General features: G+C 68.4%; 52 protein-coding genes and 3 pseudogenes (2 of these 55 running past the window's edge). 26 read left to right on the plus strand and 29 right to left on the minus strand.

Features of this window, described 5'->3' with window-relative positions; genetic code table 11:
* The 3 genes from gnd to B9D87_RS05805 all read right to left on the minus strand — a co-directional run.
* Positions 1–764 carry the 5' portion of an NADP-dependent phosphogluconate dehydrogenase gene (gnd, locus tag B9D87_RS05795; protein WP_007771354.1) on the minus strand. It extends 694 nt beyond the left edge of the window, so only the first 764 of its 1458 coding nucleotides appear in the window; the start codon lies at positions 762–764; its stop codon lies beyond the left edge, outside the window.
* Positions 765–864: 100 nt separating this feature from the next.
* Complete coding sequence (locus B9D87_RS05800) at positions 865–1815, minus strand: M56 family metallopeptidase (RefSeq protein ID WP_007771352.1); 951 nt, start codon at positions 1813–1815, stop codon at positions 865–867.
* Between the two features lie 14 nt (positions 1816–1829).
* Positions 1830–2249 carry a BlaI/MecI/CopY family transcriptional regulator gene (locus tag B9D87_RS05805; protein WP_007771350.1) on the minus strand — a complete coding sequence of 140 codons (420 nt, stop codon included), beginning with the start codon at positions 2247–2249 and terminating at the stop codon, positions 1830–1832.
* Positions 2250–2565: 316 nt separating this feature from the next.
* Here B9D87_RS05805 and B9D87_RS05815 point away from each other — a divergent pair, with 316 nt between their 5' ends.
* Positions 2566–2994: a PaaI family thioesterase gene (locus tag B9D87_RS05815; RefSeq protein ID WP_007771348.1), complete on the plus strand. Its 429-nt coding sequence runs from the start codon at positions 2566–2568 to the stop codon at positions 2992–2994.
* A 68-nt stretch (positions 2995–3062) separates the two neighbouring features.
* Here the strand turns inward: B9D87_RS05815 and B9D87_RS05820 are convergent, their stop codons facing one another.
* The 3 genes from B9D87_RS05820 to B9D87_RS05830 form a co-directional block, all read right to left on the minus strand.
* A complete protein-coding gene (locus B9D87_RS05820; protein WP_007771347.1) occupies positions 3063–4448 on the minus strand; it encodes an NAD(P)/FAD-dependent oxidoreductase in 1386 nt (461 codons plus the stop codon).
* A 187-nt stretch (positions 4449–4635) separates the two neighbouring features.
* Positions 4636–5553 (minus strand): LLM class F420-dependent oxidoreductase, encoded by a 918-nt coding sequence (locus tag B9D87_RS05825; RefSeq protein WP_007771346.1) that lies wholly within the window; start codon positions 5551–5553, stop codon positions 4636–4638.
* 52 nt (positions 5554–5605) lie between these two features.
* Positions 5606–6283 (minus strand): SDR family oxidoreductase, encoded by a 678-nt coding sequence (locus B9D87_RS05830; protein WP_007771345.1) that lies wholly within the window; start codon positions 6281–6283, stop codon positions 5606–5608.
* Positions 6284–6477: 194 nt separating this feature from the next.
* Here B9D87_RS05830 and modA point away from each other — a divergent pair, with 194 nt between their 5' ends.
* The 6 genes and pseudogenes from modA (at position 6478) to B9D87_RS05860 (ending at position 11863) form a co-directional block, all read left to right on the plus strand.
* Positions 6478–7257: a molybdate ABC transporter substrate-binding protein gene (gene modA, locus B9D87_RS05835; RefSeq protein ID WP_007771344.1), complete on the plus strand. Its 780-nt coding sequence runs from the start codon at positions 6478–6480 to the stop codon at positions 7255–7257.
* Between the two features lie 7 nt (positions 7258–7264).
* Positions 7265–8058: pseudogene (locus B9D87_RS05840) on the plus strand (ABC transporter permease).
* On the plus strand, positions 8055–9158 hold the full coding sequence (locus tag B9D87_RS05845) for a sulfate/molybdate ABC transporter ATP-binding protein (protein ID WP_007771342.1): 1104 nt from the start codon (positions 8055–8057) through the stop codon (positions 9156–9158). The pseudogene B9D87_RS05840 and the gene B9D87_RS05845 overlap by 4 nt, the downstream one beginning before the upstream one ends.
* Before the next feature lie 123 nt (positions 9159–9281).
* Positions 9282–10336, plus strand: a pseudogene (locus B9D87_RS05850) (alanine and proline-rich secreted protein Apa).
* Positions 10337–10482: 146 nt separating this feature from the next.
* The gene (locus tag B9D87_RS05855) at positions 10483–10788 is read left to right on the plus strand and encodes a GlsB/YeaQ/YmgE family stress response membrane protein (protein WP_007771340.1); all 306 of its coding nucleotides are present in this window, start codon (positions 10483–10485) and stop codon (positions 10786–10788) included.
* Between the two features lie 46 nt (positions 10789–10834).
* On the plus strand, positions 10835–11863 hold the full coding sequence (locus B9D87_RS05860; protein WP_040629870.1) for a zinc-binding alcohol dehydrogenase family protein: 1029 nt from the start codon (positions 10835–10837) through the stop codon (positions 11861–11863).
* 7 nt (positions 11864–11870) lie between these two features.
* On the opposite strand, the gene B9D87_RS05865 is transcribed toward B9D87_RS05860, so the two are convergent.
* The 5 genes from B9D87_RS05865 to B9D87_RS05885 form a co-directional block, all read right to left on the minus strand.
* On the minus strand, positions 11871–12632 hold the full coding sequence (locus tag B9D87_RS05865; protein WP_007771338.1) for a CPBP family intramembrane glutamic endopeptidase: 762 nt from the start codon (positions 12630–12632) through the stop codon (positions 11871–11873).
* A gap of 87 nt (positions 12633–12719) precedes the next feature.
* Positions 12720–15125, minus strand: coding sequence for a phosphoketolase family protein (locus tag B9D87_RS05870; protein ID WP_007771337.1), 2406 nt, complete (start codon positions 15123–15125; stop codon positions 12720–12722).
* Between the two features lie 42 nt (positions 15126–15167).
* Positions 15168–16016 carry an SDR family oxidoreductase gene (locus B9D87_RS05875; protein WP_007771336.1) on the minus strand — a complete coding sequence of 283 codons (849 nt, stop codon included), beginning with the start codon at positions 16014–16016 and terminating at the stop codon, positions 15168–15170.
* Positions 16017–16115: 99 nt separating this feature from the next.
* Positions 16116–17462, minus strand: coding sequence for an alkaline phosphatase family protein (locus tag B9D87_RS05880; protein ID WP_254425555.1), 1347 nt, complete (start codon positions 17460–17462; stop codon positions 16116–16118).
* 462 nt (positions 17463–17924) lie between these two features.
* A complete protein-coding gene (locus B9D87_RS05885) occupies positions 17925–18842 on the minus strand; it encodes an undecaprenyl-diphosphate phosphatase (RefSeq protein ID WP_007771334.1) in 918 nt (305 codons plus the stop codon).
* A gap of 200 nt (positions 18843–19042) precedes the next feature.
* Here B9D87_RS05885 and B9D87_RS05890 point away from each other — a divergent pair, with 200 nt between their 5' ends.
* The 3 genes from B9D87_RS05890 to B9D87_RS05900 all read left to right on the plus strand — a co-directional run bounded on the left by B9D87_RS05890 (position 19043) and on the right by B9D87_RS05900 (position 25195).
* Entirely contained in the window at positions 19043–21451 is a 2409-nt protein-coding gene (locus B9D87_RS05890; RefSeq protein WP_007771333.1) for a CaiB/BaiF CoA-transferase family protein, read from the plus strand.
* A 19-nt stretch (positions 21452–21470) separates the two neighbouring features.
* Positions 21471–22955, plus strand: coding sequence for an acetyl-CoA acetyltransferase (locus tag B9D87_RS05895; protein ID WP_007771332.1), 1485 nt, complete (start codon positions 21471–21473; stop codon positions 22953–22955).
* Between the two features lie 113 nt (positions 22956–23068).
* Positions 23069–25195: an NAD-dependent epimerase/dehydratase family protein gene (locus tag B9D87_RS05900; RefSeq protein WP_007771331.1), complete on the plus strand. Its 2127-nt coding sequence runs from the start codon at positions 23069–23071 to the stop codon at positions 25193–25195.
* Here the strand turns inward: B9D87_RS05900 and B9D87_RS05905 are convergent.
* Positions 25192–25620 carry a hypothetical protein gene (locus tag B9D87_RS05905; RefSeq protein ID WP_007771330.1) on the minus strand — a complete coding sequence of 143 codons (429 nt, stop codon included), beginning with the start codon at positions 25618–25620 and terminating at the stop codon, positions 25192–25194. The two genes, B9D87_RS05900 and B9D87_RS05905, sit on opposite strands and share 4 nt — an antisense overlap.
* 100 nt (positions 25621–25720) lie before the next feature.
* Positions 25721–26776, minus strand: a complete 1056-nt coding sequence (locus B9D87_RS05910) for a hypothetical protein (RefSeq protein WP_007771329.1) — start codon at positions 26774–26776, stop codon at positions 25721–25723.
* Positions 26777–27042: 266 nt separating this feature from the next.
* On the opposite strand from B9D87_RS05910, the gene B9D87_RS05920 reads away from it, so the two are divergent.
* The 3 genes from B9D87_RS05920 (at position 27043) to B9D87_RS26470 (ending at position 31524) form a co-directional block, all read left to right on the plus strand.
* A complete protein-coding gene (locus B9D87_RS05920; protein ID WP_007771328.1) occupies positions 27043–29661 on the plus strand; it encodes an ATP-binding protein in 2619 nt (872 codons plus the stop codon).
* Between the two features lie 840 nt (positions 29662–30501).
* Positions 30502–30918, plus strand: coding sequence for a hypothetical protein (locus B9D87_RS26830; protein ID WP_080598540.1), 417 nt, complete (start codon positions 30502–30504; stop codon positions 30916–30918).
* Between the two features lie 282 nt (positions 30919–31200).
* The gene (locus tag B9D87_RS26470) at positions 31201–31524 is read left to right on the plus strand and encodes a hypothetical protein (RefSeq protein ID WP_044485613.1); all 324 of its coding nucleotides are present in this window, start codon (positions 31201–31203) and stop codon (positions 31522–31524) included.
* A gap of 2 nt (positions 31525–31526) precedes the next feature.
* Here the strand turns inward: B9D87_RS26470 and B9D87_RS05935 are convergent, their stop codons facing one another.
* From B9D87_RS05935 to B9D87_RS05975, 9 genes and pseudogenes are all read right to left on the minus strand, one after another.
* Positions 31527–32759 (minus strand): NAD(P)/FAD-dependent oxidoreductase, encoded by a 1233-nt coding sequence (locus B9D87_RS05935; protein WP_007771326.1) that lies wholly within the window; start codon positions 32757–32759, stop codon positions 31527–31529.
* A 47-nt stretch (positions 32760–32806) separates the two neighbouring features.
* Positions 32807–33532 (minus strand): DUF72 domain-containing protein, encoded by a 726-nt coding sequence (locus B9D87_RS05940; protein ID WP_007771324.1) that lies wholly within the window; start codon positions 33530–33532, stop codon positions 32807–32809.
* A 7-nt stretch (positions 33533–33539) separates the two neighbouring features.
* The gene (locus tag B9D87_RS05945; protein WP_007771323.1) at positions 33540–34166 is read right to left on the minus strand and encodes a hypothetical protein; all 627 of its coding nucleotides are present in this window, start codon (positions 34164–34166) and stop codon (positions 33540–33542) included.
* Positions 34167–34209: 43 nt separating this feature from the next.
* On the minus strand, positions 34210–34542 hold the full coding sequence (locus tag B9D87_RS05950; protein ID WP_007771321.1) for a TfoX/Sxy family protein: 333 nt from the start codon (positions 34540–34542) through the stop codon (positions 34210–34212).
* A gap of 40 nt (positions 34543–34582) precedes the next feature.
* Entirely contained in the window at positions 34583–34972 is a 390-nt protein-coding gene (locus B9D87_RS05955) for a nitroreductase family deazaflavin-dependent oxidoreductase (protein ID WP_007771319.1), read from the minus strand.
* A 66-nt stretch (positions 34973–35038) separates the two neighbouring features.
* On the minus strand, positions 35039–35389 hold the full coding sequence (locus B9D87_RS05960) for a hypothetical protein (protein ID WP_040629864.1): 351 nt from the start codon (positions 35387–35389) through the stop codon (positions 35039–35041).
* A gap of 224 nt (positions 35390–35613) precedes the next feature.
* Positions 35614–37934 (minus strand): annotated as a pseudogene (gene lon / locus B9D87_RS05965) (endopeptidase La).
* A 285-nt stretch (positions 37935–38219) separates the two neighbouring features.
* A complete protein-coding gene (locus tag B9D87_RS05970) occupies positions 38220–38954 on the minus strand; it encodes an alpha/beta fold hydrolase (protein ID WP_085382796.1) in 735 nt (244 codons plus the stop codon).
* Between the two features lie 114 nt (positions 38955–39068).
* The gene (locus B9D87_RS05975; RefSeq protein ID WP_007771311.1) at positions 39069–40307 is read right to left on the minus strand and encodes an alpha-hydroxy acid oxidase; all 1239 of its coding nucleotides are present in this window, start codon (positions 40305–40307) and stop codon (positions 39069–39071) included.
* Positions 40308–40325: 18 nt separating this feature from the next.
* Between B9D87_RS05975 and B9D87_RS05980 the strand changes: the two genes are divergently transcribed.
* Positions 40326–40763 carry a DUF1810 domain-containing protein gene (locus tag B9D87_RS05980; RefSeq protein ID WP_007771309.1) on the plus strand — a complete coding sequence of 146 codons (438 nt, stop codon included), beginning with the start codon at positions 40326–40328 and terminating at the stop codon, positions 40761–40763.
* Here the strand turns inward: B9D87_RS05980 and B9D87_RS05985 are convergent.
* The 3 genes from B9D87_RS05985 to B9D87_RS05995 are packed head-to-tail and all read right to left on the minus strand — an operon-like array spanning position 40749 to position 43250.
* Positions 40749–42077, minus strand: coding sequence for an alpha-amylase family protein (locus B9D87_RS05985; RefSeq protein WP_040629859.1), 1329 nt, complete (start codon positions 42075–42077; stop codon positions 40749–40751). The genes B9D87_RS05980 and B9D87_RS05985 overlap by 15 nt on opposite strands.
* A 10-nt stretch (positions 42078–42087) precedes the next feature.
* Entirely contained in the window at positions 42088–42624 is a 537-nt protein-coding gene (locus tag B9D87_RS05990; RefSeq protein WP_007771306.1) for an alkyl hydroperoxide reductase, read from the minus strand.
* Positions 42625–42662: 38 nt separating this feature from the next.
* Positions 42663–43250 (minus strand): peroxiredoxin, encoded by a 588-nt coding sequence (locus B9D87_RS05995; RefSeq protein WP_007771305.1) that lies wholly within the window; start codon positions 43248–43250, stop codon positions 42663–42665.
* Between the two features lie 101 nt (positions 43251–43351).
* Between B9D87_RS05995 and B9D87_RS06000 the strand changes: the two genes are divergently transcribed.
* From B9D87_RS06000 to B9D87_RS06015, 4 genes are read left to right on the plus strand one after another with little or no spacing between them, the layout of a single operon-like run.
* Positions 43352–44287: a hydrogen peroxide-inducible genes activator gene (locus B9D87_RS06000; RefSeq protein ID WP_007771304.1), complete on the plus strand. Its 936-nt coding sequence runs from the start codon at positions 43352–43354 to the stop codon at positions 44285–44287.
* 26 nt (positions 44288–44313) lie between these two features.
* Entirely contained in the window at positions 44314–45015 is a 702-nt protein-coding gene (locus tag B9D87_RS06005; protein WP_007771303.1) for an EthD domain-containing protein, read from the plus strand.
* A gap of 9 nt (positions 45016–45024) precedes the next feature.
* Positions 45025–45468 carry a TIGR03618 family F420-dependent PPOX class oxidoreductase gene (locus B9D87_RS06010; RefSeq protein WP_007771302.1) on the plus strand — a complete coding sequence of 148 codons (444 nt, stop codon included), beginning with the start codon at positions 45025–45027 and terminating at the stop codon, positions 45466–45468.
* Between the two features lie 18 nt (positions 45469–45486).
* Positions 45487–46236 carry an enoyl-CoA hydratase/isomerase family protein gene (locus tag B9D87_RS06015; RefSeq protein WP_007771301.1) on the plus strand — a complete coding sequence of 250 codons (750 nt, stop codon included), beginning with the start codon at positions 45487–45489 and terminating at the stop codon, positions 46234–46236.
* On the opposite strand, the gene B9D87_RS06020 is transcribed toward B9D87_RS06015, so the two are convergent.
* Positions 46233–46418 carry a (2Fe-2S)-binding protein gene (locus B9D87_RS06020; protein WP_007771300.1) on the minus strand — a complete coding sequence of 62 codons (186 nt, stop codon included), beginning with the start codon at positions 46416–46418 and terminating at the stop codon, positions 46233–46235. The genes B9D87_RS06015 and B9D87_RS06020 overlap by 4 nt on opposite strands.
* Before the next feature lie 303 nt (positions 46419–46721).
* Here B9D87_RS06020 and bfr point away from each other — a divergent pair, with 303 nt between their 5' ends.
* The 8 genes from bfr to B9D87_RS06060 all read left to right on the plus strand — a co-directional run bounded on the left by bfr (position 46722) and on the right by B9D87_RS06060 (position 54743).
* Entirely contained in the window at positions 46722–47201 is a 480-nt protein-coding gene (gene bfr / locus B9D87_RS06025) for a bacterioferritin (RefSeq protein WP_007771299.1), read from the plus strand.
* Positions 47202–47287: 86 nt separating this feature from the next.
* Complete coding sequence (locus B9D87_RS06030; RefSeq protein ID WP_007771297.1) at positions 47288–49360, plus strand: MDR family MFS transporter; 2073 nt, start codon at positions 47288–47290, stop codon at positions 49358–49360.
* Positions 49361–49425: 65 nt separating this feature from the next.
* Complete coding sequence (locus B9D87_RS06035) at positions 49426–49920, plus strand: carboxymuconolactone decarboxylase family protein (RefSeq protein ID WP_007771295.1); 495 nt, start codon at positions 49426–49428, stop codon at positions 49918–49920.
* A gap of 106 nt (positions 49921–50026) precedes the next feature.
* Complete coding sequence (locus tag B9D87_RS06040) at positions 50027–50908, plus strand: TIGR03854 family LLM class F420-dependent oxidoreductase (protein ID WP_007771292.1); 882 nt, start codon at positions 50027–50029, stop codon at positions 50906–50908.
* Positions 50909–50965: 57 nt separating this feature from the next.
* Entirely contained in the window at positions 50966–52318 is a 1353-nt protein-coding gene (locus B9D87_RS06045; RefSeq protein ID WP_007771291.1) for a type I glutamate--ammonia ligase, read from the plus strand.
* 13 nt (positions 52319–52331) lie between these two features.
* Complete coding sequence (locus B9D87_RS06050) at positions 52332–53444, plus strand: amidohydrolase family protein (protein ID WP_040629858.1); 1113 nt, start codon at positions 52332–52334, stop codon at positions 53442–53444.
* 31 nt (positions 53445–53475) lie between these two features.
* Positions 53476–54309 (plus strand): lysophospholipid acyltransferase family protein, encoded by an 834-nt coding sequence (locus tag B9D87_RS06055; RefSeq protein WP_007771277.1) that lies wholly within the window; start codon positions 53476–53478, stop codon positions 54307–54309.
* A complete protein-coding gene (locus B9D87_RS06060; protein ID WP_007771276.1) occupies positions 54309–54743 on the plus strand; it encodes an SRPBCC family protein in 435 nt (144 codons plus the stop codon). Before B9D87_RS06055 ends, B9D87_RS06060 begins: the two co-directional genes overlap by 1 nt.
* Positions 54744–54758: 15 nt before the next feature.
* Here B9D87_RS06060 and B9D87_RS06065 read toward each other — a convergent pair whose 3' ends face one another.
* From B9D87_RS06065 to B9D87_RS06075, 3 genes are all read right to left on the minus strand, one after another.
* A complete protein-coding gene (locus B9D87_RS06065) occupies positions 54759–55202 on the minus strand; it encodes a nuclear transport factor 2 family protein (RefSeq protein ID WP_007771275.1) in 444 nt (147 codons plus the stop codon).
* Between the two features lie 100 nt (positions 55203–55302).
* Entirely contained in the window at positions 55303–56277 is a 975-nt protein-coding gene (locus tag B9D87_RS06070; RefSeq protein WP_040629854.1) for an IS481 family transposase, read from the minus strand.
* A 102-nt stretch (positions 56278–56379) separates the two neighbouring features.
* Positions 56380–57047, minus strand: partial view of a cytochrome P450 gene (locus B9D87_RS06075; RefSeq protein WP_007771273.1) — the 3' portion only. Its footprint extends 655 nt past the window's final position; 668 of the gene's 1323 nt are visible here — the last part of the coding sequence; its start codon lies beyond the right edge, outside the window; it ends in the stop codon at positions 56380–56382.

Raw genomic sequence — 57047 nt, forward strand, 5'->3', positions numbered from 1 at the left:
TTGCCCGTCTTGGCATCGGTCTGGCGCAGTACCTGGGCGGTGATCTCGATCAGGAAGCTGTCCAGGTCGCCCTTGTTCCATTCGGCGAACACGTCGGCGATCTCGGGAGCGGTCTTGCCCAGGCCGTCGCGCAGCAACTGGTAGGCCTCACCGATCAGCTGCATGTCGGAGTACTCGATGCCGTTGTGCACCATCTTGACGAAGTGGCCGGCGCCGTCGGGGCCGATGTGGGTGCAGCACGGCACGCCGTCGACGTGCGCGGAGATCTCCTCGAGCAGCGGGCCCAGCGACTTGTACGATTCGGCCGGGCCGCCCGGCATGATCGACGGCCCGTTGAGCGCGCCCTCCTCGCCGCCGGAGATGCCGGCGCCGACAAAGTGCAGGCCGCGCTCGCGGATGGCCTTCTCGCGGCGGATGGTGTCGGTGTAGAGCGCGTTGCCGCCGTCGATGATGATGTCGCCTTCTTCCATCGCGTCGGCGAGTTCGTTGATGACGGCGTCGGTCGCCTCGCCGGCCTTGACCATGATCAGCACCCGGCGCGGCTTCTCCAGCGCGTCCAGGAATTCCGCGATGCTCTCCGAACGCACGAACTTGCCCTCGTCGCCGTGCTCTTTGAGGAGCGCATCGGTTTTGGCGATCGAGCGGTTGTGCAGCGCCACGGTGTAGCCGTGCCGGGCGAAGTTGCGGGCGATGTTGGAACCCATCACGGCCAGGCCCGTGACGCCGATCTGCGCGGTGCCGGTCTTCGCTTCCGACGAACTCATGTTTTCGCCTCTCAATTTGGAGAACTTGTCCGAAAAGCTTTCGGTGACACTGTGGCACAGCGAACAGTCGAGCGCCCGGGGTGATCGGCTCTCGGCCGCGTCAGAGGTTGAACAGGCGTTCCAGCTCGGTGAGCCATGGGACGGCGAGCGCGACGGTGGGCACCACGAATACCGCGGCCGCGGCCAGGTATGCGGCCGCCGACAGCAGCGGGCTGTTGCCGCGGCCGCCCAGCCGCCGCACCCGCAGCACCGTGCTGGGGCCGCTGGCCGCGAGCGCGCCCGACGGGGCTCGGCCCGATGCGCACGCGACCAACGCCCGGGCCAGGGGAGCGCGCCCCGCCGCGCGGACCGCCGCGTCGTCGGCGAGCAACTCGACCAGAAGCTGGACCGCCCCGAGCGCGTTGGCGCTGCGGACCAGCCGCGGGAAGGCGGCGTGCACCGCGGTGAAGGCCTCCAGCACCAGGTCGTGCCGCGCCCGCAGGTGGGCGCGCTCGTGAGTCAGAATCGCCTCGACCTCGGCGTCGGCGAGCGTGGTCAGCGTTCCCTCGCTGACCACCACCCGGCTGCGCACGCCGGGCAGGCAGTAGGCGAGCGGCTGCGGCACGTCCAGCACGCGCAGGTCGCGGGTTCGGGCGCAGGGCTGCGACAGCGCCGCGCCGTGGCCGACTCCGACCAGGTCGACCACCATGCGGTGATGGGCCCGCCGTTTGCGGTTGGCGATGGCCACCCGGACCACCGCGACCATCAACCGGACGCCGACCAGCACGGTCAGGGCGAAGACGCTGATGTAGAGCGTCCACAGCGGCCAGCCCAGGCGGTCGGCGGCGCCGACGATGCTGGTGGTGGGCCGCCCGTCGCGGCCGGGCATCAGCAACCGGGTGGCGATCGCGATGCCGGCGCTGAACGCCGACAGCACCGCGGCCAGCGCGACGGCCTGCCAGAGCACCATGGCGGCCCGGGGAGCGCGCAGCGGCCACCGCGCGCGTGCCACCATCGCCGGCACCGGGCCGGTCAGTAGCACCGCGAGAATGGTGAAAGCCAGCGCGGACACACAGTAAGTGTCCCTCAGCCCTCCGGGGCAGCGCCAGCAGATGGTGAGTTATTGCGTTGATTGGCTTCCAGTTCGGCGAGTGCGCGCCGCAGCGCCTCCGCCTCGTCGGCGCCGACGCGTTCCACGAAGTGCACCAGCGCCGCCTGGCGGCCGCCGGAATCCTCGGCCTGGGCCAGGGCGTCCACCATGAGTCCGGCCACCAGCTCGTCGCGGCCGTGTACCGGCGCGTACCGGTGCGCCCGGTCGTCGCGGATCTGGGAGACCAGGTTCTTCTTGGCCAGCCGTTGCAGCACCGTCATGATCGTGGTGTAGGCCAGGTCACGCTGCGCCGACAACGCCTCATGGACCTGGCGAACGGTCTGAGGCTCGGGCGTGGACCACAGATGGTCCATGACGGCCCGTTCCAGGTCCCCCAGCCGTGTCAGTTTGGCCATAGTTCGTTCATCTCCTGAGCGTCGAATCAAGCGTACTCCGGCTTACTACCGACGGTCGTACGGAAGCCTGACAAATCACTGTGCCGGCCGCCGCGCGCCCCCGCCGCGAACACAAAGAACGATACCCCTTGCAAAGTTAGGGCAGCCTTGCCTATGCTGATCGGGTCGAGCGAAACGACCGTGTGAGTGTCCTGAGGGCTGCAGCGACCCCCGGTCTACTCGATCGGCGAGCCCCGCGCCTGTAAGGCGCGGGGCTCGCCGCTTTCCGGGGCGCAATCCGCCGCGAGCGGTGCGCCGGGAGCCATGGTGTAGACACATGGACGTGCCAGAGCCGCAGAAAACGATCCTCCCGCCGGACTTCGCCGCGCCCTTCGACCGCGAGATCGGGCTGCAATTCACCGAACTCAGCCCGGACGGCGCCCGCGCCCAGCTCGAGGTCACGCCCAAGCTGCTGCAGCCGATGGGTTTGGTTCACGGCGGCGTTTACTGCTCGATGATCGAGAGCATGGCCAGCGTGGCCGCCTACACCTGGCTGGCGACCCGCGGCGGCGGAAACGTGGTGGGCGTCAACAACAACACCGACTTCTTGCGCTCGATCGGATCGGGCATGGTGTACGGCAGGGTCGAACCGATCCACCGCGGCCGCAGTCAGCAATTGTGGTTGGTCACCATCACCGACGGCGACGACCGGGTGGTCGCGCGCGGTCAGGTGCGGTTGCAGAATCTCGAGATTCGTGAGGGCTGATCCGCCCCTCCCGGCCCGCGATGAGATGCGTTGTCCGGCAAGCCCATTGGGGATGCGCCGGTAATCGGCTAGCTGGCCCGCCTGGCGGCCGGCCGCTTGGCCTCCGCCGCGACCACCGCTAACTGTTCGAGTCGGGTCCGCGCGAACGCCTGCTGCTCGGTGATGGTCAGCTGGCCGCGGCGGGTGCTCAGGAACGTCACCGTCCAGGACAGCAGCGTGCTGATCTTGGTCTTGAACCCGACCAGGTAGACCAGGTGCAGCACCAGCCAGGCGAACCAGGCGAACAGCCCGCTGAACTCCACCGGGCCGATCTTGGCCACCGCGGAGAACCGGGACACCGTCGCCATGGAGCCCTTGTCGAAGTACTGGAACGGCTCGCGGTCGGCCGGGTTCGCGCCGCCGAGTTCGGCCTTGATGGTGCTCGCGACGTACTTGGCGCCCTGAATCGCGCCCTGCGCCACGCCCGGCACGCCCTCGACGGCGGCCAGGTCGCCGATGACGAACACGTTCGGGTGGCCGGGGACCGACAGGTCGGGCAGCACCTTGACGCGGCCCGCCCGGTCCAATTCGACCGAGGACTGGTCGGCGAGGTCGCGGCCCAGCGGGCTGGCGGACACGCCGGCGGACCACACCTTGCAGGCCGATTCGATGCGCCGGACGGTGCCGTCGGAATCCTTCACGGTGATGCCGTTGCGGTCGACGTCGGTGACCATCGCACCCAGCTGGATCTCCACGCCCATCTTCTCCAGCCGGGCCGCCGCACGCTGACCGAGCTTCTCGCCGAACGGCGGCAGCACGGCGGGGGCGGCGTCGAGCAGGATCACCCGCGCCTTCGTCGAGTCGATGTGACGGAAGGAGCCCTTGAGCGTGTAGGTGGCCAATTCCGCTATCTGCCCGGCCATTTCGACGCCGGTGGGGCCGGCCCCGATCACCGTGAACGTCAGCAGCTTGGCCCGCCGTTCCGGATCGCGAGACCGCTCGGCCTGTTCGAACGCGCTGAGGATGCGCCCTCGCACCTCGAGGGCGTCGTCGATCGACTTCATCCCGGGCGCGAACTCGGCGAAATGGTCGTTGCCGAAATACGACTGGCCCGCGCCGGCGGCGATGATCAGGCTGTCGTAAGGGGTGTCGTAGGTGTGCCCGAGCAAGTCGGACACCACGAACTTGCCCTCCAAATCGATGTGCGTGACGTCGCCGAGCAGCACCTGGACGTTGCGCTGCCTGCGCAGCACGACGCGGGTCGGCGGTGCGATATCGCCTTCGGACACAATGCCCGTCGCCACTTGGTACAGCAGCGGCTGGAAGAGGTGGTGCGTGGTCCGGGCGATCAGTTTGATGTCGACGTTGGCGTGCTTGAGTTTCTTCGCGGCGTTCAGTCCACCGAACCCGGAGCCGATGATGACGACCTGGTGACGGCGCTCCGGTCCAGCTGTGGTACCTGGCTGGGGGCTCATGTTTCCGCTGCTCCTGACGGGGGGCTTCTGGACGCGCGACTGCAGTTAGCCACCACGCTAGTCAGGCGAATACCCGCAAACCTAGCTGGCAACATGTGTAATCAAACACATCGCCAGTATCACTGCTGGTCGTCGTACGTGATACTTGTCATGTCCGAGCGACCGGTCCGCCGAAGCGGCGAAATGCCTACAGCCCCACGAGCGGACGCAGCGCCGCGCCGGCCGCCTCGACGACGCCGGGCGTGTAGAACGGCAGGTTGATGATCACGCCGTCGATGCCGGCGTCGATCACCTTGGTCTTGATCTGATCGGCGACCGAATCCGGGGTGCCGACCACCATGCGCTCGGTCATCTCGGCCGGAATCTGGTCGAGGCTCGCGTTGTCGTCGATCAGCACCGTGGTCAGCGTGCTGGTTTCCAGGGTGGCGGGGTCGCGGCCCACCTCCTCGCAGGCCCGACGAACCGCGTCCAGCTTGCGCGGCAGCTCGTCGAAACCCGCGATCACGTTGAGGTGGTCGAAATGCCGTGCGGCGAGCGGGATCGTCTTCTTCTCGCCGCTGCCGCCGATCATCAGCGGAATGTGTTCCCGGAAGCGGGGATTGGCGAACGCCTCGCTGGTTTGGTACCACTTGCCCGAGACGGTGGCCCGCTCGCCCTTGATCATCGGCAGGATGATCTGCAGGGCCTCGTCGAGCCGGTTGAACCTGTCGGTGAAGGTGCCGAACTCGAAGCCCAGCTGTTCGTGCTCGAGCTCGAACCATCCGGTGCCGATCCCCAGGATCGCCCGCCCCTGGCTCACCACGTCGAGCGTCGTGATGGTCTTGGCGAGCAGGGACGGGTGGCGGTAGGTGTTGCCGGTGACCAGGGTGCCCAGCTGCACCCGCTCGGTGGCGGTGGCCAGTGCGCCCAGGGCGGTGTAGGCCTCCAGCATCGGCTGGTCCGGCGATCCCAGCATCGGCAGTTGGTAGAAGTGGTCCATCACGAAAACCGAATCGAATCCGGCGGATTCGGCCTCGCGGGCCTGGGCGATGACGGTGGGGAAGAGTTGGTCAACCCCGGTGCCGTAGGAGAAGTTGGGAATCTGCAGACCGAGTCGAATAGCCACGGGAATTACCGTAGCGATCGGCCCCGCCCGATAGAAGGTTGCGCGTTACGCCTCAGGCGAAACGCGCCAGCGCGCCGTGACTCACGTGCAGCGTCTGACCGGTGATGTGGCGCGCCGCCGACGTGGTCAGGAACAAGGCCAACCGGGCGGCCTCCGCGGCCACCGGCGCCGGGGTGCGGGACAGTCCGTCGTAGCCGGCCTCGGCGCTGCGCCCACTGGCCACCACGTTGACCGTGATTCCGCGGGTGCCGAAGATGCCGGCCTGCCCTGCGGTCCAGTTCGACAGCGTGGCCTTGACGGCGGCGTCGGCGCTGCCCGCCGGCGGGTTCTCGGGCACCAGGCTGATGATGGAGCCGCCCGAGCGCAGGTGATCGCCCACGGCCTGCACGGTCAACACCGCCGAAAGCACGGTCGCGTCAAGGGCATTGCGCCAAGCGCTGGCCGTGTCGGCGATCGAGTAGGTGCGCGGGTCGCCGGCTTCCCAGGCGGGGGCGGGCACGTTGACGATGGTGTCCAGATGATGCGGGAACAGCGGACGGGCCTCTTCGAGGCTGGCCGGGTCGGTGGTGTCGCAGACGATCGCCTCGACCTCGAGTTCTTTGGCGGCGATCTCCAGATCGCTCTTGCGCGCGCCCACCAGGGTCACTTTGTGGCCGTCATCGCGGAAGCTCTCGGCTACCGTGCGCCCCAGGTCCGTGTCTCCGCCGGTAACCAGCACCTCCACTGCCATGACCTCCTCGTGTCCACGCGCGTTATGGCATCAATTCCCACATATGTTACTGGACAGTAGCTAGTCGGCGAAACTTTCGCCGGCGCGACGCGCGGATCATTTGCGTAACTATTCGGCCGCTGCTTTCCCGGGCACTTTCTTGCGGCGATTCAACCGCCGAGCGGACCGCATCATCGGCGGGCTAGGGTGCATCCATGCGTCGGATCGGGATCCTGGCCGCTGTGGTTTCGACGGTGCTGACGGCGGGCCTGATCGGGTGCGGTTCGAAGTCGCCCCATTCGCAGACCTCGTCGACGTCCGGCGGCAAGATCATGGTGTTCGCCGCGGCGTCGCTCAAGCCGTCATTCACCCAGATCGGCCGGCAGTTCAAGGACCAGAACCCGGGCGTCGGCGTCGACTTCGAGTTCGCCGGCTCCTCCGACCTGGCGACCCAGCTGACGCAGGGCGCGACGGCCGACGTCTTCGCCTCGGCCGACACCGCGCAGATGGACGCCGTCGGCAAGGCCGGCCTGCTGAACGGCAACCCGACGAACTTCGCGTCGAACACCCTGGCCATCGTCACCGCGCCCGGCAATCCGAAGAAGATCGGCTCCTTCGCCGACCTGGCCAGGCCGGGCCTCAACGTGGTGACCTGTCAGCAGCCGGTGCCGTGCGGGGCGGCGACCCACCGCGTCGAGGACAACACCGGGGTGCGCCTCAACCCGGTCAGCGAGGAGCTCAGCGTGACCGACGCACTGAACAAGGTCACCAGCGGCCAGGCCGACGCCGCGCTGGTCTACGTCACCGACGCCAAGTCGGCGGGCGCCAAGGTCGCGACCGTGAACTTCCCGGAGGCCGCCGGCGCGGTGAACGTCTATCCCATCGGTGTGCTGAAGAAGGCGCCGCTCGCCGCGCAGGCGCAGAAGTTCGTCGACCTGGTCACCTCGCCGACCGGGCAGCAGATCCTGGCTCAGGCCGGCTTCGCGAAACCCTGACCCCACCATGCACCGGCCGACGGATCTGCCCCGCTGGGTGTATGTCCCCGCGGCCGTGGGCACCGCCTTCGTTCTGCTGCCGTTGCTGGCCATCGCGGTCAAGGTCGACTGGCCGCATTTCGCGTCCTTGATCAGCAGCTCATCGTCGCGCACGGCGTTGTTGCTGAGCCTGAAGACCGCCGCCGCCAGTACGGTGCTGTGCCTGGTACTGGGGGTGCCAATGGCGCTGGTGCTGGCGCGCAGCACGGCGCGCGTGATCCGGCTGCTGCGGCCGCTGATCCTGCTGCCGCTGGTGCTGCCGCCGGTGGTGGGCGGAATCGCGTTGCTGTACGCGTTCGGCCGGTTGGGGCTGCTGGGCCGCTACCTGGAAGCCGCCGGTGTCAGCATCGCGTTCAGCACCACCGCCGTGGTGCTGGCACAGACGTTCGTCTCGCTGCCGTTCCTGGTGATCTCCCTGGAGGGCGCCGCGCGCACGGCCGGCGCGGACTTCGAGCTGGTGGCCGCGACGCTGGGGCGCGCCCGAGCGTCGTGTGGTGGCGCGTCACCCTGCCGCTGTTGCTGCCGGGTCTGGTGTCGGGGGCGGTGCTGGCCTTCGCCCGCTCGCTGGGCGAGTTCGGCGCAACGCTGACGTTCGCCGGATCCCGGCAGGGGGTGACCCGCACGCTGCCGCTGGAGATCTATCTGCAACGGGTCACCGACGCCAATGCCGCTGTGGCGCTGTCGATCCTGTTGGTGGCGGTGGCGGCCCTGGTGGTCTTGGGCCTGGGCACCCGCCGGCTGACCGGAACCGGGCAGACATGAGCGAATTGCAGCTGCGCGCGGCCGTCGCGGACCGCCACGTGGACGTGGAGTTCTCGGTGTCCGCGGGCGAGGTACTCGCCGTGCTCGGCCCCAACGGCGCGGGCAAATCGACCGTCCTGCATGTCATTGCGGGGTTACTTCGTCCGGACGACGGGGTGGTGCGGCTGGGAGACCGGGTCCTGACCGACACCGCGGCCGGGATCCACGTGGCGACGCACGACCGCCGGGTCGGGCTGCTGCTGCAGGACGCGTTGCTGTTCCCGCACATGAGCGTTGCCGCCAACGTCGCCTTCGGACCGCACAGCCGGCGTGCGCGGTGGCACCCGGCGCGCGCCGCCCGGGCGGCGACCGCGCTGCGCTGGCTGCGCGAGGTGGACGCCGAACGCTTCGCCGACCGGAAGCCGCGACAGCTGTCCGGCGGGCAGGCCCAGCGGGTCGCGATCGCCCGGGCGCTGGCGGCCGAACCCGACGTGTTGTTGCTCGACGAACCGCTGGCCGGGCTCGACGTCGCCGCGGCCGCGGCGATCCGGGCGGTGTTGCGCAAGGTCATCACCCGCATCGGCTGCTCGGCGATCCTGGTCACCCACGACCTGCTGGACGTGTTCACCCTGGCCGATCGGGTGCTGGTGCTGGAATCCGGCGCGATCGCCGAAATCGGCCCGGTGCCCGAGGTTCTCACCGCGCCCCGCAGTCATTTCGCGGCCCGCATCGCGGGCATCAACCTGGTGAATGGCACCGTCGATCGCGACGGCTCGCTGCGCGCGGGCTCCGGTGACCGTTGGCATGCGGCGCCGCCGGAGAGCGGCGAACGGTTCTCGACGGACCAGCATGCGATCGCGGTGTTCCCGCCGACGGCGGTGGCGGTCTATCGCGAGCGCCCGCACGGCAGCCCCCGAAACACCGTTGAGGTCACCGTGGCCGAGATGGACGTCCGCGGGCCGGCGGTGTTGGTGCGCGGGGCGCAGCAGCCCGACGGCGCCCCGGGCCTGGCCGCGGAGATCACCGTCGACGCCGCATCCGAGTTGCACATGGCGCCCGGCGATCGAGTGTGGTTCTCGGTCAAGGCCCACGAGGTGGCGCTGCATCCCGCTGCGCGCTGAGCCGCCGAACGCCACGGCGTCGCGTCCCGGAAAGATTGCACATTGGCAACATCGGTAAATCCGCGCTGCATTCGTCCGCAATGCATCCTTGCGTCACAGCGGTAACACGGTAGGTTCGTCGCCATGGAGCAGGTGGATCCGACCTCGACCCGTCGCAAAGGACTGTGGACGACGCTGGCAATCACCACGGTGACCGGTGCCAGCGCAGTCGCCATCGCGTTGCCGGCGACTTCCAGCGCCGACCCCGAGGTGCCGACCCCGGTCCCGCCGACCACGGCCACGGCCCCGCCGGGGGCACCGGCGACGAACGCGCCGCCGGCCGCCCAGGCGCCGAATGGGCAACCGGCACCGGGCGATCCCAATGCCGTCCCGCCGCCACCGGCCAACCCCAACGGCGCACCACCGCCGCCCGTCGACCCGAATGCGCCGCCGCCTCCACCGGCTGACCCGAACGCCGGGCGGATCACCAACGCGGTCGGGGGCTTCAGCTACGTCCTCCCCGCCGGCTGGGTGGAGTCCGACGCGTCGCACCTCGACTACGGTTCGGCGCTGCTGAGCAAGGTCACCGGCCCGCCGCCGATGCCCGACCAGCCACCGGCGGTCGCCAACGACACCCGCATCGTGATGGGCCGCCTGGACCAAAAGCTGTACGCCAGTGCGGAAGCCGACAATGGCAAGGCCGCGGTGCGGCTGGGCTCGGACATGGGCGAGTTCTTCATGCCCTATCCCGGCACCCGGATCAACCAGGAAGCCACCCCGCTCAGCGGGAGCAACGGAAGCACCGGCAGCGCGTCATACTACGAAGTCAAGTTCAGCGATGCCTCCAAGCCGAACGGCCAGATCTGGACGGGCGTCATCGGTTCCGCCAACGGTGGGACCGCCCAACGCTGGTTCGTGGTGTGGCTCGGAACCTCGAACGACCCGGTCGACCGGGGTGCGGCCAAGGCGCTCACCGAGTCGATCCAGGCGTGGACACCGCCCGCGGCCCCGCCGGCCGCTCCGGGAGCCCCGCGGCCCCGGGTGCGCCGGGAACAGCGACGGCTCCCGGCGCGCCGGCACCGGCGCCCGCCGCTCCCGCCGCGCCCGGGGCACCGGCGCCGGTTCCGGGTGGCGCGCCGGCCTCCTCCGAGGTCAGCCCGCCGCCCACACCCGCACCGCAGCAGACCTTCTCGGCCTGACGGCGCCGCCCGGGCGGGCCGCCGCAACCGAAACCGACTGGTCAACCGTCTCCATTTCGGCGCTCATTTCGTGACCCAAACTGGGTATACCGAAGTGACGGCCCAGCAAATAGCTGGGCTTTGCCAGCGATTGCGAGGAGACTCTCATGACCGTCATGGCAGCTACCGAATACCTTGCTTTGAACCTGAACGGGAAAACAGGCATCGGGTGGATCGGTTACATCATCATCGGCGGTATAGCCGGCTTCCTCGCGAGCAAGATCGTGAAGGGTGGTGGATCCGGCATCCTGATGGACATCGTCATCGGCGTTGTGGGAGCGTTTGTCGCAGGTCTTGTCCTCAATCTCTTAGGCGTCGACGTCAACAGCGGTGGCTACTGGTTCACTTTCTTCGTTGCCCTGGGTGGTGCCGTTGTGCTGCTTTGGCTATCGCGCCTAGCCCGGAGAACATAGCCGCTTAACCCGTTGCGGCCGTGGTGGTTAGCGGCATGATGGATTGATGCCTCCACCGGTGACCACCACGGCAATGCGCGCCTGGCGCGTGCGTCGACCCGGGCCGATGAACACCGGCCCACTGGAGCTGGTCACCGCCGAGGTTCCACACCCCGGCCCCTCCGAACTGCTGGTGGCGGTGCGTGCCTGCGGTGTCTGTCGCACCGACCTGCACGTCACCGAAGGGGACCTGCCGGTGCACCGCGACCGGGTCACTCCGGGCCACGAGGTGGTCGGTGAGGTCATCAAGATGGGGGAGCAGGCCGGCGACGAATTCCGGGTGGGGGACCGGGTCGGCATCGCGTGGCTGCGCCACACCTGCGGCGCGTGCGCATACTGCCGTCGCGGCGACGAGAACCTGTGCCCCCATTCCCGTTACACCGGTTGGGACGCCGACGGCGGATACGCCGAATTCGCCACCGTCCCGGCCGCTTTCGCTCACCCGCTGCCGAGCGGCTACAGCGACAGCGAGCTGGCGCCCCTGCTGTGCGCGGGCATCATCGGCTACCGCTCGCTACAGCGCGCCGAGCTGCCGCCCGGCGGCCGCCTGGGCCTCTACGGCTTCGGTGGCAGCGCGCACATCACCGCGCAGGTGGCGTTGGCGCAGGGCGCTGAGGTGCACGTGATGACCCGCGGATCCGAGGCCCAGCAACTGGCATTGCAGCTCGGCGCGGCGTCGGCGCAGGGCGCGGCCGACCCGCCGCCGGTGCCGCTGGACGCCGCGATTCTGTTTGCGCCGGTGGGTGAATTGGTGCTGCCCGCGCTGGAAGCGCTGGACCGCGGCGGCACCCTGGCGATCGCGGGGATCCACCTGTCCGACATCCCACCCCTGAACTACCAGCGTCACCTGTTCCAGGAACGCCAGGTCCGGTCGGTCACCTCCAACACCCGGGCGGACGCGCGGGCCTTCCTGGACTTCGCGAGTAAGCACCACATCGAGGTGACGACGCCGGAATATCCGCTGGGGCAGGCGGATCGGGCGCTGGCGGATTTGAGTGCGGGCCGCATCGCCGGTGCGGCGGTGCTGCTGGTCTGATCCGCTCTCAGGTGGACAGGTGCCACACCAGGGCGGCGGCCAGCGCGCCGAGCCCGTTCAGCGACCAGTGCAACGCGATCGGTGCGATCAGGCTGCCGCTGCGCCGGCGCAGCCAGCTGAAGACGAATCCGGCGGCGCCCGTCGCCAGCACGGCCCCGGTCACCCCGGCCATCATGCCCACGATTCCGCCACCGAACAGCCGGGTGAAGCCGACGTTGGTGCTGGTCAGACCGAGCGACGTGGCGACATGCCACAGCCCGAACAGCAGCGAACCCGCCAGCGCCACGCCACGAAAGCCCCAGGCCCGGTTGAGCGCGCCGTGCAGGACGCCCCGGAACGCCAGCTCCTCGGGGATGACGGTCTGCAGCGGGATGACGACCATTGAGGCGATCATCGCCCCGGAGATCGTGGCGTAGCGGTTGTTCAAAAACAGGGGCCGGGTCTCCGGCAGCAGCACGCCCACCGCGATCACCGACGCGACGACGGCCACGGCGGCCACCGCGTAGCCCATGCCGGGCTTCCAGTGCTCGCGGCCCAGGCCGAGGTCCGCCCAGGCCAGGCCCCGCCAGCGCATCAAGACGACCAGTCCGACGGCCGCGGCCGGGACGGTCGCGATGCTCGCCCACGGGGTGGTGAAGTGCGCGATCAGGTTGGTCAGCACCAAGACCACGACGACGACGGCGATGTCGAGATGGATCCGGAATCGGTGCAGCGCCGAGAGCTGTGACGTCGCGGGCTGGATATCGGCTGTCCCGGTGGCGTCAAGCATCCGACCAGTTTACCGGCGCCACAGCGACCGACCGGGTTGCTCGCGTCACTCGCTCGACTCCCAATCCGACGGGTCGTCTCGCTCCCATCACTCACTACGCTCGTTCTGCTCGCTCGACTCCCAGGTCCAGCCGGCGATCTTCGGGTCGTCCTCCCCGTGCTCTCGGGTGTACATCCGCGCGGCCAGGCGGGCGTCGACCATCCGCTGCCGCAGCAGGGCGGCGCGACTGGCCAGCCCGTCCACCCGGTCGATGACGTCCATGACCAGGTGGAAGCGATCCAGGTCGTTGAGCATCACCATGTCGAAGGGCGTCGTCGTGGTGCCGCGCTCCTTGAAGCCGCGGACATGCAGGTGCGCGTGGTTGGTGCGGCTGTAGGTGAGCCGATGGATCAGCCACGGGTAGCCGTGGTAGGCGAAGATGACCGGCTTGTCGCGGGTGAACAGCGCGTCGAACTCGCGGTCCGGCAGGCCGTGCGGGTGCTCGGAGTCCGGCTGCAGCCGCATCAGGTCGACGACGTTGATCACCCGGACGCCCAGCTCCGGCAGTTCGCGGCGCAGGATGTCGGCGGCGGCGAGCGTCTCCAGCGTGGGGATGTCGCCGGCGCAGGCCAGCACCACGTCGGGCTCGTCGGTGGCCGTGCTGGCCCAAGGCCAGATGCCCAGGCCGCGGGTGCAGTGCGCGATCGCGGAGTCCATGTCGAGGTAGGCCAGCGCCGGCTGCTTGCCGGCGACGATGACGTTGATGTAGTCGCGGCTGCGCAGGCAGTGATCGGCCACGGAGAGCAGCGTGTTGCCGTCCGGCGGCAGGTAGACGCGGGTCAGCTCCGGCCGCTTGTTGGCGACGAGGTCGATGAAGCCCGGGTCCTGATGGGACGCGCCGTTGTGGTCCTGACGCCAGACGTGGGAGCTGAGCAGATAGTTCAGCGACGCGATCGGCCGCCGCCACGGCAATTCCCTGCTGGTGGCAAGCCATTTCGCATGCTGGTTGAGCATGGAGTCGACGATGTGCACGAACGCCTCGTAGCAGTTGAACAGCCCGTGCCGCCCGGTCAACAGGTAGCCCTCCAGCCAGCCCTGGCACAGGTGCTCGGAGAGCACCTCCATCACGCGGCCGTCGGGCGCCAGGTGCTCGTCGTCGGGCTCGACCTCCGAAAGCCACACCTTGTCGGTCGACCCGAAGACGGCGTCGAGCCGATTGGAGGCCGTCTCGTCGGGTCCCATCAGCCGGAACCGGTCCCGGTTGCGGGCGATCACGTCGCGCAGGAATGCGCCCAGCACCCGGGTGGCCTCGTGGGTGGCCGCCGCCGGGCGCTCGACGGACACGGCGTAATCGCGAAAGTCCGGCAGGTCCAGATCGTGCAGCAGCAGGCCGCCGTTGGCGTGCGGGTTGGCGCTCATCCGGCGATCGCCCTGGGGCGCCAGCGCGCGCAGCTCGTCACGCAGCCTGCCGTTGTCGTCGAAAAGCTGCTCGGGCGCGTAGCTGCGCAGCCAGTCCTCGAGCTGGGCGCGGTGGTCGGGATTGTCGTGCGTCTGGGACAGCGGCACCTGATGTGAGCGCCAGGTGCCCTCGACCTTCTTGCCGTCCACCACCTTGGGCCCCGTCCACCCCTTGGGCGTGCGCAGCACGATCATCGGCCACACCGGTCGCTGCGCCTGGCCGCCGCCGCGGGCCGCGCCCTGGATGGCCGCGATGTCGTCGAAGGCGTCGTCGAGCGCGGCGGCCAGCTGCCGGTGCACGTCGGCCGGGTCGTCGCCCGCGACCGTGATCGGCCGGTAGCCGTAGCCGCGCAACAACGACTCCAGCTCGTCGTGCGGGATGCGGGCCAGCACCGTCGGGTTGGCGATCTTGTAGCCGTTGAGCGCCAGGATGGGCAGCACGGCGCCGTCGGTCACCGGGTTGAGGAACTTGTTCGAGTGCCAGCTGGCGGCCAGTGGCCCGGTCTCGGCCTCGCCGTCACCGACGACGCAGGCCACCACCAGGTACGGGTTGTCCAGGGCAGCGCCGTACGCGTGCACCAGCGCGTAGCCGAGCTCACCGCCCTCGTGGATGGAGCCGGGCGTCTGGGCCGCCACGTGGCTGGGGATGCCGCCGGGGAAGGAGAACTGCCGGAACAGCTTGCGCAGCCCCTCGGCGTCCTCCTCGATGCCGGTGTACACCTCGCTGTAGGTGCCTTCCAGGTAGGCGTTGGCGACCAGCCCGGGGCCGCCGTGACCCGGCCCGGTCACGTAGATGACGTCCGCGTCGCGGTTGCGGATGATCCGGTTCAGGTGGGCATAGACGAGGTTGAGCCCGGGCGTGGTGCCCCAGTGCCCCAGCAGCCGCGGTTTGACGTGCTCGGTGGCCAGCGGCTCGGTGAGCAGCGGGTTGTCCAGGAGGTAGATCTGCCCGACCGACAGATAGTTGGCGGCGCGCCAGTACTTGTCGAGCAGAGCGAGTTCGTCGTCGGAGAGCGGAGATTCGGTGGGCGCGGGGGTTCGGGTTTCTAGGCTCACCCGCCCGATTGTGCGCGCCTTGGGCGAACAATGCTCGTGCGATTAGTCCTCGCCGCGGGCGCGTGCCTCGTACGCCCGGCGCTTGGCGACGTCGACGTCGTCGGTGAAGACGTGATCGCCTCCCAGCATCCGGTTGAGCCCCTCGGCGATGCGGCGCGGCCAGAACTTCTGGGACACCACCATGGCGCCGGCCGCCTTGGTGATCCGCACCCGGGGCTTCGGGTGGGCCACCAGGTTGACGATCGCGTCGGCGATCTCGGCGGGTTCGGCGTTGCGAAACCCCTTCATGCCGGGGGTCCCGGCGACCAGCTCGGTGTTGACGAAGGTCGGCAACACCAGCGAGAACTTCACGCCGGCGTCGTGGTACTCCAGCCGGGCCGAGTCGGTGAATCCGATCACCGCGTGCTTGCTGGCGCAGTAGGTGGCCAGCCCGACGATGTTGAGTTCACCGGCCAGCGAGGCGACGTTGATGACGTGCCCCCGGCCCCGCGGCGCCATGCGCTGGGCCGCCAGCTTGCTGCCGACGATCACGCCGTACACGTTGATGTCGAGGATGCGCCGGGTGACGGCGTCCGGCTCGTCGACGATCCTGCCGACGGGCATGATGCCGGCGTTGTTGATCAGCACGTCGATCGGCCCGAGCTGGCGCTCGACCTCGTCGAGGAAGTCGGAGAACGAGTGCGGATCGGTGACGTCGAGCTTGCCGTAGACGTCGAGGCCCAGGTCGGCGCCCGACTCCTTGACGCGCACCTCGTCGACGTCACCGATGGCGACCTTGGCGCCCAGATCGTGCAGCGCGGTGGCGGTGGCCAGCCCGATGCCCCGCGCGCCACCGGTGATCACGATGACTTTGTGGCGGACCTTCAGGCCGATCGAATCCGTGTCTGCCATCCCGGCCCCTCCAGTTTCTTGACGGGTGTCAACTCAACAACGGGCTAAGCACAGCACTCGAAGTCGTCCGGCGCAACAACCCTGGTGGACGACCGGGCGCTACGGCCAGTATTCGTTCATCGGTTGCGCGAACTTGTCGTTGTTGGTGAGCCGGGGCAGCGCCAGGGAGTCTTCGATGGTGCGCTGCAGGCTGTAGTGGTTGTTGTGCACCGATGCGACGAAATGGCCTTGGCGCATACCGGAATTCGGCGAGGGGATGACGATCATGGGGACGTGGTTGCCGTCGTTGCCGATGGTCAGCGACAGGTTGTTGTAGTCCTCGTCCCAGGTGATGAAGATGGCGCTGCGTTGCGTCTGGAACGCCGGCGAGTTCACGATCGTCGGCAGCACCTGCTGCAGAAACTGGTCGCCGGCCCTGATGTTGTACTGGTGGAACGTCAGCTCGCTGCCCACGAAGCGCAGGTTGACCGGGCCCTCCATGTTGTTGTCCTCGTCGGCGGCGAACCACACGAAGTTCGGGGTGGTGTTGGTCGCGGCGAGGTCGGTGGCCATCCGCGTCAGCGGCAGCACGTGCGTCTGGCAGCGGGCGGCGTTGGAGACGATGTCGTGGAAGGCCAGGAACGGCAATTCGCCGGGGCTGTAGCCGCCACTTGACGTGGTGGCGCACGGGGTGGGCATCGACTGCTCGTAGCCGGCCCAGGACTTGCCCGCGGCGTCCAGGTTGTCGGCCAGGTTCCGCGCGTCGACGCAGTCCATGGCGCAGTCGTAGTTCAGGCCGAAGTCCGATCCACCGAGGATCGGGTAATAGTTCGGATTGCTGGGATGGGTGAGCGCGAAGTAGTTGGACCCGTATCCGTAGGTGTTGATCAGGCTGTTGATGTACGGCGCCCTGGGGCTGCCGACGATGTCCTTCACGCCGTGGTTCTCCATGTACACCAGGAAGACGTGGTCGAGGGGGCCGACGGTCGATGCGGGTGGCGCCGGTGGCGGCGGGGCGGGCAACGGGGCGCCGATGGTGAACGACAGGTTGTCGGCGTAGGAGTGGTTGTAGGCCCCGCCGGCCCAGTGGGTGTCCTTGAAGGTGACGGTTACCCGCGCGCTGCGGGTGCCCGCCGGGATGATCCCGCTGGTGTCGCGTTCGGCCAGCTCGGTCTTGAGCCCGCGTGCGAGTATCGAGACCGGCCCGATTTTGCCTGTGCCCAAAGGCAATTGGCTGGCGGCCAGGAAATCGACGGTGGCCGACGCCTCGGAGAACTCCAGCCTGTTGCCCCCGAGCCAGCCGCTCAGCGTGTAGGGCACGGTGCCGGTGTCGATGGCGGCCGCCGCACCGCTGACGTCGACGGTCTGGGTGAGGGTGGACGTCGCGACATTGCCACCGCCGAAGTACTGGACGCCGCCGTCGGGCGGCCCGTTCTGGGCGGCCGGGAACGCGAGGAACTTCGGCATGGTCGGCCCGGCGAACCGAGCGGCGAGGGCAGCCGGACCAGGGTGTTGTATTTGATCACCGTCGGGGTGCCGGTGGCGACCCAGCCCGGTATCGACACCGCGCCGTATCCCGACGGCGACGGGTCGCCGAGCTCGGCGCCCGGATTGGCCAACAGATTCGCGCTCATCGGGGCCGCGCCGGCGGCTCTCGGCGCACTGAACGCCGACAGCACCAGCAGGGCAGCCCCGGCGGTGGCACCGGCCACCCGACCAAGGCGACTCAACATCAGGCATCACCTCTATGGTCCAGACGCCGCGAATCGCTGGATCGATGGTGAGCTACGTCACGCGCAACACCTACGTTGTTGCGCCAATTGAGACCGAGCGGTTGCCTTTTGGTGACCGCGCCGGTGAAGGTTTTTCACCTAGATCGTGTAATGAATTGCCGCAATTGCGGATTGGGCCCGCCGCCCCGCCCGGCGTTCAGCTCAGCGCAAACCAGACCAGGCTGGCGCCGCCGGCCAGCGCGCAGTAGATCGCGAACGGCGTCAGCGTCCGGGTCTCGAAATACCGGGTCAGGAAACGCACGGCGAGGTAGGCGCAGACGAACGAGGCGACGCTGCCGGCCAGCACCTGGCCGCCGATCCCGGCGCCGAGCGGCCCGAAGAGTTCCGGGATCTTGTACACACCGGCGGCCAGGATGATCGGGGTCGCAAGCAAAAAGGAGAACCGGGCGGCGTCTTCGTGCGACAGGCCGCGCCACAGTCCGGCCACGATGGTGATTCCCGAGCGGCTGATGCCGGGCAGCAGCGCGAGGATTTGCGCGGCACCGATCACCACGCCGCGGGGCAGGGGGAGTTGGGCGAGCCGGTGATCCGAGGCCTCGTCGCCGTGTTCGAGCTCCCCGCCGGCCAGCACGGCCGCGTCCGGCGCGGGCGCGATGCGCCGGCGCAGCACCTCGCCCACGTACAGGGCGATGCCGTTGAGCAACAGGAAGGCGGCGGCGGGGACGGGCTTGCCCAGCGTGGTGCGGAACAGCTGCTCCAGCAACAGCCCGGCCAGGCCCACCGGGATGGTTCCCGCCACGATCAGCCAGGCGAGCCGTTCGTCGGGCGTCTGGATCCGCCGATGGCGCAGTGAGGTGAAGAACCCCGTCAGGATCCGCACCCAGTCGCGCCAGAAGAACACCAGCAGCGCGGCGGCGGTGGCCACGTGCAGGCCGACGATGAACGCGAGGTACGGCGACTTGGGGGCGGACACGCTGAGGTCCTGGGCCCATCGCCCGCCGACCAGCGCCGGCACCAGCACCGCGTGCCCCAGGCTGGAGACCGGGAACAGCTCGGTGACGCCTTGGAACGCGCCGACCACCACGGCCTCCACGTAGCTCAGGTGCGCGGTCATAGGGATGCCTCCATGAGACGGTCGGGCGGATCGGCCTGTGACGATAGCGGACGCCGCCCTTCGAACGAACCTTGCGCCGGAGCCGCAGGCCCGGCCGGCCGAATCAGCTTGCCCACCCGGCACTTTGGCCGTCGCCGTGGCCGGTCGGCGTCACCAACGCCCGCCGCGCAGCGGCCTGACCAGGCAGGTACGGTGTCCAGATGGCCGACGGATTGCTCGACGCCGTGCGCGTCCTCGACTTGTCGAGCGGCGTCGCGGACGCGGTCACCCGGCTCTTCGCCGACCTGGGCGCCGACGTCCTCAAGGTGGAGCCGCCGGGCGGATGCCTGGGGCGCGACGCGCTGCCCACGCTGCGCGGCGCCAGCATCCCCTTCGCGGTGCACAACGCGAACAAGCGCAGCGCGGTGCTCGACCCCTTCGACGACGAGGACTGCGACCGCTTCCTGGACCTGGCCGCGGAGGCCGACATTGTCGTGGACACCGGCGCCGACGAACGCGGAGCCATGTTCGGGACCTCGGGCGAGGAGCTGGCGGCCCGCTATCCGCACCTGGTGGTGCTGTCGATCACCGACTTCGGTGCGACGGGTTCGCGCTCGTCCTGGCGTGCCACCGACCCCGTGCTCTACGCGATGTGTGGCGCGTTGTCGCGGTCCGGCCCCACCGCCGGCACCCCCGTGCTGCCACCCGACGGTATCGCGTCGTCGACCGCCGCGGTGCAGGCGGCGTGGGCCGCGCTCGCGGCGTACTACAACCGGTTGCGCTGTGGCACAGGCGATTACATCGACTTTTCCTGGTTCGACGCCGTCGTCATGGCCCTCGATCCCGCCTTCGGCGCACACGGACAGGCGGCGGCCGGGGTTCGTCGCAGCGGGCGGTGGCGGGGCCGCCCGAAGAACCAGGACGCCTACCCGATCTACCCCTGCCAGGACGGCTACGTCCGGCTGTGCGTGATGGCGCCGCGGCAGTGGCGCGGGCTGCGGCGCTGGCTGGGGGAGCCCGAGCAGTTCCAGGACCCCAAATACGATGCGATCGGCGCGCGATTCGCGGCCTGGCCGCAGATCAGCGAGCTGATCCGGGAGCTGTTCGCCGGGCAGACCATGAAGGACCTGGTGGCGGCCGGCCAGGCGAACGGGGTGCCGATCGCCGCGGTGCTGACGCCGGCCCGGATCCTGGGTTCCGAACACTTTCAGGCGGTCGGCGCCATCACCGAGGCCGACCTCGTCTCCGGCGTGCGCACCAGCGTGCCGACCGGATATTTCGTCGTCGACGGCAGGCGCGTGGGCTTTCGCACGCCGGTGCCGGCCGCGGGCCACGACGAACCGTATTGGCGGGGCAATCCGTCGGTGGTGCCGTCGTCCCCGGGCCGGCTCGGCGACTATCCCTTCGCCGGGCTGCGGATCCTCGATCTGGGCATCATAGTCGCCGGGGGCGAGCTGAGCCGGCTGTTCGGGGACTTGGGCGCCGATGTCATCAAGGTCGAAAGCGTCGATTACCCGGACGGATTGCGGCAGGCCCGCGTCGGCGACGCCATGAGCGAGTCGTTCGCCTGGACGCACCGCAACAACCGGGGACTGGGACTGGATCTGCGCAGCGCCGAGGGCAAGAAGATCTTTGCCCGCCTGGTGGCCGAGGCCGACGCGGTGTTCGCCAACTTCAAGCCGGGAACCCTTACCGCACTGGGCTTTTCCTACGATCAGCTGGCCGCCATCAACCCGCGGATCGTGCTGGCCGAAAGCAGCGCGTTCGGCGACACGGGGCCGTGGAGCGCCCGGTTGGGCTACGGCCCGCTGGTCCGCGCCACCACCGGGGTCACCCGGCTGTGGACATCCGGCGACGCGACGGGCGACGCCGACACGGGCAGGCACGGGTTTTACGACGCGACGACGGTCTTCCCCGATCACGTGGTGGGGCGGGTCACGGCGATCGGCGCGCTGGCTGCGCTGATCCACCGCAACCGGTCCGGCCGGGGCGCGCACGTGCACGTTTCCCAGGCCGAAGTCGTGGTCAATCAGCTCGACACGCTGTACGTCACCCAGGCCGCGCTGGCCGCGGGTGTCGCCCAGATCCGCGAGGACACCGCCCTGCACGCGGTCTATCCGTGCGCGGGCGACGACGAATGGTGCGTCATCTCGATCCGTACGGACGACGAATGGCGGCGCGCCGCTTCGGTTTTCGACCATACCGGGTGGGCCGAGGATCCGCGCTTCGCGACCGGTGAGGCGCGGCTGGCCCATCGCGACGAGCTGGTGGAGCTTGTCTCCGGCTGGACCCGCACGCGCACGCCGCTACGGGCGGCCGAGTTGCTGCAGTCGGCCGGGGTGCCGGCCGGGCCGATGAACCGCCCGCCGGACGTGCTGGAGGACCCTCAGCTGATCGCGCGAAACGTGTACAGCCCCATGACCCATCCGCTGATCGAGAGTCCGTTGCCGGCCGAGACGGGCCCGGCGCCGTACCGCCACATCCCGGCGGCCCGGCAGGCGCCGGCCCCGCTGCCCGGCCAGCACACCGTCGAGATCTGCCGAAGCGTGCTGGGAATGAACCCCGCCGACATCCAGCGCCTGATCGACGATGGCGTCCTGTCCGTCCCGAGTGAGGAAGCCGATCCATAGCCACGCTAAATTCGTTCCCATGAGCGTCGACCCCAGGACCCCGGTGTTGATCGGCTGTGGCCAGGTCAACCATCGCGACGAGATCGACCCGGAAACCCGCTCGGTCGAGCCGATGGACCTGATGGTGGCCGCGGCCGGGCAAGCCGCCGACGCCGCGGTGATCGAGTCCGTCGATTCGATCCGCATCGTGAACATCCTGTCGGCCCAGTACCGCGACCCGGGCCTGTTGCTCGGCCAGCGGATCGGTGCGTCCGACTTCAGCACGCTGTACAGCCCCGTCGGCGGCAACGTGCCGCAGTCGCTGGTCAACCAGGCCTGCCTGGACATCCAGCGCGGCAACGCCAAGGTGGTGCTGCTCGCCGGCGCCGAAACCTGGCGCACCCGGCGGGGGCTGCGGGCCAAAGGCGCCAAGCTGGTGTGGACCGAGCAGGACCACTCGGTGCCGATGGCCGAGATCAGCGGAGACGACGTCGCGATGGCCGGCGACGCCGAGATCAGGATCTCCCTCGACCGGCCGGCCTACGTCTACCCGATGTTCGAGGAGGCGCTTCGGGTCGCCAACGGCGAGTCCGTCGACGATCACCTCAAGCGGATCGCGGCGCTGTGGGCACGGTTCAACGCCGTGGCGGTGGACAACCCGAACGCCTGGATCCGCAAGCCGTCGAGCGCCGACGAGATCGGGCAGGCGGGTCCGCAGAATCGGATGATCAGCTGGCCCTACACCAAGCTGATGAACTCCAACAACATGGTCGACCAGGGCGCGGCGCTGGTTCTGACGTCGGTCGGGGAGGCCACCCGGCTGAAGATCCCCGCCGAGCGCTGGGTGTACCCGCACGCGGGCACCGACGCCCACGACACCGCGTCCATCGCCGAGCGTCACGAACTGCACCGGTCGCCGGCGATCCGGATCGCAGGCGCGCGGGCGCTGGAGCTGGCCGGCCTCGGCATCGACGACATCGATTACGTCGACCTGTACTCCTGCTTTCCCTCCGCGGTTCAGGTGGCGGCCGCCGAGCTCGGGCTGAGCACCGACGATCCCGCCCGACCGCTGACGGTCACCGGGGGACTGACGTTCGCGGGCGGACCGTGGAGCAACTACGTGATGCATTCGATTGCCACCATGGCGGAGTTGCTGGTGGCCAATCCGGGCAGGCGCGGACTGATCACCGCCAACGGCGGCTACCTGACCAAACACAGCTTCGGGGTCTACAGCACCGAGCCGCCGGCCGAATTCCGTTGGGAAGACACGCAACCCGCCGTCGACCGGGAGCCGACGACGGACGCTGCGATCCAGTGGGAAGGCGTCGGCACCATCGAGGCCTGGACGACGCCCTACGACCGCGACGGCCGGCCCGAGAAGGCTTTTCTGGCCGTGCGTACGCCCGACGGGTCGCGAGCGCTGGCCGTGATCACCGATCGCGCCGCGGCGCAGGCGTCGGTGCGCGAAGATATCGGTGGCGCCAAGGTTGCCGTCGCCGCGGACGGCAGCGCGACGCTGCGGTAGCGCCCGGCTACGGCATCACGGCAGGTCGCCGAACCGTTACCGGACTGACGGTCGCGTAGCCAGGGCCTATTTGCCTATTGTTGAGTGCTGAGGGTTGGGGGAGGTGAGCCCAGGTGCACATCCTGGTTACCGACGCCACCGGCGCACTCGGGCGGCTGGTCGCTGGGCAGCTGATCGCTGCCGGGCACACGGTCACCGGCATTGCTGAGCTTCCCCATCCGTGCCTCGACCGCAACGTCGAGTTTGTTTGCACGTCGCTGCGCGACCGGGTCCTGCGGGAGCTGACCGACGAGGCCGACGCGGTGATCCACCTGGCGCCCGTAGACCCGTCCGCTCCCGGCAGCGCGGACATGGACGGTCTCGCGCGGGTGACCGATGCGGCCGCCCGCGCGGGCTCCCGGCTGCTGTTCGTGTCGCAGGCCGCCGGCCGTCCCGAGCTGTACCGGCCGGCCGAGGACTTGGTGTCCTCGAGCTGGGGCCCGAGCGTGGTCGTCCGGATCGCGCCGCCGGTCGGCCGCCAGCTCGACTGGATGGTGTGCCGCACCGTGGCCACCCTGGTGCGCGCCAAGGCCTCGGCCGAGCCCATGCGAGTGCTCCATCTCGACGACCTGATGCGCTTCCTGGTACTGGCCCTGAACACCGACCGCACCGGTGTGGTGGATCTCGCCAGCCCGGACACCGTCAATCTGATCACCGCCTGGCGAATGCTGCGGGCCACCGACCCGCGGTCCCGGCTGCACGGCGTGCGCAGCTGGTCGCGACTGATCCCGGAGATGAATGTTTCGGCGGCGCAAGAGGATTGGTCGTTCGAGTTCGGCTGGCACGCTCTGGACGCGGTCGCCGACACCGCACGCGGACTGGTCGGCCGCCGACTCGATACCGCCGGCGCGATCAACCACGGCGGGCGGCTCGCGCTCCCGGTCGAGGTGCTGGCACACGGCCGGCGGGCGGCGGCCGACGCGCGCAGCGCGGCACCGGAGGGCATCGAGGGCGAATTCGACGACCAGATCGATCCGCGGTTCCCGATCTTCAGTGGCTCCGCCCTCAACCAGGCGCTGCCGGGACCGCTCACACCGATAACGCTCGACGTTCAGCTCAGCGGCCTGCGCGCCGCGAGCCGGGTGCTCGGCCAGGCGCTCGCGCTCGGCGACGCGGTCGATGAGGAGTGGGGCAGCAGGGCCATCGCGGTGTTCGGTCACCGCCCCTACGTCGGGGTATCGGTCAACCTGATCGCCGCCTCCCAGCTGCCCGGTTGGGACCAGGAGGCCGTCGCCCGCGACGCGCTGGTCGGCCGGCCCCACGTCGGGGATCCGCTGCCGTTCGGTGAGCCGGCCTTGGCGGGCGGAGCGCTCGGCTCGGTCGCCAAGGCGGTGGCCGCGGGTCGGTCGGTGGCCCTGTTGCGCCATCTGCGGGCCGACACCCGCGCCTATCGCGCCGCAGCGACCGCGGAGCACCTCGACGCCGGCCAACTCGCGCTGCTGCCGGAGGCGGCACTGGAAGTCCGGCTCCGGCTGTTGCGCGACCGCATCCATCAAGGCTGGATCCTCAACGCGCTGTGGTTGATCGACGCCGGCGTCAGCGCCGCGACGCCGGTGCGCAGCCAGGCGCATCGCAGCGTGCCCGGGGTGGGCATGATCACCGACAGCGGCCTCGTCGCCGCGGAGATCGCCGGGTTGGCGGCCGCGCTGCGGGCCGACCCACCGTTGTGCGCGCTGGCCGCCGACGGCAACCTCGCGAGCATTCGCGCGTTGTCACCGAAGACCGCTGCCGTCGTGGACGCCGCCGTCGACCGGATCGGGCACCGCGGCCCGGGGGAGGCCGAGCTGGCCAGCACGACATTCTCCGACGACCCGACGACGTTGCTGATCGCCGCCGCTGCCGCCGCCGCGCTGCCCGCACCGTCGCCGGCGCCGGAAGGACACGCCGCCACCGGCTCCCGCGGCTCAAGGGAGCTGGCCCACGACACCACGATGCGATTCACGAACGAACTTCGAATGACGTTGCGCGCCTTGGGTTCCCTGCGAGTCGAGGCCGATCTCATCGACGACGTCGACGACATGTACTACTTGACCTGCAACGAATTGGTCACCCTGCCCGGTGACGCGCGGCTACGGATCAAGCGCCGCCGCACCGAACGGGAACGGCTGCAGGTGCAATGCCCGCCCGACGTCATCGACGGGGCCTGGACCCCGGTGCCGCGCGGCGCCGACGGCTCCGACCCCGAGCGCACCGCCGGCTAGTCGCTCGGCCGGTCGGAGTGGCCAATGCGGTCAAGCTCGCGTACCCCACTGGCCTCCCAGCTCTGTGCGGTTGGGGCGAGCCGTCGGCGGCGCGCGATGGCCCTGACCGCGCTAACGCCGGCAGCGCAACCCAAGCCAGCGATGACAAGCGGTTCCCACCAGGTGTCTTTGATGACAAATTCACCGGTTCGGTGGACCTCGACGTCGTGACCGACGTCTGGAGACGAGGCACCGCTGATGATCACCGACCCGTTCGGCGCGCCGCTTGCGTGCGCGGAACAGTTATTGATGGGCACGTTGACACTATCCGCCCCGTTGTCCCAGCAGTTGTCGACTGTCACTCGAGCGGGAACGCCGTAGTGCTGATTCCATACCAGGAACGTCGCGATGGCTAACAGCGCGAGCGAAGCGACGAACAAGCCCACGCTCGTGAGGAGTCGAGGACGAGCGCCTCTTTGGCCGGGCCGTGTCATCGTGGTCCCTCCTGATAGCGGTTTGCTGAAATCGGCGTGGTGTTGCCGGTGTCTAGGTTGTGGGCGACCGCCGCATGTCTTCCAGATGCGGGGCCAGCCCGAATTTCTCGGCGAGCGTTCGCCAATCCGCCGCCGAGACCACATATGCCGGGCGGTCATTCGGCCGATGCGCATCACCGCGCCACGAAAATCGAAATTGCGACCCCACCAAGTCGAGGCATCCGATGGTCACCGGCGGCACACCGGGAACACCCACGACCAGGCCAGGGATCGCGGCGTAGTCATACGTGCTGCCGTCACCGCTCGTGACGCTATCGGGTTGGTAGATCGCCGGAGTCGCGGTTACCTGCGCACGCGACGCCGAGCCACTGGGCGTATCGCGGTTCGGGTCGATCACCCGGATCGCGTCGTCGTCCACGTCAAGGATCAGGCTCGGCTGCGAGAGTGATCGCTGAAGCTGTAGGTGTTTTCGGAAGGCGAACGACCCCATCTGTTCGGCCAGATAGGGGTTGGGAAACAGCAGACACCGAGTCGCTTCCCCTGGCGCAGGCCCGCGCACATCGGCTCCACCCTGCCGCCCGCCCGCGGTGAGAAGCTCATCGAACTCTGCGTCCCACAACCAGGCGTCGACCGCCTGGACCGGCGGCGCGTCGAGCCGTGTCGAGGAGGCAATGCGACGATCTCGTCCGCCGAGAACAAAGCGGTGAGAGCCAGACCGAAGGTGAAGCGCCACACCCATGTTCACCCATGGGCCCAGCGTCGCATCGGCGAATGAAAAGACATCACCCGGCCACCGATCGATGCTCAGGCCTTCGTTCGTCACGCCAACGAGGACCTTTTGGCGCGAACGCCACCACGCGTAGGCCAACCAGGCCAGGGGGACCAGCATGATGATCGCGGTTCCCGCGCCCAGGCCGACCCCGATCCCGGTACCCACGCCCGCGCCGGCGCCCACGCCCACCCCGGCCACCAAACCGACGCCGATCGCCAAGCCGTATACGGCGTTGAGAGTTCGCTTCCCGGTGGCGAATTCATTCATTGTGGCGGACACGGATGCAGGGGATGCCACGAACTGGCGCGGCGCGGACGGGCTGTCGTTGACTCGCATCCCGATTCCTCCCACTGACTGTTTGCCGGCCCCCGGGGCCGGTGACGCCGAACGCTGCGGAACAAGACGCGTCAGGGCGGTGTCGCGGCTACAGTGAGAGCCGCATCATGTCCGGACGTGCGGTTGCTGCGGCCGCGGCGGCCCGCCCGGGGCGCGTGTGTGTAGTGTGCGCCGGCGGGGCGGCGCGGTTGATGGGCAATTGGGCCCATTTTTCTGGCACCCGGCACAGACGGCACCGTGGGTCTTGGCGGAACGAGGCGGCGCCTGTGGAGGGCTTACTGGAGCGCTCGGCGGTGCTCGCCGAGCTGGGCAACGTGGCGCGGCAGGTTGCCCGCGGCGGGGCCGGGCGTCTGGTTTTGGTGCGGGGGGAGGCCGGGGTCGGAAAGACCGCGGTGCTGGATCACTTTGGCGCCGGCCTGGATTCGTCGATGCGGGTGCTGCGGGGCTGGTGTGATCCGCTGGTCGCGCCGCGCCCGTTGGGGCCGCTGATCGACGCGTTGGCCGGGGTGGGTCCCGCCGCGGCCGGCGCGCTGGACGCGGCGATCCAATCTGGTGACACCGGCGTGCTCTACCGGCGGCTGCTGTCGGTGTTGCGCGACGGGCACAGCTGGGTGTGGGTGATCGAAGACGCCCATTGGGCCGATGGCGCCACGCTGGATCTGCTGCGCTTCCTGGCCCGGCGCACCGAGTCGCTGCCGCTGCTGCTGGTGGTGTCCTACCGCGACGATGAACTTGACCGACAGCACCCGCTGTCGGTCGCCCTGGGGGACGTGGCCACATGCGCGGCGGTGCGCCGCATCGGGCTCGAGCCGCTGAGCCGCCATGCGGTGGCACAGCTGGCCACCGGCAGCGGGGTCAACGCCGAGCAGCTACACGAACTGACTGGGGGTAACCCGTTTTTCGTCACCGAGGTGCTGGCCGCCGGCCCGGCCGCGCTGACCCGGCAGGGCTTGCCCCGCAGCATCGCCGAAGCCGTGCGCGGCCGGCTGGCCCGCCTGTCGCCGGCCGCGCGCGAGACCGCTGCTGCCGTAGCGGTCTGCGGCCCACGCGCCGCTGTTGCCCTGGTGGAAAATGTCTGCTCCGCGGCCGGGGTCGGGCTGGCCGAATGCCTCGACGCCGGGGTGCTGGTCGAAGGGCACGACGTCATCGACTTCCGCCACGAACTGGCCCGCCGCGCCACCTCCGACCAGATCTCCAGCTACCAGCGCCGAGCGTTGCATAAACGGGCACTGGCGGTGCTGGCCGAACCACCCATCGATCCGGATACCTTGGCGGCGTTGGCGTTTCACGCCGAACAGGCCAGCGATACTGACGCCGTCATCCGTTATGGGCCCGCGGCCGCCGAGCGTGCGTCGGCGCTTGGCGCGAACCGGGAAGCCGCCGAGCTATACGAGCTCACGCTGCGCCACGCCGATAGCGTCCCGGTCGAACAAAAGGTGCGCTGGATGGAGCAGCACGCGGTGACCTGCTATCTGTGCGGGCTCGCCGAGGCGGCGGTGTCGTCGTGGCGCGAGGCGATCCGCTGGCGTCTCGCGTTGGGCGATCCGCTCGGCCAAAGCGAGAATCTGCGCTGGATGTCCCATGAGCTATGGGGCATGGGCCGCGTAAGCGAGGCCTTCGATGCTGCACAAGCCGCGTTAGAGCTGGTGAAAGACGCCGGACCGAGTCCGCAGCTGGGCTGGGCGCTGGCCAACTTGGCCGAGTTCGGGAGCTGGGGTTTCGACCCGGGCGCCGTTGATTACGCCGCCCAAGCCATCGCCTTGGGAACGCGCATCGGTGATAACGCCCTGGTTATCCGGGCCCGCGCTGCTGCCGCGACGGCACAGATCCTCACCACCAACACCGGTTGGGAACAGCTGGAAGCGACGTGGCGGGACGCGATGGCGACCGAAGCTCGCGGCGAACATGCCGGACTGCTGGCGACTCTCGTTTGCTTGCTGGCGGCGATGCACCACGACATCGATCGCGCCGATCGCTACATCACCGACTCGCTCGCCTACTGCCGTGACCACAACGTGTTCACCTTCGAGGCCTTAATCGTCGGGGTCGATGCGATGGTGCGGCTGCATCGCGGCGACTGGGACCACGCCCGCACAGCTGCCGAAGATCTGCTCACCCGGCCAGGCCTGGCCGCAGTGAACCGGATTCTGCCGCAACTCATCCTCGCCCTGATCCATGCGCGGCGCGGCCAGCACTCCGCCGTCACGCTGCTTGATGACGCCGTAGCCGGCGCCGAAACGGAGCACCTTCGGTTCTTCTCGGTGTGGGCAGCGCGCGCCGAGGCGGCCTGGCTGGCCGGCAATGACGACAACTGCCGCAGCGAAGCCCACGCAGGGCTGGCCACCACGGGTGCCCACGGTGACCCCTGGCTGGTCGGAGCGCTGCACCGCTGGCTGTATCTGGCCGGCGGCTGGTCCGTGGCCGACGGCGGCGACCCACGCACACCGTTCGAGTCAGAGATCCGCGGCGACTGGCAGGCCGCCGTCCAGGAATGGCAGCGGCGCGGCTGCCCCTACGAGGCGGCGATCGCCCAACTCGGCGGCGATATCGCCGCCGTGCAATCGGCGCTGGCCACCTTCGGCAGCCTCGGCGCCAAGGCCGCCGCACGGCGCGCACGGCAACGCCTCGCCGAGTTGCGTGGGCCCACCCGCCGCAGCCGCCGCGCCGACATCCTCGTCGACCCCGACGGGCTAACCCGCCGCGAAAGAGAAATACTGTCCCTGATCGCCGCTGGCCACAGCAACGCCGACATCGCCACCGAACTCACCATCAGCCACAGAACCGTCGCGCACCATGTCGCGGCGATCCTGGCCAAGCTGGGCGTGGACAACCGCATCCAGGCCGCCGCCCGCGCTCTGCAGCGCCAAACCGCCTCAGGGCTCTGACTCGACGTCTCGCGTCAAAAAATGGGCCTACTTGCCCATCAACCGCGCCCGCCCGCCGGCGCACACTACGCACAGGCGTCCCGGGGCGAGCCGCCCGGATATGCCATGTCCGCCAACTGAAACCCCACCGAAGGCAGGGAGCCGGCACATCATCAATCACACGGCAGCGACCCACCGGCCTGCCGATCGCTGCCGCAGCGGCCACCATCACGCCGCCATCGCATAAACGGGAACTGAACGCACGACCACACGTGAACTCATGATCGCCTTGGCCAACGTGGCGAACCTGGTTGCCGCCCTGGCGAATTGGGGTACGGGAACGGATAACGAAGGAAAACAGCATGAACACCAAGCACACCCCGAAGACAATCATCGCGAGGGCACTGCTGTCAGGCGGCGTCGCCGTGGCCCTTTTAGGCGTCGGAGCCGCTACCGCCCGAGCCGACCCATATCCGCATGCGGTGTGCAACGGCATGGCCTGCAGCTACGTGTGGTGTCCGGGCATGCCATTGCCGCAGCCGAATCATGGGCCGCCAGATTGGGACATGAACGTCTGCCACCACTTTATGGTCGGCAAGCTCGCTCCGAATTCCCCGCCGTGGGCTACTAACGGGGGACAAAATAGGCAAGTTAGCCCGATGCTGATTGAGGGCGATCCAGGTCCTTGCCCCGGTTGTGTGAGCTAACCCTGTTTCGGGTGTCAAAAATGGGCCCAATTGCCCATCAACCGCGCCCGCCCGCCGACGCACACTCTTAACTACACACACGCCCCGGCCCCGCTGCCGGGATGCGTCCGGTTCTGCCGACCGAAGACCCCACCGGAGACAAAGGAGCCGGCACGTGAACACCGAGCACAACCTGAAGAGGATTATCGCCAGGACACTCCTGTCAGGCGGCGTCGCGGTGGCGGCCTTGGGCCTGGCCGCAGGTACCGCCGAAGCCGACCGCGGATTCATGCCGTCGATCCATGGCCTCTTGCCCGAAGACGGGCCCGTGCCGCCGGGCGCATCCGGGCCGTACAAATGTTGCCCCGGAGATGGAATGGGAATTCGCGGAGCGACCGGCCACGGCTGCCCGCCCGGTTCACAGGGGCTTGGCGTCAACTGGGACAGGTCTGTGTGCCACACCTGGTGGGGCGTCCTCTGGGGTCACGGAAACGTTGACACCAGTGTGTGGGAGGGAACCGATCCGCCGCCGCCGGAGGCGACGCAGAAGCCACCGTGCGGGTTCCCCTTCATGTGCTCGGGGACGCCGTGATGCGCACCGCGCGAATATGGCCCCGCGCTGTGGACCGAATTACGTTGTCTGACGGATCTATTCAGCCGCCGTGGTTGCCAGCCGACGGGCATGGCTTTGGCCGATTGTTGGGATCGGTAGTGCACCGAAGGCTTGTGTACTTAGTCGAGTAGCAGCCAATTGTTCCTGGGTGTTCGTCAGCAGCAAACCGTCCGGAAAGGACGTGAGGCCATGTCACATCATCGTCCAAAGAAGGCCATCACCAGCGCGCTTGTATCGGGTAGTGCGGCAGTCCTATTCGCGTTGTCGGCAGGTCCGGCCCATGCCGACACGTTTTCTCCGCAGCCGCACAACTGGTGTCCTGGTCAGGGGTTGCCGTTCCGCGGCATCCAATGGGACATGGGTGTGTGCCATACCTGGTATGAGGTCCCGTTCGGCCAGGGCAATGTGCGGATGGTCGACACACACGGAAATCCGGTGAACAGCTTCGTGTCGGCGGACACTCCGGCCCCGGTGTTCACACCTCCACCGTCGCCGCCGCCACCACCCCCGCATCCCTTCTGCACCCCGCGCGGCAACCTGATCATCATCCCGCCCATCTGCGACGAGATCGGCGTGCCCGACTGACCTCAGCCGAGCAGGTCGGCCAACGACGACTGCGGGTCGCACAGTTTGTCGACGTCGACCGGCGCCTGGGCCCGGATCAACGCCTTGACGTCGTCGAGCACATCCCAGACGTTGACGTTCATTCCGGCCAGCACCCGGTCGTCGCCGTCGAGCCAGAACGCGACGAATTCACGGCCGGCGACGTCGCCGCGGAACACCACCCGCTCGGAGTCGGGCGCGTGCCCGGCGTATTCCATGCCGAGGTCGTATTGGTCGGTGAAGAAATACGGCAACTCCGCGTATTCGCCTGGCGTGCCCAGCATTCCGGCCACCGCGACCGCGGGCTGCTTGAGCGCGTTGGCCCAGTGCTCGGTGCGGATTTGGGTGCCGAAGAGCGGGTGCTGGGCCGCGGCGATGTCGCCGACGGCATAGATGTCGGGGTCGCTGGTGCGCAACGAGGCATCGACGAGCACCCCGCCGTCGCCCATCGACAGCCCCGCCTGCGCGGCGAGTTCGGTGTTCGGCTTGGCGCCGACGGCCACCAGCACGGCGTCGGCCGTGATCGCCGCCCCGTCGCGGGTCCGCACTCCGGTCGCCGCCCCGTTCGCCCGGGTGATCTCCTCGACCTCGGTCTCGAGCCGCAGGTCCACGCCGTGCTCGCGATGCAGGGTGGCGAACACCTCGCCGACGGTTTCGCCGAGCGCGGCAAGCAGCGGTTGCCTGGCCGCCTCGATCACGGTGACCTCGACCCCGCGCTGACGGGCGCCGGCCGCGACTTCCAGCCCGATCCATCCGGCGCCGACGACGGCCAGCGACGCGCCCTCGGTCAGAACGGAATCCAACGCCACCGCGTCTTCGTAGGTGCGCAGGTAATGGACGCCGCCGGCGTCCGAGCCCGGTATCGGGGGGCGCCGCGACGCCGAGCCGGTCGCCAGCAGCAGCTTGTCGTAACCGACGGTGGTGCCGTCCGCGAGACCCACGGTGTGGCCGGCGGCGTCCAGATCCGACACCCGGGTGCCCAGCCGCAAGTCGACGTTGTTATCCCGGTACCAGTCGGAGTTGCGGACGGTGAAATCGGTCAACGACTTCTTGCCGGCCAGATACTCCTTCGACAGTGGGGGCCGCTCGTAGGGCAGATGCTCCTCGTCGGCGAATACCACGATGTGACCATCGAAGTTGTTGTCGCGCAATGCTTCTACGGCTTTAGCCGCCGCAAGCCCGCCGCCGACGATCACGAAGCTGGTCGAACCGGCCATGATGGGCGCTCCCTTCCTTCGAAGGATTCCAGCCTACTCGCGAGCCTTCACCCCAACAGGTCGCGCAAGGCCAGCGCGTTGCGGACCGCATGCCCGCCCAGGTCGTTGTTGAAATACATCCACACGTCCCTGCCGTCGCGGTCCCACTGGGCGATGCGGTCGGCCCAGCGTCGCAGGTCGGCGCCGGAATAGGAGCCGGCATAGTTGGCGTCCGGATCCGGGCCGTGCATCCGGATGTACACCAAATCGGTCGTCGCTCGGGGGATGCAGTCCAGTCCGAGCCCGCTCATCACCACGTAGGCGGCGCGTCGGCGTTCCAGTAACTCGAACACGGCGGGGTCATTCCACGACGGGTGGCGCAATTCGACCGCGACGCGGATCGATTCGGGCATGCGGGCCAGGAAGGAATCCAGGCGCGCGTCGTCGCGCTGCTGCTCGGGGTGCAGCTGCACGAGCAGCACCCCGTGTCGATCACCCAGTAGCTGCCAGCAGCGCTCGAACCGCTCGATCCACGGCTCCGGTGAGGCCAGCCGCCGGTAGTGTGTCAGGCCGCGATGCGCCTTGACCGACATGGTGAAGCCGTCCGGAAGCTGCTGGCGCCAGCCGGTAAAGGTCGAATCCTGGGGCCAACGGTAGAAACTCGCGTTCAGCTCGACGGTGTCGAACACCTCGACGTAGCGGGCGAGCCGGCGTCCCGACGGCGTCCCGGTCGGGTACAGCACGTTGATCCAGTGGTTGTAGGACCACCCCGAGGTGCCGATGCGTATGGTCACGGGTCGCTCAGCCGGTCACCCGCCGACGCACGTCGTCGTCCAGCGAAACCCTGACCAAGGCGGCGGCGAGCCGCGCATTGTCCTGCGGTGCAAGCGATCCCAATTTCTTCGGGTCGGCGGGAAGGCCCAGTCGCTTGGCGGTGCCGGTGGTGCGGTCGTCGAAGTGCGGCCGCACCCACGTCCACACGTCCTGAACCTCGCGCAGGTAGATGTCGGCACCGGTGTCACCGATTCCCTTGAACTGCTTGAGCATTCGTTTCGCCGCGGCCGAATCATGCCGGCTGCGCTCGGCCAGCAGGCGCAGATCACCGGAGTACTCGTCGCGAACGCGCTCGGCCATGTCGGCGAGCCGGGTCGCCGAGCTCTCGTCGTAGCGCACGTAGTGGGCGCGTCCGAACGCGTCGATCATGGTCTGCCGGTTCGCCTGAAGCACGGCTTTGGGGGTTCGCAGGCCGGCTTTGAACAGCTCGCGCGCGGCGGCCGTGGCGATGCCCGCGTCGATCGGCTTGCTGGCCAGCATGCACAGCACCAGGAGCTCGAAGAGCGGCATCGGCTTGTCGCTCATCGTGATACGTGCCTGCGCGGCATAAGTGGTACCGGCAACGTCGAGCAGTCGTCGCACCCGCTTGTCCATAGGCACCCGCGTACCCGCGCCCTGCGCGGACAAACGGGACCCGCTATTTGGGCGGCAGGCTGCGCGCGTACCCGACTCCGCGGGTCACCCAACCGCCGAGCTGGCGTTCGGTGTGCACGCCGGCGGGCTCCACGCGCAACCAGCCGCGGGTTTCCCGGCCGGCCATCACCATCGGGCTGACGTGCGCACGTTCGACGAGTTTGTCGGTGTCTTCCCGCGGCACCCGTACCAGCAGCCCGCCCTGCCCGCTGACGGCCACGGACATGTTGCCGTTGATCAGAAACGCCAGGCCGCCGAACATGGGCTTTTCGTCGACACCCGATTCGGTGCCGAGCAGCTCGCGGATTCGGTTGGCCAGGTCTTCGTCGTAGGCCATGGCACGACCCTATTCCCGCGCTCCGACAGGCGTGGCCGCGTCAATCCAGATCGACACGGATCGTCAGCAGGTCGCTGCCCATCAGTCGCACCACCGCGCTGTTCAGCCGCGGCAGGTTGCCCAGCCGCCGCACGGCGTCGTCGTCGGGTAGCAGGTGCGCGGTGCCGTTGCGCCACCGCCCGCCGACTCGTACGCGGACGGCGGGGTCGGCTTTGATGTTGCGGACGTAGTCCGAGTGCTCGCCGTGCTCGGAGACCATCCAGAACTGGTTGTCCACGACGCGGCCGCCCACGGCGGTGCGCCGGGGCTGTCCGCTCTTCCGGCCGGTGGTTTCCAGCATGGTCATGGGCAATTGGCGACCCACCGGGTTGACCACCAGCCGCTGAACACGATGGACGACTTGCCGTTTCAGTTTCGCGAAGTCACTCATACCCCGCGATTCTGCCGCAAAGAGAGCGGCCGCCGCATGGGCGGCGGCCGTCTCGTTGTGCGGTTTTTACGTCGCGTAGGCGACGAATTGACCACCGGGCAGGAAAACGCCCCACTGGTTTACGTCCGGGTTGAATACGACCGGGTAATCGCCCGGTTGACCCGGAGGCGTCCAGCGCGCCGGGTACCCGTAACCAACCGGGTCGTTGAAGTGGCCCGGCGGCGGGAATCCGCGCTGCCCAGGCGGAAGCGGCGTGCCCGGCCCGTTGCAGTTCGCGCCCGGGCCGCCAACGCAGCCTGGCACCGGCGGGTTGGGCCCCTGCGGGTCGGCCTGCGCGAATCCGGCGCCCACTCCGAGAGCACCCGACGTCAAAGCGCCCGCAATCGCGGCGCTGGCAGCAATTCTGTTCAACCTCATGATGAACTCCTTACCCAGCCGCTATGCCCACCATCGGCGGGCTCACGGCGTGATTTGTTGTTCGTCACCCGCGCCCTTGTTGACGTCGGGCTTAGAGGTCATACCCCCCTCGGCCGGTCTTCCCTCTGCGCCCATAGATACCCGGCCCCGGGGGAGGCCGAAACCTGCCGGCCTTCCCCGGGGGTGCCGCGCCAGCAACGGCTGAACACGCGTTCAGTCCGGTGTCAGGCGGCCACCGTCGCGGCCTGGGGCGCCGGTTCCAGCGCCTGTGCCACGATCTCGGCGACGTCGGTCATGGGCCGCACGTCCAGCGCCTCGAGCACCTCGCCGGGCACGTCATCCAGGTCCGGCTCGTTGCGGGCCGGAATGAAAACCGTTGACAGCCCGGCACGTTGGGCCGCCAGCAGTTTCTGCTTGACGCCGCCGATCGGCAGCACCCGGCCGTTCAGCGTGACCTCACCGGTCATGCCGACGTCGGAGCGGACCTGACGTCCGGTCGCCATCGACACCAGCGCGGTGACCATGGTGACACCAGCCGACGGGCCATCCTTGGGCACCGCACCCGCGGGCACGTGCACGTGGATGCGCCGGTCCAGCGCCTTGGGATCGACGCCGAGCTCCGGAGCATGCGAGCGCACGTAGGACAGCGCGATCTGCGCCGACTCCTTCATCACGTCGCCCAGCTGGCCGGTCAGCTGCAGACCCGGCTCACCGTCGGTAGCGCCGGCCTCGATGTACAGGACGTCGCCGCCCAGGCCCGTCACGGCCAGGCCGGTGGCCACGCCCGGCACCGCCGTGCGCTCGGCCGACTCCGGCATGAACCGCGGACGCCCCAGGTAGTCAACGAGATCCGGCTCGTCGATGGTCAGCGACGCCGGATCGACCGCCAGCTTGGTGGTCGCCTTCCGCAGGGCCTTGGCCAGCAGCCGCTCGAACTGCCGCACCCCCGGTTCGCGGGTGTAGTCGGCGGCGATCTTGCGCAACGCGGCGTCGGTCACCGCGACCTCGTCCTCGGTCAGCGCCGCGCGGTCCCGCTGCCGGGGCAGCAGGTAGTCGCGCGCGATGGCGACCTTGTCGTCCTCGGTGTAGCCGTCGATGGCCACCAGCTCCATACGGTCCAGCAGCGCCGACGGGATGTTCTCGATCACGTTGGCGGTGGCCAGGAACACCACGTCGGACAGGTCCAGGTCCAGATCCAGGTAGTGGTCGCGGAAGGTGTGGTTCTGCGCGGGGTCCAGCACCTCGAGCAACGCCGCGCTCGGGTCGCCACGGTAGTCGGAGCCGACCTTGTCGATCTCATCAAGCAGCACAACGGGATTCATCGATCCCGCCTCGCCGATCGCGCGCACGATCCGGCCCGGCAGCGCGCCGACATAGGTGCGCCGGTGCCCGCGGATCTCGGCCTCGTCGCGCACACCGCCCAGGGCGACGCGCACGAACTTGCGGCCCAACGCGCGGGCCACGCTCTCGCCCAGCGAGGTCTTGCCGACGCCGGGGGGCCGGCCAGCACCATCACCGCGCCGGAACCACGTCCGCCGACCACCTGCAGCCCGCGCTGGGCGCGGCGCGCCCGCACGGCCAGGTATTCGACGATGCGATCCTTGACGTCGTCCAGCCCGTGGTGGTCGGCGTCCAGGATCTCGCGCGCGGCCTTCAGGTCGGCGGAGTCCTCGGTCTTGACGTTCCAGGGCAGGTCGAGCACGGTGTCCAGCCAGGTGCGAATCCAGCCGCTTTCCGGGCTCTGGTCGCTGGAGCGTTCCAGCTTGCCGACCTCGCGCAGCGCGGCCTCACGCACCTTCTCGGGCAGCTCTGCCGCCTCGACGCGGGCGCGATAGTCATCGGAGCCGTCGGGTTCGCCCTCGCCCAGCTCCTTGCGGATGGCGGCCAGCTGTTGGCGCAGCAGGAACTCCTTCTGCGTCTTCTCCATGCCCTCGCGCACGTCCTCGGCGATCTTGTCGCTCACCTCGACCTCGGCCAGGTGGTCGCTGGTCCAGTCGATCAGCACCCGCAACCGCTCGGCGACGTCGACCGTCTCCAGCAGCTGCCGCTTCTGGGCGTTGGTCAGGTAGGACGCGTACCCGGAGGTGTCGGCCAGCGCCGACGGATCGGTCAGCCTGTTGACGTAATCGATGATCTCCCAGGCCTCGCGGCGTTGCAGCATGGCCAGCAGCAGCTTCTTGTACTCCGCGGTCAGCGCCTTGATCTCGTCGGTCGCCTCGGCCTCGGGGACCTCGGTCACCTCGACCCACAGCGCCGCGCCGGGTCCGGACGCGCCCGCCCCGATCTGGGCCCTGCGCTCGCCGCGCACCACGGCGGCGGTGCCGCCGCCGGCGATGCGACCGACCTGCAGGATCTTGGCGATCACGCCGTGCGAGGGATAGCGGTCCTCGAGCCGGGGGGCGATCAGCAGCTGTCCCGATTCGCTCGCCGCAGCGGCGTCGATCGCCGCGCGGGCGGCGTCGTCCAGCGCGATCGGCACCACCATTCCGGGCAGCACGATGGTGTCAGTGACAAACAGCACCGGCACCGACTTGGCTTCAGCCATCAAATCCTCCAAAAGTTGAGTCTGATGCGCTTAACCCAGCCCGGCGGCGGTTTGTTCCCAAGAGGGACGTCTGCGCCGAGTCCTGCGGCCAGCTTCACATTGGGTCCCGAAGGTGCGGCCAGCTTCACACTCGTCGCCAACTGCGTACCGCGATGAACGTGAACCTGGCACCCGCACCAGCCTTGTCGGGACCTCAACCCAGGTGAGCCCGAGCCCACCAGTCGGTGACCAGCGCGGCATATTCGGCGGGTTTTTCCTCCCAGCAGAAATGCCCGGCACCGGGAATCAAGTCGACCCGGCTGTGCGGAAGGCGCTGCTGCAAGAATTTGGCGTTGACCGGGGCACCACCTGGTCGTCGGCCCCGGCAACGATGCGTACCGGCGTCTGGATCCCGGGCAGCAGCTCAGCCAATTGGGGCAGGTACTCGCGGTAACTCTGGGCGTACGGGATGGTTCTCGCGAAGCGGTCACCCTCGTACGCGGACATGTAGTCCCCGCGGATTTCGTCAGAGGGTTGGTAACCCGCGATGGTGCCCAGCGCGATCTCGACGACGGCACAACCGCCCAACTTTATGTACGGCTCGAGATCGGTGGCCTCAACCCAATCCTTCAAGACCCCGGTGACCTGGATCGGCACCGCCGCGCCGCCGCTGCCGACGACGACACTGCGGAACCGGCCGGGCTGTGCCGCGGCCGCGAACAACGACGACGAAGTGCCGATGTCGGGGCCGACCAGGTGGGGATTGTCCAATCCGAACGTGTCCGCGATACGGACGATGAAGTCGCCCATCGCCTTCGGGTTCATCAGGGATTCGCGGTAATCGGATTTGCCGAATCCCGGCGGGTCGACCGCCACCACATGCGCGTGCGCTGCCAGCTGCTCCCAGCTTTGTTCAAACGCGTACACGCTCTCAGGCCAGGGGCTCATGAGGATCGCATCCTGGTCGCCGTGTCCGCCCTCGGCGAAACGCACCGAAAGTCCGTCGATCGTGGTGAATTGGGGACGAACTAGAGAACTCATTGCCACTCCTAGTGCTCGGATGCAGCCAATGATGCGCTGCCTGACGAGCGCGAAGAACCCGAAATCGGACCTGTATCCCACACAATCCGCCGCGGCGGCGCTGTTGACCGCGCGTCACTGATCGAGGGGACCAAACCGCTTGAGCTGCGTGACGTGCTGGGGAGTCAGCTCTTCCAGACAGGTGACGCCCAGCAGCGCCATGGTCCGCAGGATCCCGCTCGCCAGGATGTCGATCGCGCGGCTCACCCCGGCCTCGCCGCCGGCCATCAGGCCGTACAGGTAGGCGCGCCCGACCAGGGTGCAGCGGGCCCCCAGCGCGATCGCGGCAACGATGTCGGCGCCCGACATGATGCCGGTGTCGAGCAGGATCTCGGTGTGCTTCCCGAGCTCACGCGCGACCGTGGGCAGCAGGTGAAAGGGGATCGGGGCCCGATCTAATTGGCGCCCACCATGATTGGACAACACGATGCCGTCGACGCCGCGGTCGACGACGGCCCGCGCATCCTCGAGCGTCTGAATCCCTTTCACGACGAGCTTGCCGGGCCATTGCGCCTTGATCCACTCCAGGTCGTCGAAGGTGAGGCTGGGATCGAACATCGTGCTGAGGTATTCGGCCACCGTGCCCGGCCAGCGATCCAGCGACGCGAACGCCAGCGGCTCCGTGGTCAGCAGATCGAACCACCATTTCGGGTGCGGCACGGCGTCGAGCACGGTGCGCAGCGTCAGCGTCGGCGGGATCGTCATGCCGTTGCGGTTATCGCGCAGCCGCGCACCGGAGACGGGAACGTCGACGGTGGCCAGCAGCGTGTCGAATCCCGCCGCGGCGGCGCGCTTCACCAGCTGCATCGACCGCTCGCGATCGCGCCACATGTAGAGCTGGAACCACTTTCGGCCCTGCGGGACGGCGGTCACCAGATCCTCGATCGCGCAGGTGCCCAGCGTGGACAGGGAAAACGGGATGCCCGCCCGGGCCGCCGCGTGCGCGCCGGCGATCTCACCCTCGGTGTGCATCAAGCGGGTGAAACCGGTGGGCGCGATCCCGAACGGCAACACGACCGGCTGCCCCAGCACGTTCCAGCCCGCGGTGACGTGGGAGACGTCGCGCAGGATGGTCGGATGAAACTCGATGTCGCGGAACGCCTGTCGCGCACGTTGGATGGACAGCTCGTCCTCGGCGGCGCCGTCGGTGTAGTCGAACGCCGCCTTGGGGGTGCGCCGTTTGGCGATGGCCCGCAGATCCTCGATCGTGTAGGCGGCGTCGAGGCGGCGCCGGGTCGCGTTGAACCGGGGCCGCTTGAATTGCAGCAGCGGCGCCAGATCGCGCACCTTGGGCACTCGTCGTTGCACTGCCATGTGTGCAACCGTAGTCATATGGATCCGGCAGGCGACCCGTTCGATCTCAAACGTTTTGTGGACGCGCAGGAGCCGGTGTACGGCGACGTGGTCGACGAGCTGCGGGCCGGCCGAAAGCGCAGTCATTGGATGTGGTTCGTCTTCCCGCAGCTGCGGTGGCTGGGCGGCAGCCCCACGGCGGTGCGCTACGGCATTTCGTCGCTCGACGAGGCCCGCGCGTACTTGCGTCATGAGCTGCTCGGGTCGCGGTTACGTGAATGCACCAGGCTGGTCAACGAGGTGCGGGGCCGGTCGGCCGGCGACATCTTCGGCTCGCCCGACGACCTGAAGCTGTGTTCGTCGATGACGCTGTTCTCGAACGCGACCGACGATAACGAGGACTTCGTCGCGCTGCTCGACAAGTACTACGACGGCCGGCAGGACCGTCTCACGCTGGAGCGCCTAGGCCGGGCTTAGGATTCGCCAGCCCCGGCCCTCGACGACGACGGTGTCGACGACCTCCTGCGGCGGTGCCGCCGATCCCCCGATCACCTGCGCGCGGGCCGTGCCCAGCTTCGGCAGCGAGACCCGCAGCGGCTGGTCGTCGATGTTGAGCACCACCAGCAGTGCATCGTCGCCGTTGCGGGTTTCGTACACGTAGTGCAGGTTTTCCAGCAGCCGCGCGGTGGTGGCGGCCCCGTGCAGCCAGGGGTAGCGCCGACGCAACCCGACCAGATACTGGTGCAACCGCCAGGTCTCGACGCCGACGTCATCCAGTTGCAATGGGGGAGAGCCGAACTCGGGTCGCACCGCGTCGTCGCCGCCGTACCGCTCTTCCTTGACACCCCGGAAGCCGAGCTCGTCGCCGGCGTACACGCTGGGCACCCCGCCGATGGTCAGCAGCAGCACCAGCGCGTGGGCCACGTGCTCGGGCGCGTCCAGCCGGCTGGCGATGCGGGTGACGTCGTGGTTGCCGATGAACGTCAGCGGGGAGAAGGCGCTCAGAAAGTCGTTGTGGCGCTGCAACGCCCAATCGAGCTCGAAGAAGTTACCGTCGTTGAGGCTGCTCCAGATGGCCTTCCACAGCTCGTATTGCGTGGCCGAGTCGAAGGTTGCGGCCCGCACGACCGCGGCGTAGTCGCCGTGGATGAGCTCGCCGACGAACCAGGCATCCGGGTAGCGCTCGCGCACCCGCGGCAGGGTCGTGGCCCAGAAGTGCTGCGGCACCGCGTAAGCCGCGTCGAGTCGCCAGCCGTCGGCGCCGCGCGCAAGCCAGTGGGCCATCACGTCGACCGCGTAGTCGGCGACCTCGGGGTTGTCGTGGTTGAGGGTGATCAGCCCGGAGTGACCTTCGAAGGTGTGGAAGCGGCCGGGGCGCCCGCGAAACCAGCGCGCCGCCGCGTCGTCGTCGGAGGCCGCGCGGTAGCGTGCGAAATCCTCGCCGACGTGATTGAACACGCCGTCGAGCAGCACGCGCAGGCCGCGCCGGTGCGCCTCGGCCACCAGGTGGTCGAAGTCGGCGTCGTCACCGAGCCGGGGATCGATGCGGTAGTGGTCGGTGGTGTCGTAACCGTGTGTGCGCGAGGCGAAGATGGGGCCAAGCGCGATACCGGACGCCCCGAGTTCGATGGCATGGTCCAACCAGTCGACGAGCCGCCGCAACCGGTGTTCGTCCGGTTGCGGCGGCTCGTGTGACTGCGGCGTGGGGAACGCTCCCACGAACCCCAGCGGGTAGACCTGCCACCAGATGGCGTGCTGGACCCAGGCGGGTCCCGTCACGGCACTGGACACGGCGGCGCGATCAGCCGACGGTCGCCAGCGTCTGGGACGCGATGATCGCTTGCGCCACGCCGGAAACGATCGCCGCGGCCTTCAACGCCTCCTGGATGGTTTCCCGGCTGACACCCGCTTCGCGCAGCGTGTGCTCGTGGGCGGCCACGCAGTCCGGGCATCCGTTGATCGACGACACGGCGAACGACCACAGCTCGAAGTTCACCTTCTCCACGCCGGGATTGGCGATGATGTTCATCCGCAATCCCGCGCGCAGGTCGTCGTACTTGCCGTCCAGGAAGCCGCGGCCACGGTAGAACACGTTGTTCATGCCCATGATCGATGCGGCTCCCAGCGCCGCGTTGTATGCCTCGGCGGACAAAATGTCGGCCGCCTCGGCCCCAATCTCGCTGAGCACCTGCGTGTTCCGGGTCGCCGCGGCGCTGGCCAGCAGCGTGCCCCACAGCTGCTCCTCGTTGAGCTCGGTGGTGCGGGTGATCGAGCCCAGGTTGAGCTTGAGGTCCTTGGCGTACTCCGGTAGCGCTTCTTTGAGGTTGTCTACGCTCATCTCGCCTCCTAGTGCGACCTTATGCGATCAGGCCGCGATCAGGCCGACTGCTTGAGCAGCTCGGTGGCGTCCAGCGTCGGGTCGCCCTTGCGCCAGTTGCAGGCGCACAGCTCGTCGGACTGCAGTGCGTCCAGGACGCGCAGCACCTCTTCGACGTTGCGGCCCACGGAACCCGCGGTGACCGACACGAACTGGATCTCGTTGTTCGGGTCCACGAGGAAGGTCGCCCGGTCGGCCACGCCATCGGCGTTGAGCACACCGGTGCCCAGGCTGAGCTCCCGCTTGATGTCCGAGAGCATCGGGAAGGGCAGGTTCTTCAGGTCCTCGTGCTGCGCACGCCAGTTGAAGTGCACGAACTCGCTGTCGATCGAGACGCCCAGCACCTGCGCGTCGCGGTCTTCGAATTCGTCGTTCAGCTTGCCGAACGCGGCGATCTCGGTCGGGCACACGAAGGTGAAGTCCTTCGGCCAGAAGAACACCACGCGCCACTTGCCGGCGTGGTCCTCGTTGGTGATGGTGGTGAAGTAGTCCCCAGGCTGCTTGGCGTCGACCTTGGACAGATCGCCCGCGATCAACGCAGTGAGCTCGTAGGCGGGGAACTGGTCGCCGATGGTCAGCAGAGGCATGTCGCTCCTTATTTGGATTTACTCAAGATTAGCTTTCCTTCACCATGTTGCCGCGTACCCTAGTTGAAGTAAAGGTGATATTTCCCACTAGAGTTATAGGTATGTCCGATAAGAGTTATCAGCCCACGATCGCCGGCCTGCGGGCGTTCGTCGCTGTCGCCGAGAAGCGGCAATTCAGCAGCGCCGCAACGTCTCTCGGCGTAAGCCAGTCGACGTTGTCGCAGGCGCTGGCGGCGCTGGAAGCGGGCTTGGGCACCCAGCTGGTTGAGCGCTCAACCCGGCGTGTCTTCTTGACAGCGGAGGGCGCCGAACTGCTGCCGCGCGCCCAGGCCGTCGTGGAGGCGGCCGACGAATTCAGCGCCGCGGCGGCGGGCTCGGCGGACCCGCTGCGGGCCGGCATCCGGCTGGGGCTCATCCCCACGGTGGCGCCGTACGTGCTGCCGACCGTGCTGGCCGGCGTCGCCGAGGAGCTGCCGGGGCTCACGCTACGGGTCACCGAAGACCACACCGAGCGGCTGCTGGCGGTGCTGCGCGAGGGGGCGTTGGACGCGGCGCTGATCGCCCTGCCCGCCGAGGGCGCCGGCATCACCGCGATCCCGATCTACGACGAGGATTTCGTGCTCGCCCTGCCGCCGGGCCACCCGCTGGCGGGCAAGCGCCGGGTCCCGGCGACCGCACTGGCCGACCTGCCGCTGCTGTTGCTGGACGAGGGCCATTGCCTGCGCGATCAGGCGCTCGACGTCTGCCACAAGGCGGGGGTGCGCGCCGAGCTGGCCAATACCCGGGCCGCGTCACTGGCGACGGCGGTGCAATGCGTGACCGGCGGCCTGGGCGTCACGCTCATTCCGCAGAGCGCGGTGCCGGTCGAGGCGTCCCGAAGCCGCCTGGGCCTCGCGCAGTTCGCCGCGCCGCGCCCGGGCCGCCGGATCGGCTTGGTATTCCGCTCGTCCAGCGGGCGCGACGAGTCCTATCGCCGGCTGGCCGGGCTCATCGGCACATTGATCAGCAGCCAACACCAGGTGCGGCTGGTCAAATAGCGGCAGGGCGACGGTAAGTTCTGCCTATGGAAAAGGTGATCGCCGTGCTGAGGCGTCCCGAGCCGGATGACGCGTGGTGCGCCCGGCAGCGGGCTCACGTCGCCGACGCGCTGCTGCAATTGGGCGTCGCGGGGCTGCAGATCAACGTTCGCGACGGCGCGGTGCGCCACTCGCTGATGACGTTGACCACCTTGGACCCGCCCGTGGCCGCGGTGGTGAGCATGTGGACCCAGCAGTGCTACGGCGACCAGACCACGGCGGCACTCAAATTCCTCGCCCAGGAATGTGAGCAGCTGGCCGCCTACCTGGTGACCGAGTCGGTCCCGCTGACTGCGCCCCCCGTCGAATCCGGGTCCCGCACACCGGGTTTGGCCAACATCGCGCTGCTGCGCCGCCCCGCCGAGATGGACCAGGCGACCTGGCTGAACCGTTGGCAGCGTGACCACACCTCGGTGGCCATCGACACGCAGTCGACGTTCGGTTACACCCAGAACTGGGTAGTCCGGGCGCTCACCGACGATGCACCGGGAATTGCGGGCATCGTCGAGGAGTTGTTTCCGATCGAGGCCACCACCGACCTGCACGCGTTCTTCGGGGCCGCCGACGACGGCGACCTGCAAGACCGGCTTGGCCGGATGGTCGCCAGCACAACGGCATTCGGCGCCAACGAGAACATCGACACGGTGCCGACCAGCCGCTACGTGTTCGAGACGCCGTTCCGGGATTGAGGACCGCTCATGACAACACTCGACGAGGCAGTGGCGCTGGCCAAGGGAGAAAGCGGCCTGGCGGTGATCTCCACGGTCCGTGCCGACGCAACCGTGCAGGCGTCGCTGGTCAACGTGGGCCTGCTGCCGCACCCGGCGAATGGTCAACCCGTCCTGGGCTTTACCACCTACGGCCGGGTCAAGCTGGCCAACCTGCGCGCCAGGCCGCAGCTGGCCGTGACCTTTCGCAACGGGTGGCAGTGGGCGACCGTCGAGGGCCGCGCGGAGCTGGCCGGCCCCGACGACACGCAACCCTGGTTGGCGGACGCCGACCAGTTGCGACTGTTGCTCCGCGACGTGTTCAGCGCCGCGGGCGGCACGCACGACGACTGGGACGAGTACGACCGGGTGATGGCCGCCGAGGGCCGCGCCGTGGTGCTCATCGCGCCAACCCGCGTCTACAGCAACGGCTAGCCTCGCTAGGCTGCTCGCGTGACGCTGCAGATCGATGACGAGAACCGGGTGCGCACCCTCACGCTGAACCGCCCGGAGGCGCTGAACGCGTTCAACGAAGCGCTCTACGACGCCACGGCCGAGGCGCTGCTGGCCGCGGCGGAGGACCCCGAGGTCGCGGTCGTGCTGCTGACCGGCGCGGGGCGTGGCTTCAGCGCCGGCACCGACCTGGGCGAGATGCAGGCCCGCATCACCGATCCCGGCTTCACCCCGGGCAGGCACGGGTTCATCGGGCTGATCAACGCGCTCAGCGCGTTTCCGAAACCCCTGATCTGCGCGGTGAACGGCGTCGGCGTCGGAATCGGCGCCACCATCCTCGGCTATGCGGATCTGGCCTTCATGTCGTCGACCGCGCGGCTGAAGTGCCCGTTCACCAGCCTGGGCGTGGCGCCCGAAGCGGCGTCGTCGTATCTACTGCCCCAGCTGGTCGGCCGCCAGAACGCGGCCTGGCTGTTGATGTCGTCGGAATGGGTCGGCGCCGACGAGGCGTTACGGATGGGCCTGGTCTGGCGGGTCTGCGAACCGGACGAGCTATTGGCGCAGGCCCGTCAGCACGCCGAAATCCTTGCCTCCCGGCCGATTTCGAGCCTGATGGCCGTCAAGCACACGATGATGGAACCCGTCCGCCCGGAGATCGTGGCGGCCACCGCCCGGGAAAACGCGCACTTCGCCGAACTCATGGGCGCGCAAGCCAACGCGGCGGCCCTGGCCGACTTCAACAAACGCTAGAGCGACGGAGCCGTTTCCAGCTTCGCCTGAGCGGCGAGAATCGCGCGCAAGGTGCGCCGGCAGCGGCCGCAGTCACCGCCGGCCCCGCAGGCGGCGGCGATCTCTTTGGAGGTGGACGCGCCCTGTGCAACGACGTCGCACACGGTCTGGTTGGTCGCCCCAACACAGAGGCACACGTACATCAGCGCACCTCCTGCACGTCGAATCCCCTTCGTCGAGAGCTCGGTCAGCGGCTGCGATTCGTCCCCGAGGAGGCCGAAATCGCGGGTCGCTTATTAGCGGAGTCTAACCTAAGTTCGTAAGCCCAGTCTAACCTAACCAAGGGGTGACTTAGTTCACTCGGGGCGTCACTGAGTGCAGCCAAACCTTGCTGGAACATTCCCAGCGGCCGTGGCAAAGTGCTGCTACAGCCCAGGTTTGCGCGCTCCAGCCCAGCGCGCCCGCCGCGGCCACATACGACAGCCGCTCACACCATAGGAGTGACAATGCAAGGGGATCCGGAAGTTTTGCGTCTGCTCAACGAGCAGTTGACCAGCGAGCTCACCGCGATCAACCAATACTTCCTGCACTCCAAGATGCAGGACAACTGGGGGTTCACCGAGTTAGCTGAGCACACCCGGGCCGAGTCGTTCGACGAGATGCGGCACGCCGAGGCGATCACCGATCGCATCCTGTTGCTCGACGGGCTGCCGAACTACCAGCGCCTGTTCTCGCTGCGCATCGGCCAGACGCTGCGCGAGCAGTTCGAGGCCGACCTGGCCATCGAATACGAGGTGATGGACCGGCTCAAGCCGGCGATCATCCTGTGCCGGGAGAAGCAGGACTCCACCACCGCGAACCTCTTCGAGGAGATCGTGGCCGACGAGGAGAAGCACATCGACTACCTCGAGACCCAGCTCGAGCTGATGGACAAGCTGGGCGTCGAGCTGTACTCGGCGCAGTGCGTGTCGCGGCCACCCAGCTGACGCTCGGGCGCCGCCCTGCGGGGGTTTTGGTTGCCACCGGTTGACCGTGGGCACTCATTACCATCGAACGCCGTGGGAAGGCAGGCATGACGAGCGCGACACCAGCAGCGGCTCCGGCCGGCCACGCTTCAGAATCGCAACCCGGCAATGTCGCGGTCGACCCGCAGCGACGCAATTTCATCTTCGTGGCGATCCTGCTCGGCATGCTGATGGCCGCGCTGGATCAGACGATCGTGGCGACCGCGTTGCCGACCATCGTCGCCAATCTCGGTGGCGCAGGCCATCAATCGTGGGTGGTCACCAGCTACCTGCTCGCGTCGACCATCATCACCGCCCTCGTCGGCAAGTTCGGTGATCTGTTCGGCCGCAAGCGGGTGTTTCAGGCGGCCGTCGTGTTCTTCGTCGCCGGATCCGTGCTGTGCGGGTTGTCCAGTTCGATGGGCATGCTCGTCGCGTCGCGCGCACTGCAGGGCATCGGCGGCGGCGGGCTCATGGTCACCGCCATGGCCCTGATCGGCGAGGTGATCCCGCTGCGGGACCGCGGCCGCTACCAAGGCGCGATGGGAGCGGTGTTCGGTGTCACCACCGTGATCGGTCCCTTGCTCGGCGGCTACTTCACCGACCACTTCACCTGGCGGTGGGCCTTCTGGATCAACGTGCCGATCTCGGTCGTGGTCTTCTTCGTGGCGGCCGCCGCCATCCCCGCACTGACCGAACGCACCAAACCGGCCATCGACTACACCGGGATCCTGTTCGTCGGCCTGGGCGCCGCGGGCCTGACGTTGGCCACCAGTTGGGGCGGGACCACCTATCCCTGGGGATCGCCCATGATCATCGGCCTGTTCGTCGGCTCGGTGATCGCGTTGTGCATCTTTGCCTGGGTGGAAAGCCGCGCGGCCGAGCCGATCCTGCCGATCCGGCTGTTTCGGAGTTCGGTGTTCAGCGTCTGCTGTGGGCTGTCGTTCGTGGTCGGGTTCGCGATGCTGGGCGCCCTGACGTTCCTGCCGACCTATATGCAATTCGTCGACGGTGTCTCGGCCACCACGTCGGGCCTGCGCACGTTGCCGATGGTGCTCGGGATGCTGACCACGTCGATGGGCAGTGGTGTCATCGTCGGCCGCACGGGCCGATACAAAGTGTTCCCCATCGCCGGCACCGCCGTCATGGCGGTGGCGTTCTTTCTGATGTCGCGGATGGACCCGTCGACATCCGCTGTCGTGCAATCGGTGTTCCTCGTCATCCTCGGCGCCGGGATCGGGATGTGCATGCAGACCCTGGTCCTGATCGTGCAGAACACCTCGAGCTTCGACGACCTCGGCGTCGCGACCTCCGGCGTCACCTTCTTCCGCACCATCGGTAGCTCCTTCGGAGCCGCCATCTTCGGCTCGCTGTTCACGAACTTTCTGCACAGCCGGATCGGCCCGGCGATGATGACCGGCCACGCGCCGGCCGCGGGCGCCGCGTCGCCGGAGGCGTTGCACCGGCTGCCCCGCGAGGCGGCCGCCCCGATCGTCGCCGCCTACGCCGATTCGCTGACCCAGGTTTTCTTCTGGGCGGTTCCGGTCGCGTTGGTGGGGTTCGTGCTGGCGTTGTTTCTGCGCGAGGTCCCGCTCCAGGAATTCCACGACAGCACAGTCGATCTCGGCGATGCGTTCGCGATGCCGACCAGCGAGACACCGGACCAGATGCTGGAGAACGCGATCGCGCGGATGCTGCGGGGTGAAACCGGCATGCGGCTGCGCAGCATCGCGATGCGGCCTGATTGCCGGCTCGACGTCGCCGGGCTGTGGGGCGTCCTGCGGATCAATCGGTACACGCAGATGCACGGCACCGCTCGGCTCACCGACATGGCCGACTATCTGCGGGTGCCGTTCGAGGTTCTCGAGCCCACCTTCGCCCGCCTGGTGTCCGGCGGCTACGTGCAGCGCGACGGCGAACAGTTGTGGCTCACCCCGGCCGGGGCGCAACAGGTCGCCTACGTCCAGTCGCTGCTGTTGGCGTGGCTCGTCGACAAGCTCGCCCGGTCACCGGGTTTCGAAGGGCGCCCGGACCGCCGAGCGGTCGAGGCCGCGCTGGAACGCGTCGCGCATCGCGTTCTGGCCCAACGTGATTGGCGTGACGAGCAGCCAACCGTGGCGATCCCGTCGGCCGCTCGCTAGCGGGCACCTATTCGCATTCGCCGACACGCCCGACCCGGGTCCGGACGCGGGCGTACCATCACGCCATGAGCCGAATCGGAACATTTGCTGACGACGACCTGGCCGGCTGGTTTGCGAAGTCTCCGGATATCGGCGGCGCGCTGGGCGGTTTCAGCCAGGCGGTCTACACCAAGAACCGGTTGCCGTTGCGCACCCGCGAACTCGCCCGCGCCGTGATCGCCCACCGCAACGAATGCGTCGTCTGCGTCAACACCCGTGACGAAGACGGACCCGCGGCCGGCGTGGACGAGGCGCTGTACGACCACGTCCACGAATGGCGTACCTGGCCCGGTTACAGCGACCAGGAGCGGCTGGCCGCCGAGTTCGCGGACCGGTTCGCCACCGATCACACCGCCCTGCGCGACGACGAAGACTTCTGGAGCCGTTGCGCCGCACACTTCTCCGACGAGTTGCTGGCCGACCTGGCCCTGTCCTGCGCGCTGTGGGTCGGCATGGGTCGGGTGCTGCGGACCCTCGACATCGGCCAGGCCTGCAAGCTCACCATCCCCAGCCGCGGCTAGCTTCCCGCCCGCGGAGGCCGGGCAACCGGCGATGACGCACGCCCGGGCACAAATGGCGCCGCGGCGATGTTGCGGGGTGGGTGAGAGAACTCAGCGGGAGGGGCCGATGAAGATTCGCTTCGGCGTCGGTCTGGGCGCCGATACCGCGCCGGATCAACTGGGCGCCATCGTCGATCACCTCGAGGCCGGCGGGGTGGACTCGCTGTGGTTCTCCGAACTGGTGTACTCGCCGGCGGTCGATCCGGTGGTCGGCATGGCCTACGCCCTCGCGCGGACGTCCCGCCTGAAGGTGGGGACGTCGGTGGCCGTGCTGCCCGGGCGGCATCCGGTGCTGGTGGCAAAGCAGTTGGCGTCCCTGGCGGCCGTCGCGCCCAAGCGGGTGCTTCCGGTCTTCGGTCTGCGCTCGGCGATACCGGCAGAACGCGAGGTGTTCGTGGTCCCCGCCGGCGAGCGCGCGGCGGTGTTCGACGAGTCGCTGCGACTGCTGCGTGCGGCGCTGGTCGAAGAGTCGGCGACGTTCAGCGGCCGGTACTTCAGCGTCACCGATGTGTCCGTCGCCCCGAAACCGAGTCCGCCGCTGGACATCTGGGTTGGCGGTTCGGCGCCGGCGGCGTTCCGGCGCATCGGCGAGCTCGGCGACGGCTGGCTGGGCAGCTTCCTCACCCCGGCGGAGGCGCGGGCCGGACGCGAGGCGATCGAGCGGGCGGCCGCCGACGCCGGTCGCAGCATCGAACCCGACCACTACGGCATCTCGTTAGCGGTCGCCGACGGGGAACTGCCCGCCGAACTGGCCGCGGCGGTACGCCGGCGACGCCCGGACCGCGACCCGCGCGAGCTGATCGCCGCCGGGTGGGCTCAGCTGCATCGACAACTCGACGCCTACATCGAGGCGGGACTGACGAAATTCGTCATCCGGCCGGTGGGCAAGGCGCCGATGGACGGCTTCGTCGATCGGTTCGTCACCGAATTGGTCGCCCGGCAGAACTGAGCGTGCGGGTGGGCCGTTTACCGTACGGGGAGGCCCGGGGTTGGGAGAATGACTGCCATGACCGGCACACCGCTGGCCGCCGCGGCCATTGCCCAGCTGGAGGCCGAGGGCGTCGACACGGTCATCGGCACCGTGGTGAATCCCGCCGGGCTCACCCTGGCCAAGGCCGTGCCGATCCGGCGGACCGATACCTTCGCGGATCCCGGGCTGGGGGCCAGCCCGTCCTGGCACGCGTTCGCCATCGATCAGACCGGCATCGCGTTCACCGCCGAGGTCGGCGTGGTGGGCGACCAGCGTCTTCGTATCGATCTGTCCGCGTTGCGCATCGTCGGTGACGGCCTGGCGTGGGCACCCGCCGCGTTCTTCGCTCAGGACGGCACGCCGGTTCCCACCTGCGGCCGGGGTACGTTGCGGCGCCTCGAGGCCGCGCTGACCGAAGCCGGCATCGAGGCAGCGGTCGGGCACGAGATCGAATTCCTTCTGGTCGGCCCGGACGGCGACCGGCTGCCGTCGACGTTGTGGGCGCAGTACGGCCTGGCCGGCGTGCTGGAACACGAAGCGTTCGTGCGCGACGTGATCGGGTCGGCGACGGGCGCCGGCATCGCGATCGAACAGTTTCACCCCGAGTACGGCGCCAACCAGTTCGAGATCTCGCTGTCACCGCAGACCCCGGTGGCCGCCGCCGATCAGCTGATCCTGATGCGGCTCATCATCGGCCGCGCGGCCCGCCGCCACGGGCTGCGCATCAGCCTGTCGCCCGCGCCCTTCGCCGATGGCGCCGGATCCGGTGCTCACCAACACTTTTCGCTGGCAACCTCGGGTGGCCGGCTGTTCTCCGACGGCCCCGCAACCCACGGCATGACGGAGGCGGGGGAGAGCGCGATAGCGGGTGTGGTCCGCGGCCTGCCGGAGGCCCAGGGCGTACTGTGCGGCTCGATCGTCTCCGGCTTACGGATGCGCCCCGGCAACTGGGCCGGCGCCTACGCATGCTGGGGCACCGAAAACCGGGAGGCCGCGGTGCGATTCATCGTCGGCGGCCCGGGAAGCCCGCGCGGCGGCAATGTCGAGGTGAAGATCGTCGACCCGTCGGCGAACCCTTACCTCGCCTCCGCGGCCATCCTCGGCCTCGCCCTGGACGGCATCAAGTGCCAAGCGGCGCTGCCCCCGGAGGTCACGGTCGACCCCGCCGTCCTGTCCGATTCGGACCGCGCGCGCGACGGTATCGTGCGACTGACCGATTCGCAGGCCGAAGCGATTGCGGCCCTTGATGGTTCAGAGGCGATGCGCCGCATTTTGGGTGATCCGGCGGTCGACATGGTGGTCGCGGTGCGCCGTCTCGAGCAGGAGCGCTACGGCGACCTGGCGCCCGAACAGCTGGCGGACAAATTCCGCATGGCCTGGAGCCTGTGACGGCGCGCTCGTGATGGTTTCCGACGCTCGCGCCCTGACCCAGCACATCGGCGAAGTGGCGCTGGTCGATCAGCATGTCCACGGTTGCTGGCTGACGCCGGGCGACCGGCCGCGATTCGAGAACGCACTCAACGAGGCCAACAGCGAACCCATCACATATTCGGGCTTCGACTCCCAATTAGGGTTCGCGCTTCGTGCGCATTGCGCACCCGTCCTGGGGCTGCCCAAACACGCTGAACCGCAGGAGTATTGGGAGCGACGCAGCCGATTCGAGGGGGAGGAGCTGGCGCGGCTGTTCTTGGCGGCCGCCGGCGTGAGTGACTGGCTGGTGGACACCGGGATCGGCAGCGATGATGTCGCCGGGGTCGCCGACATGGCCCGGCTGTCCGGTGGTCGTGCGCGCGAGGTCGTCCGTCTCGAGGAGGTGGCCGAGCAGGCCGCGCGGGCGCCGGGTGACTACGCGGCGGCCTTCGAGGAGATCCTGCACCGACGCGCGGCCGGTGCGGTCGGCACCAAATCGATCCTGGCCTACCGGGGCGGGTTCGACGGCGACCTGAGCGAACCGTCGCCGGCGCAGGTCGCCGACGCGGCGGGCCGCTGGCGCGAGCGCGGCGCCACCCGCTTGCGCGACAGGGTCCTGTTGCGGTTCGGGTTACACCAGGCGCTGCGACTGGGCAAGCCACTGCAGTTCCACGTCGGGTTCGGCGACCGTGACTGCGACCTGCACAAGGCCAATCCGATGCTGCTGCTTGACTTTCTGCGCGAGGCGGCGGATGTCCCGGTCGTGCTGTTGCACTGCTATCCCTACGAACGCGAGGCCGGCTATCTGGCCCAGGCGTTCAACAACGTCTATGTCGACGGCGGTTTGAGCGTCAACCACCTGGGGGCGCGATCACCGGCATTCCTTGCCCGATTGCTGGAGATGGCGCCGTTTTCCAAGATCCTGTATTCGTCCGACGGGTTCGGCCCGGCAGAGCTGCACTTCCTCGGTACGGTCCTGTGGCGCCGGGGCATTGATCGGGTGCTGCGCGAGTTCGTGGATCGCGGCGACTGGAGCGAGGCCGACGCCATTCGGGTGGTCGACCTCATCGCCCGCGAGAACGCGGCGCGCATCTACCGCGTTTGACCGCCGGCGACGTCGGGGTATGCCTCGCGTCATGGCGACCGCGAAGGGCGTCTTGAATTGGGCTCGCGACAAGGTCGTGTCGTGGGTGCCTAAAGCCGACCTTGACCAGCGGGATCCCGATTACATCCGCGATCAGCTGCCCGGAACCTGGTTGCTGGCGTCGTTCTATTTCCGGGCGGACGTGCGTGGCCTCGACCGCATTCCCGCCGAGGGACCGGTGCTGCTGGTGGGCAACCACAGCGGCGGCAACGTGCCGCCCGACACCTTCGTGTTCACCCTCGCCTTCTGCTCCTATTTCGGCGTCGAGCGCCCCTTCTACCAGTTGGCCCATGACCTCGTCGTCTCCGCCCCGCCGCTGGGAGCGTTGCGCAAATTCGGCACGGTCGCCGCTAACCCCGAGAATGCCCGTCTCGCACTGGATTCCGGCGCCGCGCTGCTGGTCTACCCCGGCGGTGATTACGAGGTGTTCCGACCCTCGTGGGAACGTCACAAGGTCGACTTCGGCGGGCGCACGGGCTATGTCAAGCTGGCCCGCGAGGCCGGGGTACCGATCGTCCCCGTCGCGAGCATCGGTGGGCAGGAAAGCGCGCTCTTCCTCAACCGCGGGCAGTGGCTGGCCAAGTTGCTGAAGGCCGACAAGTTGCTTCGGCTCAAGAGCATCCCGATATCGCTGGCGCTGCCCTGGGGACTCAACATCAGCGACCTGGCGGGCCACATACCGTTGCCCACCAAGATCGTGATCGAGGTTCAAGACCCGATCGAGGTCGACGGCGACGATCAAGCGGTGCACGACAAGGTGATGGCCTCCCTGCAGGGGGGCGTCGACCGACTGGCCGCCGAACGACGATTCCCGGTGATCGGCTGATGCGCGTCGAACGCCGGTGCGTCATCAACGCCGACCGTGCCGCCGTCTGGAAAATCGTCAGCGACCCGGACTGCTACCCGTTGTTCATGGCGAACCTGGAGCGATGGGAGTCGTCGAACGACAAACCACCGGGCGTCGGTGCGCGGTACACCGTCCACTGGAAAATCGGCTCCGTACCCGTTGGCGGGTTGATCGAGGTGGTCGAGTTCGACGACGGCCGAGACCTCGCCTGGGTGGGACTCACCGGCGTAACGCTGCGCGGGCGGATGCGGTTGCGCGACAGGGGCGACGGCTGCACAAGGGTGACATTTCGGCTGTCGTATCAGGCGCCCGGGGGAATACTTGGGTATATCGCCGATCGGATCGCCGTGCGCCAGGTGGGACGCACACTGACGGAAACGTTGAAACGCCTCCGGAAACTGGCCGAGTCGTAGCCGCGAAAAGCGTTGTCAGACCAGCGCCGAGGCGTCGAACACCCAGCTCACGTCGCCCGTTGCCAAGCCCTCGAAGTGGTTGGGGGGAGCGAAGGCCACCAGGCTGTTGAAGTCCCAATAGTCTTTCCACACAGTCACTTTGCCGTCGATGACCTGGTGGACGGTCACGAACCGCAGCACGCCCTGCTCGCCGGTGGCGAATGTCCAGGTCTCGGAGTGCTCGTAGAGCACGTCGGAGCCGTTAGACACCAGCACGCCGGTGTGGTTCTCGTAGCCGGCCAACTGCTCGAGACCCATCCTGAGGCGTTTGACGATGTCGTCGGGCCCACGGGCCGACAGCGCGGGAACCGGCATGTCGACGTAGAGGCAGTCGTCGGACAGGAAGGTCTTGATCGCTTCCCAATCGCGCCGCGAAAGGGCCTGCCACAGCCCGCGTACGACATCCTCGACCGCGATCATAGATACCTCTGTCATAACGGCACATAAAACTCCGTTGCCGCCCCGGTGTCAATAAGTCGGGTGATACCCGCGGCGGTGGACCGCTAGCTGTACTCGGCACTCACATTGGTGACAGTCGGCTGATCGGGGGCTGGCCTCCGATTGCTGAGTGGCGGCGTTGATTGTTGTAGTGCTGTAGCCAGGGCGCAAGGGCTGCGCAGCGGGCGTCGTTGGTGATGAACACCTGCCGGTAGGCCCATTCGGTCTGCAGGGTGCGGTTGTAGCGCTCCACCTTGCCGTTCTGCCAGGGACAGTGCGGCTTGATGAAGACGTGCTTGGCGCCGAGACCGGCGATGACTCCGGCGACGTCGTTGGATCGTCGGTAGCTGAAGTGGTTGTCAGTGATCACGCGTTCGATGGTGGTGATCCCGCAGGTGCAGAAGTAGTTGGCAGCGCGGACCAGAAATGCTGCGCAGGTGGCGCCCTTCTCGTCGGGAAGGATCTCGGAATACGCCAAGCGGGAGTGGTCGTCGATGGCTGAGTGCACGTAGTCGTATCCGATGCGAGCTTTCTTGGCGAGGCTGCTTCGGCCCATCTGCGGACCGTGAGCCTTCCATCCGCCGCCGTCGGGTATACGTCCAATCTTTTTGACGTCCATGTGAATCAGCTCGCCGGGACGCGATCGCTCGTAGCGCACAGTGGTGGCTTTTGATGCTCGGATCACCGCCCCGGTCAACGGGTCGCAGTCACGCAAGTACGGCAGCTGGTGGCGGCGCAGGATCGCGCTGACCGTGCGGGCCGGCACGCCCAACTCGTCGGCGATCCACTGCTGACCACGGCGTGCCGAGATGCGCAACGCGACGACAGCGGACTCCACATCGGGTGGTGTGCGGTGCGGGCAACGATGGGGACGCGAGGACCGATCAATCAGGCCAGCAGAACCCTCATCGAGAAATCGGCGCACCCATCGATAGACACATTGCCGAGACACACCGAGCTCGGCAGCGACGTGAGCGGGTTTACGTCCACCGGTGAGGACACGATCGACGAGAAGTTGTCGACCGTGAACGGTCAACCGAGCATTACCGTGAGACACGAGGACCTCCGTGCGCGAGTAGAGACGTCAGACATCTCCACTAAGCCCGGAGGTCCTCCCTTCCGACAGCTAAACCGTCAACAATGTCCCTGCCGGGTACAACTAGCCGTCCACCGCGGCCATCGACCGGACGGGTCCCAGGTTCACCGGCAACGACGACCACCCCCGCAGGACGCGGGTTTCGCGCCTGCTTCCGGCACCCGCCGCGCGCACGTCGGGGAAGCGGTCGAAAAACGTGCGCAGTCCGACTTCGCCCTCGGCACGCGCGAGGGCGGCGCCGAGGCAGAAGTGCCTGCCCCCGGAGAACGCGAGATGCCTTCCGGCGTTCTCCCTTTCGATGTCGAAGCGGTGCGGGTCGGGGAAGACGGCGGGATCCCGGTTGGCGGCGGCCAGATACACCAGCACCAAATCGCCACGTTCGAGCTGCCGGCCGGCTATCTCGACGTCGGCCCGCGCCAATCGCGCGGTGAGCTGCACCGGCGATTCCAGCCGCAGGATCTCTTCGACGGCGTTGGGCCACAATTCGGGGCGCCGCCGCAGGGTGTCGAGGTGCTGCGGCGCGTCCAGCAGCATGCGAATCCCGTTGCCCAGCAGGTTCACCGTGGTCTCGAATCCGGCGGCCAACACCAGACCGGCGATCGCCTGCAACTCTTTTTCGTTGAGATACGTTTCCGCAGAGCCGCTTTCGGCGGTCTGGATCAGTTGGCTCATCAGGTTGTCGCTGGGGTCCAGACGCAGCTGCTGCAGGTGCTCGTCAAGCCAGGAGCTGA

It is taken from the genome of Mycobacterium colombiense CECT 3035, assembly GCF_002105755.1.
GTDB lineage: Bacteria > Actinomycetota > Actinomycetes > Mycobacteriales > Mycobacteriaceae > Mycobacterium > Mycobacterium colombiense.

Bases quoted from the DNA above. Each gene is read 5' to 3' on its own strand.
- B9D87_RS05805 (WP_007771350.1), bottom strand. From the start codon at position 2,249: ATGGCCAAACTGACACGGCTGGGGGACCTGGAACGGGCCGTCATGGAC.
- B9D87_RS05815 (WP_007771348.1), top strand. From the start codon at position 2,566: ATGGACGTGCCAGAGCCGCAGAAAACGATCCTCCCGCCGGACTTCGCC.
- B9D87_RS05820 (WP_007771347.1), bottom strand. From the start codon at position 4,448: ATGAGCCCCCAGCCAGGTACCACAGCTGGACCGGAGCGCCGTCACCAG.
- B9D87_RS05830 (WP_007771345.1), bottom strand. From the start codon at position 6,283: ATGGCAGTGGAGGTGCTGGTTACCGGCGGAGACACGGACCTGGGGCGC.
- modA (WP_007771344.1), top strand. From the start codon at position 6,478: ATGCGTCGGATCGGGATCCTGGCCGCTGTGGTTTCGACGGTGCTGACG.
- B9D87_RS05845 (WP_007771342.1), top strand. From the start codon at position 8,055: ATGAGCGAATTGCAGCTGCGCGCGGCCGTCGCGGACCGCCACGTGGAC.
- B9D87_RS05855 (WP_007771340.1), top strand. From the start codon at position 10,483: ATGACCGTCATGGCAGCTACCGAATACCTTGCTTTGAACCTGAACGGG.
- B9D87_RS05860 (WP_040629870.1), top strand. From the start codon at position 10,835: ATGCCTCCACCGGTGACCACCACGGCAATGCGCGCCTGGCGCGTGCGT.
- B9D87_RS05865 (WP_007771338.1), bottom strand. From the start codon at position 12,632: ATGCTTGACGCCACCGGGACAGCCGATATCCAGCCCGCGACGTCACAG.
- B9D87_RS05875 (WP_007771336.1), bottom strand. From the start codon at position 16,016: ATGGCAGACACGGATTCGATCGGCCTGAAGGTCCGCCACAAAGTCATC.
- B9D87_RS05880 (WP_254425555.1), bottom strand. From the start codon at position 17,462: ATGCCGAAGTTCCTCGCGTTCCCGGCCGCCCAGAACGGGCCGCCCGAC.
- B9D87_RS05885 (WP_007771334.1), bottom strand. From the start codon at position 18,842: ATGACCGCGCACCTGAGCTACGTGGAGGCCGTGGTGGTCGGCGCGTTC.
- B9D87_RS05890 (WP_007771333.1), top strand. From the start codon at position 19,043: ATGGCCGACGGATTGCTCGACGCCGTGCGCGTCCTCGACTTGTCGAGC.
- B9D87_RS05895 (WP_007771332.1), top strand. From the start codon at position 21,471: ATGAGCGTCGACCCCAGGACCCCGGTGTTGATCGGCTGTGGCCAGGTC.
- B9D87_RS05910 (WP_007771329.1), bottom strand. From the start codon at position 26,776: ATGCGAGTCAACGACAGCCCGTCCGCGCCGCGCCAGTTCGTGGCATCC.
- B9D87_RS05935 (WP_007771326.1), bottom strand. From the start codon at position 32,759: ATGGCCGGTTCGACCAGCTTCGTGATCGTCGGCGGCGGGCTTGCGGCG.
- B9D87_RS05945 (WP_007771323.1), bottom strand. From the start codon at position 34,166: ATGGACAAGCGGGTGCGACGACTGCTCGACGTTGCCGGTACCACTTAT.
- B9D87_RS05950 (WP_007771321.1), bottom strand. From the start codon at position 34,542: ATGGCCTACGACGAAGACCTGGCCAACCGAATCCGCGAGCTGCTCGGC.
- B9D87_RS05955 (WP_007771319.1), bottom strand. From the start codon at position 34,972: ATGAGTGACTTCGCGAAACTGAAACGGCAAGTCGTCCATCGTGTTCAG.
- B9D87_RS05960 (WP_040629864.1), bottom strand. From the start codon at position 35,389: ATGAGGTTGAACAGAATTGCTGCCAGCGCCGCGATTGCGGGCGCTTTG.
- B9D87_RS05970 (WP_085382796.1), bottom strand. From the start codon at position 38,954: ATGAGTTCTCTAGTTCGTCCCCAATTCACCACGATCGACGGACTTTCG.
- B9D87_RS05975 (WP_007771311.1), bottom strand. From the start codon at position 40,307: ATGGCAGTGCAACGACGAGTGCCCAAGGTGCGCGATCTGGCGCCGCTG.
- B9D87_RS05980 (WP_007771309.1), top strand. From the start codon at position 40,326: ATGGATCCGGCAGGCGACCCGTTCGATCTCAAACGTTTTGTGGACGCG.
- B9D87_RS05990 (WP_007771306.1), bottom strand. From the start codon at position 42,624: ATGAGCGTAGACAACCTCAAAGAAGCGCTACCGGAGTACGCCAAGGAC.
- B9D87_RS05995 (WP_007771305.1), bottom strand. From the start codon at position 43,250: ATGCCTCTGCTGACCATCGGCGACCAGTTCCCCGCCTACGAGCTCACT.
- B9D87_RS06000 (WP_007771304.1), top strand. From the start codon at position 43,352: ATGTCCGATAAGAGTTATCAGCCCACGATCGCCGGCCTGCGGGCGTTC.
- B9D87_RS06005 (WP_007771303.1), top strand. From the start codon at position 44,314: ATGGAAAAGGTGATCGCCGTGCTGAGGCGTCCCGAGCCGGATGACGCG.
- B9D87_RS06010 (WP_007771302.1), top strand. From the start codon at position 45,025: ATGACAACACTCGACGAGGCAGTGGCGCTGGCCAAGGGAGAAAGCGGC.
- B9D87_RS06020 (WP_007771300.1), bottom strand. From the start codon at position 46,418: ATGTACGTGTGCCTCTGTGTTGGGGCGACCAACCAGACCGTGTGCGAC.
- bfr (WP_007771299.1), top strand. From the start codon at position 46,722: ATGCAAGGGGATCCGGAAGTTTTGCGTCTGCTCAACGAGCAGTTGACC.
- B9D87_RS06030 (WP_007771297.1), top strand. From the start codon at position 47,288: ATGACGAGCGCGACACCAGCAGCGGCTCCGGCCGGCCACGCTTCAGAA.
- B9D87_RS06035 (WP_007771295.1), top strand. From the start codon at position 49,426: ATGAGCCGAATCGGAACATTTGCTGACGACGACCTGGCCGGCTGGTTT.
- B9D87_RS06040 (WP_007771292.1), top strand. From the start codon at position 50,027: ATGAAGATTCGCTTCGGCGTCGGTCTGGGCGCCGATACCGCGCCGGAT.
- B9D87_RS06045 (WP_007771291.1), top strand. From the start codon at position 50,966: ATGACCGGCACACCGCTGGCCGCCGCGGCCATTGCCCAGCTGGAGGCC.
- B9D87_RS06050 (WP_040629858.1), top strand. From the start codon at position 52,332: ATGGTTTCCGACGCTCGCGCCCTGACCCAGCACATCGGCGAAGTGGCG.
- B9D87_RS06055 (WP_007771277.1), top strand. From the start codon at position 53,476: ATGGCGACCGCGAAGGGCGTCTTGAATTGGGCTCGCGACAAGGTCGTG.
- B9D87_RS06060 (WP_007771276.1), top strand. From the start codon at position 54,309: ATGCGCGTCGAACGCCGGTGCGTCATCAACGCCGACCGTGCCGCCGTC.
- B9D87_RS06065 (WP_007771275.1), bottom strand. From the start codon at position 55,202: ATGATCGCGGTCGAGGATGTCGTACGCGGGCTGTGGCAGGCCCTTTCG.